The sequence below is a fragment of the Campylobacter sp. BCW_4341 genome, assembly GCF_001764255.1.
GTDB lineage: Bacteria > Campylobacterota > Campylobacteria > Campylobacterales > Campylobacteraceae > Campylobacter_D > Campylobacter_D jejuni.
In genome coordinates, this window is sequence record NZ_MKAH01000045.1 from 114499 (window position 1) to 163162 (window position 48664).

The window sequence follows — 48664 nt, forward strand, 5'->3', positions numbered from 1 at the left end:
ATTTTTTGATCACTATTTAAAGGGGCTTTGGAAAGAAGAGCACAAACACGAAGCATTTCTTCTCTATCCATCATCAAAAGTCTATCATGATGTTCTTTTTCTAAAGCCATTTTTTCTTTATCATAAGATTTTATTGCGCGATCATCTTTTTCATAGCCTTTTTTAGTGAAAATTTTAACATCCACAACAACACCCTCTAAAGAAGCGGTTGCATAAAGTGATTTATTCACAACATGTCCTGCTTTTTCCCCAAAAATAGCTCTTAAAAGTCTTTCTTCAGGAGTTGGTTTAACCTCACCTTTTGGAGAAACCTTACCCACCAAAATCATACCTGGTTTGATATGAGTACCAATTTTTGCAATACCGCTCTCATCAAGATGTGCAACATCTTCTTCTTTTACATTTGGGATATCTTTGGTAATTTCTTCTATGCCGTCTTTTAGTTCTCTTGCTTCAATTTCTTTTTCATAAATGTGCACGCTTGTAAAGGTATCTTCACGAATAATTCTCTCACTTACAACTATAGCATCCTCATAGTTATAACCATTCCAAGGCATAAAAGCGATTAAAGCATTTTTACCTATAGCAAGTTCGCCTTGATCCATAGAAGGACCATCTGCGATAATTTGTCCTGCTTTTACTATATCACCTTTTTTAACAATAGGATGTTGAATATAATTTGTATTTTGATTGGTTCTTAAATTTTTCTCCATAGTATAATGGTCAATAAATGGACCTTTATCATCTTCACCTAAAATGAAAATACTTTTATTATCCACTTTCTCAACCACACCGCCACGCTTTGCTTTAACAGCTTCCCAAGCATCACGCGCAATAATTTGTTCCATACCTGTTCCTACTATCGGAGCTGAAGCAGTAAGAAGTGGCACAGCTTGACGTTGCATGTTTGAACCCATTAGTGCTCTGTTTGCATCATCGTGCTCTAAAAACGGAATCAAAGAAGCCGCAACCCCAACAACCATACCTGAGCAAAGATCGATTAATTGCACTTCTTCGCGTCTTGCAAGTATAGTTTCACCATCTTGTCTAGCCTCAACAAATTCTTCTACTATATTGCCTTTAGCATCAACCTTAGTTGAAGCTGGTGCGATAAATAAGCCTTCTTCTTGTGTTGCTGTAAGATAAACAACTTCATTAGTCACTTTACCATTTACAACTTTTCTATATGGTGCTTCAACAAAGCCAAGTTCATTTACTTTTGCATAAGTAGAAAGAGTGTTAATCAAACCAATATTTTGACCTTCAGGTGTTTCAACTGGACAAATTCTACCATAATGTGTCGCGTGAACATCACGCACTTCAAAACCTGCTCTTTCTTTTACAAGCCCACCTTCACCAAGCGCTGACAAACGACGCTTATGAGTAACCTCACTTAAAGGGTTGGTTTGATCCATAAATTGCGAAAGCTGACCTCCTGTAAAAAATTCAATGATAGTTGTAGTAATCATTTTAGGATTGATTAAATCATAAGGCATTACTTTATCAAGATCCGCATTTAAAGAAGTAAATTTATCTCTGATCGCCTTTTGCATTTTTGCAAGACCTAAATGAAGCTCATTGGCTAAAAGTTCACCTATAGAACGGATACGACGATTTCCTAAATGATCTCTATCATCAATATGTCCTTTACCATTTTTTACTTTAATTAAATATTTTGCAGTTTTAATAATATCTTCATTAGTCAAAACAGTAACATACTCAGGCACTTCAAGACCTAACTTATGGTTCATTTTCATACGACCCACCTTGGTAAGATCGTATCTTTCAGGATTGAAGAATAAATCATTTACAAAAGCCTTCGCTGCATCTTTTACCACAGGTTCACCTGGGCGCATAACTTTGTAAATTCTAATCGCAGCTAAATCATTTTCATCATCGATATTTTCACTTTGTTTAAGAAGTTTTAGAGTTTCTCCATCTTGAGCAAAGGAGTTAATAATCGCTGCATCAACGCCATTAGCCAAGTCATTTGCTATATCAAAACTTTTTTGCTCTTTAATCTTAGCAAGCTTACTTTCATCTAACAAAGTTAAAGAATCAAATAAAACCTCTCCACTTTCTTTATCAATAATAGGATTTGCTAAATAACGATTAAGTAAAATTTCTACAGGATATTCTATCCATTTTAAACCGTCTTTAATAAGCTGTTCTGCTTTTTTCTTTGTAAGTCTTTTTCCAGCTTGATGAACGATTTTTCCTTTTTCATCTTTAATATCATATTCTATTCTATCCATAAAATCATTTGGATTAAATTCTGTTAAAAATTTATCTTTTTTCACATGTATAGTCTGAATAGGATAAAACAACTTAATAATATCTTGTTTTTTATACCCTAAAGCTCTAAAAAGCATAGTTACAGGAACTTTTCTACGCTTGTTGATTCTTACATACAAAACATCTTTGGCATCGTATTCAAAATAAAGCCACGAACCACGATCAGGAATAATTTGTGCTGTATAAACAAGCTTATTTGCAACCGTTGAGCTTTCTTCTTCTTTAAAAATAACACCAGGGCTTCTATGTAATTGATTTACAACCACCCTCTCAACCCCATTAATGATAAAAGATACACGATCTGTCATTAAAGGAATTTCGCGGATATAAATTTCTTGTTCTTTAATATCTTTTACGCCAACTTTTTCCCCTGTTTTTTCATCTTTTTCATGCAGAGTAAGACGGATTTTCATTTTTAAATTTACAGAATAAGTCAAACCTCTTTCCATGCATTCGCGAATGGTATATTTTGGCTTGCCTATTTCACTACTAACATATTCAAGACTCAATCTATTTTGCGGATCATGAATAGGAAAAATTGATTTAAAAACTTTTTCTATACCACTTTCACCATTATCAAGATTTAAAAAATAATCAAAACTCTTTTTTTGTAATTGTAGAAGATTTGGGATTTCTATTTGTTTTGAAATGTTTGAGAAATCTACTCTTAAACGATTTCCTAATTTATTATCTAACATATCGCACATACCTCATGGTAAATTTTGTAAATTTAAAAAAGAAGACCTAAAAATTAGGTAAAAATAAAAAAAGAAGACTTGCCTTGGCAAATCTTCTTCTAAACTTTAAAGCTTAAAATTACTTAAGTTCTACTTTAGCACCAGCTTCTTCAAGTTGTTTTTTAGCTTCCTCAGCTTCAGCTTTAGCCACACCCTCTTTTAGAGTTGAAGGAGTTTGCTCAACTGCATCTTTTGCTTCTTTAAGACCAAGGCCTGTAAGAGCACGAACGATTTTAATAACTTCAATCTTTTTAGCACCGCCATCAGTTAAAACGATATCAAATTCAGTTTTTTCTTCAGCAGCAGCTGCAGCACCACCAGCTGCAGCACCACCAGCTACCATTACAGGAGCAGCAGACACACCAAATTTTTCTTCAAATTCTTTTACAAGTTCTGATAACTCAAGAACACTTAAATTTGAAATATATTCTAATACATCTTCTTTAGAAATTGCCATTTTTTATCCTTTTATTTAATTTATTCAGATTCTTTTTTATTTTTAAGCGCATTTAAACCTATTGTGAAATTGGTAATTGGCGCATTCCAAACTTGCAAAAGCATAGCAAGCAACTCATTGCGTGAAGGCATTTTAGCAAGAGCTTTAACCTTAGCAACATCTGCAACTTCGCCTTCAATATAAGCTGTTTTGATTTCAAATTTATCGTTATTTTCTTCAAATTTAGCAGCTACTTTTGAAACACTTAGCTGATCTTCGCCCCAAAGATAAATATTTGTATCTTTAAGAACTAGACCTGTTTTACCGGAATTGTTAAGAGCAATGTTAGCCAAAGTATTTTTAACAATTTGAACTTTTACATTGTTTTCTCTTGCATTATTTCTAAGCTCTTCTAGTTTTTTTGTGCTAAGACCTCTGTAATTACAAACTACAATAGCTTCACTAGCTTTAAAACCTTCTTCAAGTTTAGCAATAATCTCAACTTTTTCGCTTCTAGTCACATTTTCTCCTTTCCGATTGAGATTTCAAGTAGAGTGGAAATCCAATTAAGCTTATGCCTCGACTATCTTCAATCTAAAATAAACATCTCAAAAAATCAAAAATTTTTTCAAATGTTTATTTTAAAACAAAAGAGTTGCAAAAAAGCAACTCTTATTTCATATCAAGCAATTCTTGTGTTTCAAGCTTTACAGAAGGGCTCATTGTCAAAGATAAAGCCGCATTTTTAATATATCTACCTTTAGCTGCGGCAGGTTTGTGTTTGTTAATTGCCTTTACAAAAGTGCTAACATTGTCCCATAATTGTTCTTTGGAAAAACTTACTTTACCAAGACCTGCATGGATATTTCCTTGCTTATCAACACGGAAATTTACCTGACCACTTTTTGCATTATTAACTGCTTGAGCAACATCCATAGTAACTGTTCCGGTTTTAGGATTTGGCATTAAACCTTTTGGCCCTAAAATTCTACCAACTTTACCAACAAGTCCCATTAAATTTGGAGTAGCAATCAAAACATCAAAATTCATATTACCTTTTTGAATTTCTTCTACTAAATCATCGCTACCCACAATATCTGCACCAGCATTTTTCGCTTCATCAGCTTTTGCGTCTTTTGCAATTACAGCAACACGAACTTTTTTACCCGTTCCAGCAGGTAAAACAACAGATCCTCTTACCATTTGATCTGCATGTCTTGGATCAACATTAAGTTTTAAAGCAATTTCTACAGTCTCATCAAATTTAGCAGACTTTAAAGTCTTTATTGTATCAATTGCATCGCTTAAAGCATACTCTTTATTTGAATCAATTTTTTGTGATAATTCTTTTAATCTTTTTGCTATCTTAGCCATTTATTTTCTCCGCATTTTAAAGTGCTACCGCCTTTTACCTTGGCGGTGAAAGGATTAATCTACGATTTCAACACCCATAGAACGAGCTGAACCTGCAATAATTTTAACAGCTTGATCTCTATCTTTAGTATTTAAATCTGCAATTTTCTTATCTACTATTTCTAAAACTTGAGCACGAGTTAACTTACCCACCTTATTTTTAAGTGGATTATCCGTACCTTTAGAAATTCCAGCTGCTTTTTTGATCAAATCCGTAGCTGGCGGTTGTTTTGTAATAAAAGTAAAACTTTTATCTGCATAAACAGTGATAACAACAGGGATATTAAAACCTGCCATATCTTTTGTTCTTTCATTAAAAGCCTTACAAAACTCCATAATATTAACACCTTGCTGACCCAAAGCAGGACCAACAGGTGGTGATGGGTTTGCTTTTGTGGCAGCAATTTGCAATTTAATTTCGCCTACGACTTTTTTAGCCATAACAAATCTCCTTACTTGATATAAATTAAATTATTTTCTCAACTTGAGAATATAAGATCTCCACTGGAGTTGAACGTCCAAAAATAGAAACATTTAATTTTAATAAACCACGAACCATATCATACTCTTCTACAATTGCAGTAAAGTTTGCAAATGGCCCTTCTGTGATTCTCACATTTTCCCCTTCTTCAAAAGAAATCTTTGGTTTAGGCGCTGCACGATTGTGAACTTTTTCCAAAATCAAATTAATATCTTTTTCTGTTAAAGGGGTTGGCTTTTTAGATTCTCCAATAAAACGACCAACCTTTGGAAGAGATTGAATGCGATGCCAAAGCTCTGTATTTAAATCAAGAAGTGCAAAAACGTATCCTGAATACAAACTTCTTTCGCTAATCTTTTCTTTTCCATTCTTAAATTCAATAACATCTTCAGTTGGAACAACAATTTCTTTAAGTTGTTCTTCAATTCCGTTATCTTTTACTAAATTTTCAATGGCTCTTTTAACTGCCATTTCACTGCCAGCATAAGTTTGAATTGCATACCATTTATGAGTACTCATTTACTCTCCTTATACGATCGCAGAAACAATAGAGGACATAAGCCAATCCACTAACGCCAAAAACAAAGAAATCACCGCAACAACCACAAAAACTGTAATATAGGCATTTCTTACCTGTTCTTTTAAAGGAAAAATTACTTTCCTTAATTCGGCTTTTGATAATTTAAAATAAGTTATTAATTTTTCCATTTATTTAAACCTTAATTATGGCAGGGCAAGAGGGATTCGAACCCCCAACCATCGGATTTGGAATCCGGCGCTCTACCGTTGGAGCTATTGCCCTAAGGGCGCAAGCTTAACTTTTTAGCTTAACTTCTTTGTGAAGTGTATGTTTTTTTAATCTTGGGCAATATTTTTTTAATTCTAATTTTTCAGTAGTATTTTTACTATTTTTATAGGTGCTATAATTAATATCACCACATTCTTCACACTTTAAACCAACTTTAATTCTCATTTCAATTTTCCTTAAAAAATTAAAGCCAAGCTTTTAACTTGGCTTTATTAAATTATTTAATAATTTTAGAAACAACACCTGAACCAACAGTTTTACCACCTTCACGAATAGCAAAACGAGTTCCTTCTTCAAGTGCTACTGGAGCGATCAAGCTTACAGTAATTCTCACATTTTCACCTGGCATAACCATTTCAACACCATCAGCTAATTTAATCGAACCTGTAACATCAGTTGTTCTTACATAAAACTGTGGTCTATAGTTGTTAAAGAATGGAGTATGTCTACCACCTTCATCTTTATTTAAGATATAAACTTCAGCTTCGAAGTCAGTGTGTGGAGTAATTGATTTTGGTTTAGCAAGAACCATACCACGGATAACTTCTTCTTTTTTAGTACCACGAAGAAGAACACCTACGTTATCTCCTGCTTCCCCTTGATCCATTTCTTTTCTGAACATTTCAACACCTGTTACAGTTGTTGTTTGAGTATCTTTAATACCAACGATTTCGATAGTATCACCTACTTTTACAACACCTTTTTCAATTCTACCTGTAACAACAGTACCACGACCTGAAATTGAGAAAACGTCTTCAATTGGCATCAAGAAGTCTTTTTCAGTATCACGAGTTGGAGTTGGAATATAACTATCAACTGCAGCCATAAGATCCATAATTTTTGCCGACCATTCACCATCTTGTCCAGCTTTAGCTTCTTCAAGAGCTTTTAAAGCAGAACCAGAAATAATAGGTGTATCATCGCCTGGGAAATCATAAGAGCTTAATAATTCTCTAATTTCCATTTCAACTAACTCTAAAAGTTCAGCATCATCAACCATATCTGCTTTATTCATAAAAACAACAATATATGGAACGCCTACTTGACGAGAAAGAAGAATATGTTCTCTAGTTTGTGGCATAGGGCCATCTGCAGCAGAAACAACCAAGATCGCTCCATCCATTTGTGCAGCACCTGTAATCATGTTTTTAACATAATCTGCGTGACCTGGGCAGTCAACGTGTGCATAGTGACGATTGTCTGTTTCATATTCAATATGAGAAGTAGCAATAGTAATACCACGCTCTTTTTCTTCTGGAGCATTATCGATATTATCATAATCTTTAAGCTCTGCTAAACCTCTTCTAGAAAGAACAGCAGAAATAGCAGCTGTTAAAGTAGTTTTACCATGGTCAACGTGACCAATAGTACCAATATTTACGTGTGGCTTATTACGTGAAAATTTTTCTTTAGCCATTTTTTTCCTCCGTATAAAAAATAAATTGAGCAAAGCAAGTCTTATATCTATATAATTTTTTCAATTCATGGAGCTCATAGCGGGAATTGAACCCGCGACCTCTCCCTTACCAAGGGAGTGCTCTACCTCTGAGCCATACGAGCGCTCAGAAAAATTATACACAATAACAGACAACAAAAACTCTTAAATGGGATATATACTGTAAGTTAAAGGTTTTAAAATACAGCTCCCAGTTCTTTTAAATTGTTGGAGCGGGAAACGGGACTCGAACCCGCGACCCTCAGCTTGGAAGGCTGATGCTCTAGCCAACTGAGCTACTCCCGCAAAGCATGGTGGTGAGTCGTGGATTCGAACCACGGAAGGCGAAAGCCAGCAGATTTACAGTCTGCCCTCGTTGGCCACTTGAGTAACTCACCATAAAAATATTGCTTTTTCAATATTCTGGTCAAACACTGCTAAAATAAATGGAGCTGGTTAAGGGACTTGAACCCCCGACCTGCTGCTTACAAGGCAGCTGCTCTACCAACTGAGCTAAACCAGCAAAAATAAAAGTGAGATTATAACTCAAAAAAAAATTTTTGTCAAGACTTTTTTAGTTTTTCTATAAAATTTTAGTCTTGTAAAGTTTATTATCATAAACCAATATTATTTTTATCTATTTATGATAATCAAACAAATTTAAAAATTTCTTTGCTCTTTCGCTTTTTGGATTTTCAAAAAAACTTTTAGGATCATTTTCTTCGATGATTTTTCCTTCATCCATAAAAATAATTTTATCTGCTACAGCTTTAGCAAAACCCATTTCATGAGTAACAATAAGCATAGTCATACCCTCTTTTGCAAGATTTAACATCACTTCTAAAACTTCTCTAACAATCTCAGGATCCAACGCTGCTGTAACCTCATCAAAAAGCATTAACTCAGGATTCATACATAAACTTCTTACTATGGCAATTCTTTGCTTTTGTCCTCCGCTAAGTTCTCTTGGATAAGCATGAATTTTATGCAAAAGCCCCACCTTTTCAAGCCAAATTTTAGCCTCTTTTAAAACCTCATCTTTCTTTCTTTTTTGCACTTTCATAGGCCCTAAAAGTATATTTTCTTCAACACTTAAATGCTCAAAAAGCTCATAAGATTGAAAAACCATACCAACTTTTTGACGCATTCTTGGCCATTCTTTAAAATCTTTATCTATTTTCTCATTATCAATATAAATATTACCACTTGCAATCTCTTCAAGCCCATTAATACAACGCAAAAGCGTAGATTTTCCACATCCGCTAGGACCTAAAATCACCACAACTTCTTTAGCCTTAACTTCTAAATTAATATCTTTTAAGGCGTGATGCGAACCATAATACTTTTGTAAATTTTCTATTTTTAGTATGCTCATTTTAGCTCCATTTTTTCTCTAATTTTCTTGAATATAAAGTGATGGGATAACAAAGTATAAAAAAGATAAAAAAAATCAAACCATAAATAATAAAAGGTGCAAAATCATTTCTATTATGAAATTCTATAATTTGTTGCCCTACTTTTACAAGCTCTACCGCACCGATTAAATAAGCAAAGGTTGTACTTTTAATCATGCGAGTAAGTAAATTCATGCTCATAGGAGTTAAACGACGCATAGCTTGTGGAATAATAATATAAACAAAACTTTGCACCGTATTTAAACCTAAAGATGATGCACTTTCATACTGATGTTTTGGAATACTCTGCAAGGAAACACGCACTAAATCCATCATCTCAAAACAACCCCAAATGCTAAAGACAATAATAGCTGCACTTACAGAACTCAAATCCCACTCAAACCATCTAGGAAAACCAAAATACACCACAAAAAGCCATACCAAAAGTGGCATAACACGCACAAATTCTAAACCTAAACGACAAAAAGCATAGATATAGGTATTTTTAAAACTCATTAAAATTCCCAAAAACAACCCACCTATCGAAGTAATAATAATGCTGATAAATGAAATTTCAAGAGTGACAAAAAGCCCTTGCCAGAGTCTTAAAAGCGTATCGGTATTTAAAAGTTCAAGCATGAATCAACCTTTTTTCAAACTTTAGCAAAATAAAAGACAAAGGCAAAATAATGCACAAATATCCCATAAACAACAAAAACAATAGCTCATCTGTCTTATAGGTTAAGGAATTTAAACTCTTCATTAAATTCACCAAATCTGGCAAGGCAATAATACTAACCACTGAAGTTTCTTTGATTAAAAATATAATATTAGCACTAATACTTGGCATAGAAATAGCTAAAGCTTGCGGCAAAATCACATAACGCAAATTTCCAAATTTTGAAAAACCCAAAGAAAGTCCGGCTTCAAACTGCTGTTTTCTTATGGCTTCAAATCCCGCCCTTAAACTCTCAGCCATATAAGAACCCCCTAAAAAACTAAGTCCTACTATAGCACAAGCAAAAGAAGGTCTTAAAGTTTCTTCTACGCTTAAACAAATCACACTAAGCGGTGGAATTTGTTCTAAATGTATATTAAATTTAGGTAAAGCATAATATAAGAAAAAAAGTTGAATTAATAAAGGCGTATTTCTTGAAAACTCTATATAAAGCTTGCAAATATTTTCTAAAATTTTTATTTTAAAATAACTCATTAAAATACAAAACAAGCCTATTATCAAAGAAAAAATAATTCCAAAAAAGCTTAGTTTTATCGTAAGCCAAGCAGCCGTTAAAAAAGCAGGAGCTTGAGCTAATATAAAATCAAAATCCATTCTCTACCTTAAATTTTACCAAAGTTCTTTCATGATCATATCTTTATTTAAAATTTCAATTCTACCTTTTTTTGTATCAATAAGTTCTGAAATTTTAAGTTCTTTTAACACTCGAGATAAAGATTGTGCTCTAACATTTAAATCAATTGCAATTTGTTTTTGTGAAATTGTATCTAATTTTTTTTCATTTTCCAAAAGATACTTTAATAATCTCGTCCTTAAATCTAATGCATTTTGAGATAATTTCTTTTCTAAAATTTTAATTTTATCAAAAAGTGAACTGATAAGTAAAAAATTGAATTCTTTATTTTCACTGCATAAATTTTGAAAATTAATAAAATCAATTTCCAAAATTTCTCCATCTTCCTCAAATATAGCATTAGCAGGATAATTTAATTTTTTAAAAGCAGGCATTTCTGCTATAAAATTTGGAGGATTAAAATAATGCAAAGTAATTTCTTTATCACTTGCTGTACTTTTATAAATGCGTATTTTTCCCTTGATTAAAATAAAAAATTTTTTAGCCTCTTCGCCTTCATAAAATAAAATACTATTTTTTTGAAATTTTTTTAATTTTCCTACACTAGATAAAAGTTCTAAATAATCTTTCATTATATACATTTTCCATTCTTAACTTATGTTAAATTTAATTTATCTTATTTTTGCTATATTAACGCCATAAAATTAACATTTAAGAAAGGTTTATATGAAATTTGAAACAATTAATCAAGAAAGCATAGCAAAACTCATGGAAATATTTTATGAAAAAGTTAGAAAAGATAAAGATTTAGGTCCTATTTTTAACAATGCTATTGGAACAAGCGATGAAGAATGGAAAGAACATAAAGCAAAAATAGGAAATTTTTGGGCAGGTATGCTTCTAGGCGAAGGTGATTATAATGGGCAACCCTTAAAAAAGCACTTAGATCTACCTCCTTTTCCTCAAGAGTTTTTTGAAATTTGGCTAAAACTTTTTGAAGAAAGTTTAAATATAGTTTATAATAAGGAAATGAAAAATGTCATTTTACAGCGTGCACAAATGATAGCCTCACATTTTCAAAATATGCTTTATAAGTACGGTGGACATTAATTTGGCAATTTTTTTGCCAAATCTTTTTTCACCTTTTCTAAAATCTCCTCATCCTTAGAAAAATCAAAAAATTTAAACTCATTTCCATGCTGCATAAAACCATCGAGCAAATCTCCACTCAAACGATTTTTAAGATCAAGCTCTGCTATTTTAAACCCATCTAAAGTGCTAGCAAATTCTTTTAAACGACTTGGAATTTCTTTAAGTTTAGTATAAAGATAACAAGTGCTTTTAAGCCCTACACGACCTACACGACCACGAAGTTGATGCAAGGTAGCAAGTCCTAAACGTTCCGCTCCCACAATCACTATCATACTCAATCTTGGCAAAGAAATGCCCACTTCCACCACTGTAGTGCTTAATAAAATATTTCCCTCATCCCTAAAACGCTCTAAAATTTCATCTTTTTGTTTATCTTTTCCATGAGTTACAAAAACTTTTTCATAATGACTCTGCCAATACTCCCTAGCCTGCTCCAAAGAAAGATAAGGAATATTATCACTAGCACTCACTAAGGGATAAATAATGATAATTTGATGATTTTTAGCAATTTCTTCCTTGATCTTCTCGCTAAGCTTAGAAAAACCTTCATTTTGTATACAATAAGTTGCAATATCCTTCTTAAAAGGCATTTGCTTAATAAAACTAAAATTTAAAAGTTCAGATTGTATCATGCTTAAAGTTCTTGGAATAGGCGTAGCCGAAAACTGTATAAAATGAGGGGTAAATTCTTGCTTATTTAAAGAATGAATTTTTTCACGCTGAGCTGACCCAAAACGATGTTGTTCATCTATCATTACAAGTACGGCATTATGACTTTCTAAATGAATTAAAGCATGAGTGCCTATGATAAGATTTGCTTTTTGGATATTTTGTTCTAAATCTTTTTCTTTTTTACCCCCTTTAATAAACAAAATATTCATAAAATCAGGTAAAAATTTCCTAGCCTCTTCATAAAGCTGATACGCTAAAATACTAGTAGGTGCCATTAAAATAGCCTGCTTAGGATAAACCATCAAAGCCGCACCAAGCAAAACCAAGGTTTTACCACACCCTACATCACCCATAATCACACGCCTTTTAGCTTCTTTTGAATGCAAATCTTTTTCTATATCTTTTAAGGCATTAAGCTGATCTTTAGTAAGAGAAAAAGGCAAATCTTTAAGCCAATTGGCTATATTAAAAACATTGATTTGATGAGCTTTAAAATGTGTTTTTTTAGCTTTTAAACGCTTTAAAAAATTATATATTTCTATATATTTTAAATCTTTGCTAAAATTTTGCAAATTTTCAAACATAAAAAAACTTTTTTCATCATAGGCATGTAAATTTAAAAGAAAATGTATATATTTATCCTCTATGCCACTTTCTTTTAAATTTTCATAGTTAAGATATTTATGTATAAAAGCAGCAATTTTTGTATCTTTTAAGCCTAAAATTTGATACTTTGGACTAAAACCCTCAAAAGAAGTTAAAATTTTAGGATTGTTAAATTGCCAAGTGTGATTAAAACGTGAGAGTTTAGCATTAAAAATAAGCTCTTTTCCTACCTTACAAATCCCAAAATGCCAAGCTCTAGGATGAAAAAACACAAAAGAGATATTTTCTTGCCATTCTTCACAAAAACCCAAACCAAAAAGTTGATTTTTTCTTGAACTAACGCTTTTTATAGTGATTTTTTGGGTACAAATTTCATTTTCTTTAGGATTTTTACTTGGATTTAAATTTTCAATTTTTTTAGGTAAAAGAAGCGCTAAATCAATAGCACTTCTAATTTTTAATTTTTTAAAAAATTCATAATCACTTTCTTTAATTTTCATTTTGTATGCTTGCAAAACTTATATTTAAAAGCTCTTGATGTTTTTTAATATAAGCATTTATGGTTTCAAGTTTAACCTTTTCCATAAGTTTTAACTCTTCTTTATAATATCCTAATTTTAAACCTTGATAAAATTCGTTAAAAGACATAGATAAACGCTTGCTTAAGCTTTCATAACGCAAAGGAGTTGATCCTATGAGAAAATTTTTAGCTTGATCAAGTTCGTTTTGAGTAATACCATTTTTTATAAAATCTTCAAAAAGCTCTTTTACGATTTTTTTAGCTTCTTTAGCGCTTTCATTTTTAGTTTGTAAATATCCAAAAACTCTAGAAAAAGATATATTCATATCAAGCATAGCATAAGCTGAGTATGCAAGACCTCTTTTAACACGAATTTCTTCCATAATCCTTGAACCAAATCCTCCTTGCCCTAGAACAAATAATGCAATTTTTGCAAGATATAAATCCTTATCTTTAAAATCGGCAAAAAAAGGCGTAGCAAAATAAATATAAGCTTGTTCACTTTCTGGGCGTAGCAAAATTTCATCTTTGATGTTTTTACTTAACTCATATTTTTTTGGAGTATTTTTCTTACCTATTTGAAGTTTTGATAAGAGTTTTAAAAGATCTTCCTTGGCTTGTTTTTCTTCTAAATCTCCTCCTAAAATCACAACCAAATCACTAAGATGGATAAAATTTTTATAAAAATTTTTCAGATCTTTTAAAGACAAAGTTTCTATACTTTTTTCATCTCCATCGTTTGGACTTTGAAATTCTTTACATTTAAAAATTTGAGCATTGAGTAAATTTTTTGCTAAATAATCAAAATCACTATTTTTACTCGCAAGTTCACCTAAGGCATTGATTTTTAATTTTTGCAAAATTTTTTCTTCCATTCTTGGTTTTAAAAGCAATTTTTCTAAACTCTTTAAAGCAAAATCAAAATTTTCTTTCAAGCAAGAAAGATTGATTTCCAAGCTTTCAAAACCACTACTTGCCTCTAAATTTATCGCTCTAAATTCTAAATCCTTAAAAAATTTATCATCCACGCCTTCATTTAAAATACGTGAAAACATCTTAGCTAAGCCTGCTATTTCATCATAACTTCTAGCGCAATTTCTAAAAACAAGCTTTAAAACAACAATAGGAAAATCGGAATTTTTTTCAAAAATAAAAGGGATTTTAACACCCCTACTCTCTAAATACTGCATTAAAACCTTTCTAAAATTTCATAAGCGGTATTGCGTTTAGCTGGATTTTCGCCTAAACTTCTAATCAGCCTTATCATCTCATCTTGATTCATTCTATAACTTGCTCCTGCAGCGCTTACTACATTTTCTTCCATCATGGTTGAGCCTAAATCATTAGCCCCAAATTTTAAAGCAAGTTGACCTATAAGCGAGCCTTGAGTTACCCAAGAACTTTGTAAATTTTTAAAATTATCTAAATAAAGTCTTGCTAAAGCTAAAAGTCTTAAATACTTGTTAGAACTTTGTTTCATAATCTCTGGATGTTTTTGGATTAAAGCAGTATTATCACTTTGAAAGCTCCATAAAATAAAAGCTCTAAAACCACCTGTTTCATCTTGTAATTTTCTCAAATGCTCAAAATGATCGATGATTTCTTCATCATTTTCAACCGTTCCAAACATCATGGTAGCTGTACTTTTCATGCCGATTTTATGAGCTTGGCGATGTACTTCTAACCAAGTAGCTGTATCACATTTATTTGGTGCGATAATATCACGCACCCTATCGCTTAGCACCTCAGCTCCCGCTCCTGGTATAGAAAATAAACCCTTAGCTTGTAATCTTTTTAACACTTCAGTGATTGAAATTTTAGATGCTTTTGCAATATAAGCGATCTCAACTGCTGAAAAACCATGCACAGTGATATTTGGATAATGTTCTTTTATCCAAGAAACTAATTCTTCATACCATTCTATTTTTAATTTTGGGTGCACCCCGCCTTGAAAAAGAATTTGTGTACCCCCGATAGCTTCAAGCTCTTCTATCTTTTTGCCTATCTCTTCAAAGCTTAAAATATAAGCATCATCTTCTTTATGATGGCGATAAAAAGCGCAAAAAGAACAATCAATACAACAAACATTGGTATAATTAATATTTCTATCTACAACAAAAGTGGTAATTTTTTCAGGATGAAATTCTAATTTTCTTTTATAAGCCATTTCTCCAAGTTCTGTTAAACTCGCATGATGTAATAAATCTAAAGCTTCTTTTTTATCCAGTCTTTTCAAAATTTTTCCTTGTTTTTTACATAATTAAAATAATTATAGCATTTAAAATATAAATTATGCTATAGTTTCGCTTATGAATTACATTGAACTATTAAAAAATAATAAAAATATCAGAATATTAGCTTCGGTTCAGTTTATAGTATATTTTGGAGCATGGTTTTCTCAAACTGGAGTTTTTACCCTTTTAGTCGAGCTTAATGCTCCTACTTGGGCAACAGCTACAAGTGCTATGCTTGCTTTTTTACCTGGAGTTTTACTTGCTCCTATTAATGGCGTCATAGTAGAGAAAAATAAACCTAAAAAACTTTTACTCAGTATGATTAGCATAGAATTAATTTCTATTTTTTGTCTTATTTTTGTCACAAGTCTTAGCATGCTTTGGCTTTTGTTTATTTTAATCTTCATAAGACTTTGCGTTGCTTCGATTTATTTTCAAGCTGAAATGAGTTTATTGGCGAAAATTTTAACCCCTCAAGAACTTAAACTCGCTAATGAAATGCACAGTGTCATTTGGGCGATTTCTTATACAGCAGGTATGGCAAGTGCGGGAATTTTTATTTATTTTCTAGGAGTTAAAACCGCTTTTTTATTTGACTGTGTACTTATACTCATAGGCATTTCTTTTTTAGTAAGATTAAGCATTCCTGATTTTCATCAAAAAACACAAAGTCGCTTTTTTACCATGATAAAAGAAGGATTTTTCTATGTTTTAAACAATAAGATAATTTTTCATCTTATCTTGCTTCACGCTTTTATAGGTTTAACTGCTTATGAAACCTTGGTTACGCTTTTAGCACAACATCAATATAAAGAAGTTTTATCTGCTGCTTTAGTAATAGGGTTTTTAAATGCAGTACGTGCTTGTTCTTTAGCTATAGGACCTATGGTTTTAAGCAAATTTATTAATGATAAAAATTTATTTTACATGTATCTTGGTCAAGGTTTTGGTATTATACTTTGGGCTTTAACTCAATTTAATTTTTATATTTCTTTTTTAGGTTTAATTGGTGCAGGTTTTTTTACCTCAGCGCTTTGGGCTTATACCTACACTATGATACAAAAAAATGCCGACAAAGAATATCATGGCAGAGTAATTGCTTATACAGATATGATTTATCTTAGTTTTAGCGCTATTATTTCAATGCTTATGGGCTTTTTATTTGAAATAGGCTTGAGTTTAGAACTGATTACAAGTTTATTGGGTATGATTTTTATCTTTGCGGCATTTTATTGGAAGTGGTTTTATAAAAAATATTTGTGAAAATTCACAAATATTTTAAATTTTAAACAAATCTTGAAGATTTTTCATTGCTTCTTCATTGCTGATGGCATTATTTAGCTGCGACGAGCTTAATTCATTGAGCTCTATTTCATAACCACTTAACATAGAAGCAAGACGAATATTAATACCATTTTTTCCTATAGCTTTACTTTTTTGTTCGCTATTTAAACTTACAATAGCTTTTTTATCTTCAATTTTTACAGAATTTACAATAGCAGGAGCCAAGGCACGAGAAATTAAAATTTCACTCTCATTTGTAAATTCTATACAATCAATATTTTCATTATGAAGCTCTTTGCTTACTGCATTAATTCTTACACCTTTAACACCTACTGTAGCACCTACAGGATCGATATTTGCTCCATTGGCTTGAAGAATGATTTTTGCTCTTTCACCTGGAATTCTAGCACATCCTATAATATTGACATAACCATCTTTGATTTCTGGAACCTCAGCTTCAAGTAAACATTCTAAAAATTTAGGACTTGTACGACTAAGCTCGATTTTAATACCCTTATCTGTATAAACACGGCGTATCACCGATTTTACCACATCACCGATTTTAAACTTTTCCCCTTTAATGCGATTTTTTCTTGGCAAAAAAGCTCTTAATTCATCTATTTCAATAAAAGTATTTTCTTCATTATCCACTCTAACAACTGTACCAAAAACCATTTGCCCTACTTTGTTTTTATATTTTTCAAAAATAGTTTGTTCTAATAATTTTTGTATATGATATTCAAGTTCTTTATGCAAGGTATTTACCGCAGTTCTTCCTAAATTTTCCAAAGAACATTCATAAGTTAATTCATCTCCTATTTCAACATCTGGAGCTTCTGATTTTGCCTTACTTAGCGCGATAAAACTCTCACTTTTATTTTGTAATCTCTCGTCATTATCTGCTACTATGGTAATTTTTTGATAAAGATTTAAATTTTTAGGATCTACAAAAAACTCATATTCTTGTCCATAAATTCTTTTTGCAGTATTGATTAAAGCGGTAGCTACTTTTTCTTTTACATTCTCTAAGTTTAAATTTTTTTCATTAGCAATAGATTCGATAATATCTGCTATCTTTTCCATATTTTATAAAACCTTTTTTTGTGGGAAATTTAAAAATGTAGATAAAAATTATATCCTTAATAAGTTTAATTAAAAGTAAAATTTGCTAAAATTATAGATTAAAATGAAAATTCTTAAGGATTTAGCTATGGAATTAAAATTGGCAAGAACTTTGATTAATGAAAAACCTAAAAATATTAGCCTAGAAAAAATCGAAGAGGCTATAGAAAAAGAAGGACAAAAGTTTTTTTATTTTGATAAAGATAATACACACAAACAACTCATTGCCCTTGTAAATCATTTTGAAAAAAAAGGAGTAAGCATTTATCATAGAACCGTAAAATACGGACTTGATGATAATGATTTTATGTATGAGGTACATATTCTTTGAGTGCTAAAAAACTTTTTATCCAAACTTTAGGTTGTGCGATGAATGTCAGAGATTCTGAGCATATGATCGCAGAATTAACACAAAAAGAAAATTACGCACTAACAGAAGATATCAAAGAAGCAGATCTTATTCTCATCAACACTTGTTCAGTGCGTGAAAAACCTGTGCATAAACTTTTCTCAGAAGTAGGTGGTTTTGAAAAAGTTAAAAAAGAAGGTGCTAAAATAGGAGTTTGTGGATGTACTGCATCGCATTTGGGAAATGAAATTTTCAAACGTGCTCCTTATGTGGATTTTGTTCTAGGGGCAAGAAATATTTCTAAAATCACTCAAGCTATAAAAACTCCAAAATTTATGGGCGTGGACATAGACTATGATGAAAGTGAATTTGCTTTTGCAGATTTTAGAAATAGTATTTATAAATCCTATATTAATATCTCCATAGGTTGTGATAAACACTGCACTTATTGTATAGTGCCACATACTAGAGGAGATGAAATTTCCATACCTTTTAATATTATCTATAAAGAAGCTCAAAAAGCCGTTGAAAAAGGCGCTAAAGAGATTTTCTTGCTAGGACAAAATGTCAATAACTACGGCAAAAGATTTAGAAACGAACATAAAAAAATGGACTTTTCAGATCTTTTAGAAGAACTTAGTACTATAGAAGATTTGGAACGCATTCGCTTTACAAGTCCACATCCTTTGCATATGGATGATAAATTTTTAGAAGTTTTTGCCAATAATCCAAAAGTTTGCAAATCCATGCACATGCCTTTACAAAGCGGCTCAAGTGAAATTTTAAAAGCTATGAAGCGTGGCTATACTAAAGAATGGTATTTAAATAGAGCTTTAAAACTTAGAGAACTTTGTCCAAATGTTAGCATTTCTACAGACATTATTGTAGCTTTTCCAGGGGAAAGTGAAAAAGATTTTGAAGAAACTATGGATGTTTTGGAAAAAGTGCGTTTTGAACAAATTTTTTCTTTTAAATACTCCAAACGCCCTTTAACAAAAGCCGCAACCATGCCTAATCAAATCGATGAAGAAACAGCTTCAAGAAGACTTAGCACCTTACAAAATCGTCATAGTGAAATTTTAGATGAAATTGTAAAAAAACAAGAAAATAAAACTTTTAAAGTTTTATTTGAAGAATTAAGAGCAGGCAATAGCATTGCTGGAAGAACAGATAATAATTTTTTAGTTCAAGTTGAAGGTAGCGAAGAACTTTTAGGGCAATTTAAAGAAGTAAAAATCACTAATGCAAAGCGTATGGTTTTATATGGGGAAATCGTTTAAAATCCATTGCTTAACATATATAATTTTCATCTTGCAATGGCTTATTTTTTTAAGCTGTAAAAAACACTATAAAGGTGAAAAAGTTGACCGTAAAGCTAGTGTGATACTTTTTTGGCATGGAAAATTAGCACTCATGCCTTTTGCGTTTAGACATTATAGACAAAAAAATAAAAAAGCCTATGTCATGATCTCCCACCATAAAGATGGAGAACAAATTGCAAAAATCATCAAGCTTTTCGGTCTTGATACTGTAAGAGGAAGCACTTCAAGGGGTGCTAGCAGTGCACTTAGAGCTGCATTTAAAGTTTTAGAACAAAATGACGATATAGTTATCACGCCTGATGGTCCACGTGGGCCTTATCATAGTATTTCAGATGGTTCTATCATTTTGGCTCAAAAAAAAGAACTAAAGATAAGAATTTTAAACTATGAAGCAAATCGTTTTTGGGAATTTAAAAGTTGGGATAAGATGATCTTGCCAAAACCTTTTAGTAAGATTACTTATAGTCTAAGTGAACCTTTGGATATTTTATCTTTAGATAAAGAAAAAGCTAAAGAATTTCTAATGGAACAATTTGATAAAATTAGCTTAGCTGATCAATTTAAGGAATGAAATGTTATTTTTACTTAAAAAAATATTTCCACAACTTTTTATTAGTATTATTTTAGAAGATAAAAAAAATATTATAAAAGCTTCTATTTACAGAGGAAATAAACTAATCAGTAGCAATGAAAAAACTTTTGATAAAAGTGAAAATTTATTAGAATACATAAAAAATTTAAGCAAGCATTTCTTATTTTACCACACTGCTTTATTTTTAGACGCCAAAGAACAAGGATTAATACCTAGTACAAATATTCAAGATTGTGAGCACTTTAATATAGGAAAAATCAGCTTACAGCATATTTTGTTTAATAATGCCCTTGTTTATACGGCTACCGAACATGTGGAATATTATAGCGAGCTTTTTGAAGAATATAGAGGTTTAGATTTTTTATATTCCCCTTTTGCCCTTCTTTACTACAATATACAAAAAGAAAAACAGCCTGATGATCAAATTTTACTTTATGGATTTAAACAAGGACATCTTTTGGCAATTATTGTTGCTAAAGGCAATACTATTTTATACGGTGATTTTAAAATATTTGAGCAAGAATTAGGTTTAGAGCTTGAACTTCCATCAGAAGATAATCAAGAAATTGAAAACAACAACGATGATACTGAAGTTACCTTAGATAACTTCAATGAAGCCTTAAATAGTAAATTTGACCTACTTGATCAAGAAAATAATCTTGAAACTTTGGATAATAATGATAATTTTAATCTTGATGAATTAAATCAATTTAGCAATGATATGGAACTTTGCCGTTATATTATTACGAGCATTGAAAAATTTTATAATGATGATAAATATGCTGGGGTATTTATCAATGGTATTTTATTATATAGCGAATCAGATATTAACATAAGTGCTATTGATTTTTTAGAAAGTGAAACTTTTTTAGAGATAAAAACGAAACAAATCAACACCTTAGATCTTATGATAGAATTGATGCAAAAGGAGCTTAAATGACTTATAGCTTCATACAGCCAAGAAAAAAACCTATTTTCACACTCTTTGATAAAATTTGGCTAGGACTTTTTGGTTTTAGTATATTATTTATCTTGCTAATATATTTTACATATACAATAAAAATTGCATTAATCAATAGCTCTATCGATGATGAAAAACAACAAGTTATAGTGCTTCAGAATCAAACTAAGCAAAATGAAATGCTTTATGAAATTTTATTTGATCAAAGCCAAATAGCGAAAAATTTTAACACTCAAAATCAAATTATTAAAGAAAGCTTAAGAAATCTATTTGATATTATTGTAAAAACTGATAACATTACTCTTGAAAGTGTTGAACAAGACGAATATTCCTTAAAGCTTATCGGAGTCACTCCTACAAGAGAAATGTTTACTCTACTTTTAGAAACCCCTTTAAAAAGCATCTTTGATCAAAGCTATACAACCTATTATCGCTTAGATAATGGGTGGTATCGTTTTGTTAGTATTAGTAAACAAATTCCAGGAGTTGCAGATGAAAGATAAAAGTCTAGAAGAAATTGATTTATTAAAGCTTATCATTTGCACGTTAAGTTTTATAAGTGTTTGCACAGCCTTGATCTTATTTTTACTTTTACCAACATTAAAAAATTACAAACAAGCAAATCTTAGAGAAAACTCACAACTTGCTATCTTAAAAGCCGCTAAATCAAAATTTGACTTTAGTGAAGATAAAATATCAACTCTAAGAAGCGAAAACAACAAAAGTTTAGAGCAATTTGAGCAAAATTTTAATATAGGAAATTTTGATATTTTTTTACAAAAATATTTTCAAAATGTAAAAATTCAAGAAACTAAGCCCGAAAAACAAGAAAAATATCTAAAAAACCGCTTAGCCATTAAAGCGACAATGAACAATCCTAGAAGGCTTTATGATTTTATTGATGCTCTAAAAAACTATAATAACTTAATCAAGCTTGATTATCCACTTAATCTTAAAGCAGGAGAGCAAGGTATCTCTATAGATCTTACTCTCAAAGTTTATTCAAGCTAAACTCACATCTTCGCCTTTTAAAATTTGATTCATAGTATTCATTGCACACATTTTTCCACACATAGAACATGAGTTTAAATCATCAGGACGACGCTCATTAAACATTTTTTTGGCTTTTTCTCCATCAATAGCAAGTTTAAACATTTTCTCCCAATCTATCTCTTGCCTAGCCTTACTCATCTCATCATCTCTTGCTCTTTCTTTTGGAAGTTTAGCTATATCTCCTGCATGAGCTGCAATTTTAGTCGCAACTATACCCTCTCTAACATCTTCTAAATTTGGAAGTCTTAAGTGTTCAGCAGGTGTTACATAACACAGCATATCAGCACCGCTAGCTGCAGCCACAGCTCCTCCAATAGCACCACTAATATGATCATACCCTGCGCCAATATCTATTACCAAAGGTCCTAAAACATAAAAAGGCGCTCCTTTACATAAACGCTTTTCTAATTGCATATTTGCCTCTATTTCATTAATGGCCATATGCCCTGGACCTTCTATCATTACTTGAACTCCAACATCCCAAGCTCTTTGAGTAAGGAGTGACAATTCTATAAGCTCTGAAATTTGCGCCCCATCACTTGCATCGTGAGTAGAACCAGGACGCAAAGCATCGCCCAAAGATAAAGTTACATCGTATTTTAAACAAATATCAAGCAAATCATCATAATACTCAAAAAAAGGATTTTCAGCATCCTTCATCATCATCCAAGCATAAAGCACAGATCCTCCTCTTGAAACTATATTTGTAAGTCTTTTACTTTGCTTAAAAATATGTGCTGCGCGAGAATTAATACCTGCGTGAATTGTCATAAAATCAACCCCACTTTTAGCATGATGATATACAACATCCAAAAAGTCTTTAGCACTAATTTGTTTTAAATCTTTTTCCAAAAATCCTACTGCATCGTACACAGGAACTGTTCCTATCATAGCTTTTGAAACATTAACAAGTTCATCTCTAAAACGACTTGTTTTGCCATAATTACTTAAGTCCATAATCGCTTCTATACCAAATTTATGAGCGAGATCTACTTTTTTCATTTCCTCGCTATAATCAACACAATCATTCGAAACTCCTAAATTTACATTAACCTTAGTACGCAGTCCAAAACCTATACCATTTGGATCAAGACTTTTATGATTTATATTTGCAGGGATAATAATTTTACCGCAAGCAATATTTTCAAGCAAAAAATCTTTACTTAAATTTTCTTTTCGTGCAACAATCTGCATTTCTTTAGTAAAAACACCTTCTTTGGCATAATTCATTTGAGTTTTCATAAATTTATCCTTTAAAAAATTTAGCTAAATGAAGGGTGAGTATAAATTTTTAAAGTATTGAAATTTATAAATCTTCCCGACGCTGGCATTATCCAGATCCGGTTCGGTCTAAGCTTTTAGCTTACTCTCAGCCTGTTACACAAGCTCCCGTCATTTATGTTTTATTATACACTTTAAATATTTATTTTTACTTTATACGTGCAGTCTTTGTAAAATTTATAAGTTCTTCTGTAGTTTTTATATGATAAGGAAGTTTTCCAAGGCAATATTTAAAAATTTCAGCAGCTGCTAAAGCATCATCTAAGGCTCTATGATGCGTATTTTCCACGCCCAGAAATTCTTTTAAAACCTCTAGTTTATATTTTGGACTTTCTATACAACATTGTGCAAATTCTATAGTGCAAATACGACGATTAAGCAAAATGCCAAAACCACACTCATTTAAAGCCTTGGAAATAAAACTATAATCAAAACGCACATTATGTGCTACAAAAATACTGTCTTTTAAAAAAAGTCTAAAATCACTTAAAACCTTTATTAAACTTGGAGCGTTTTTTACCATGTTATAAGTAATGCCTGTAAGTTCGGTTATATTTTCTGGAATTTCCTTTACTTTAACAAAACTTCGAAAACGTCCAATTTCTTTAGAATTTTGAATTTTCACCGCTCCAATTTCTAAAATTTCACCCTTACTTACCCCGCCAGTACTTTCTATATCTACTATACAAAAAATTTCATCTTTGATTTTTGTTGTACGTGTTTTAAGAGTAAAAATATTATCTTTATTTAAAGTTAAGCCTAATCCCAAAAGCTCAAAAGTTTCCAAATCTAAATCAAAATTTTTTAATTCTTCAACTTTAGCAAACTCTTGCATTACCCAATCATAAGGTTTGCTTTGCTTATTTAATATAGAAATAATCTGATCAATTTGCTGTAAACTCAAAATTCAAGCTTTAAAGATGAAATTGCAGTTTTATAATCATTAGAAGAAAAAATATAGCTTCCAGCCACCAAAATATCAGCTCCAGATTCTTCTAAATCGCTAGCATTTAAGCCATTAACACCACCATCAACCTCTATAAAAACTTTAGCATTTTTTTTATCAATCATTTGGCGTAATTCTTTGATTTTTTCATACACTAAAGGTAAAAATTTTTGCCCACCAAACCCAGGATTAACACTCATTAAAAGTATCATATCTACAAATTCTAGCATGTGTTTGATAGAATCAATGGGGGTATGTGGATTTAAAACAATAGCAGGATGGATTCCTTGACTTCTTATATACTCACAAAGCCTTATAGGATGAGCTTCACTTTCTATATGAAAAGAAATGAATTTTGGTTTCAAGGGAATAAAAAGATCTACAAATTTACTTACATCTTTAACCATTAAATGCACATCTAATGGCAACTTGCTAATAGTTGAAATTTTTTCGATCACGCAAGGTCCAAAAGTCAAATTTGGAACAAAGTGTCCATCCATTACATCAATATGTAAAAGATCTACACCTGCAGCTTCAACAGCTTTAACTTCTTCTTCTAATTTCAAAAAATTTGCAGACAATAAACTTGAAGCTACATACATGATCAAAACCTTAAACTATATATAAATGTGATAAATAATATTTTATCGACTTATATATTAAAAAAACTATAAATTATGGAATATTTTAAGCTTAATTTTGATAAAATCTTCATTTAAAAATTTTTATAAGGACAAGAAAATGGCAAGAGTATGTCAAATCACAGGCAAGGGTCCAATGGTGGGTAATAATGTCAGCCATGCTAACAATAAAACAAAAAGACGCTTTTTACCTAATCTCAGAACAGTTCGTGTAACTTTAGAAGATGGCACCACGAGAAAAATGAGAATCGCAGCTTCTACTCTGAGAACTCTAAAAAAACAAAATTCTAAATAATCTTGAGGATTTATTCCTCAATTTTAATATTTCTAATTTAAAAATTATTATTAATTTTATTATTTTTTAAGCCAAAAATATATTTTAATAGTGTAAAATATCTTATTAAATGAATTTTAAATTTCACTAATACAAGGAGAGTTTATGCTACATGAATATAGAGAATTAATGTCAGAGCTAAAAGGTAAAGATGCTCATTTTGATAAATTGTTTGATCGTCATAACGAACTTGATGACATGATTAAAGATGCAGAAGAAGGTAGAACTTCTCTTAGAGATATAGAAATTTCAACCTTAAAAAAAGAAAAACTCCATGTAAAAGATGAACTTAGTCAATATCTAGCAAATTATAAAAAATAAGGTAAAACAATGTTTGGAAGCAAAATAAACCATTCTGATCTTCAAAAGCTCGAAGAAGAAAATAAAAATCTTACACATAAAATTGAAAAATTTCGATCAGAAAATTTAGAATTGAAAAATAGAATTGCATCATTAGAACAAGCGGCTTTAGAATCTAAACTTAAAACAGATCTCTTAAATGTTTTATTAACTGGGGTTTTAAAAAATATCACTATTGTTCAAGGCGACATGTTGGAAAATGTAAATAAAGCAGAAGTTATCTCTAGTTATTCTAAAACTTCTCTTGCTGAAATGGACGAACTTAACCATATTGCCAATTCTATCAATGCCTCTTTAGGAGATATTACAGAATCAGCCAATAAAACAAGAGATGTTGCAGGAACATTGCATAGAAGTGTAGATGAAATTACTAATGTAATTAATCTAATTAAAGATGTTTCCGATCAGACTAATCTTTTAGCCCTTAACGCTGCCATAGAAGCTGCACGTGCAGGTGAACATGGGCGTGGTTTTGCTGTTGTTGCTGATGAAGTAAGAAAACTAGCTGAAAAAACACAAAAAGCAACCACAGAAGTTGAAATGAATATTAATCTTCTAAAGCAAAATGCAAATGAAATGTATACTCAAAGTGAGCAAGTTGAAAAAATTTCCATAGATTCTAATGCTCATATTATGAGTTTTTCTGAAAAATTTACTCACTTAGTAAATGAAGCACATTCTACTAATTCAAATGCAGTTGGTATCGCTTCAGAAGCTTTCGTATCTTTAGCAAAACTAGATCATATAGCTTTTAAATTAAATGGTTATAAAGAAATTTTTACTAAATCAGGAAAGCAATTAGCTGATCACACATCTTGTCGCTTAGGAAAATGGCTTGCTAGCACAGGAAAAGAAAGATTTGGACAAAATAAAAGCTTCTTAAAAATTAACGAACCACATGAAAAAGTTCATGAAAATATGAATAATGCTATAACAATAGCAAATACAGAAGATATTAGCAAAGATATTACTCAACACAGCATAATTAAGAAATGCGAAGTTGCCGAAAATGCATCTCTTGATCTTTTCAATGTATTTAAAGAAATGCTTGATGAGTCAAGCCATTAAAATCCTAGGTTGAACCTTTTTAAGGTTTAACCTAAATAATCTTTAATTTTCCCCACTTCTCCTTTAAAAACCACATATAAGCAAAATCAAGCAAGGGTGTTCTTATCATATTTTTACATTTTTTTTCAAAATCTTCTACTTTAACATAAACAGCTTCTATCTCTTCATCATCAACTCCACCTCCAGAAGAAATTTTATCCTTTTCATCAACTTCTGCGAAATAAAAGCTTTGCTTACTTACACCTGAACCAAACCCTGTATAAAAATCTCCTATTTTTTCTAAATTTTTAGGAGCATATCCTAGTTCTTCTATGCATTCTTCTTTTGCTATTTCCTCTAAAGATAATTTTTTATCTACAAGCCCTGAACAAAGCTCTATAGTATAGCCCATATTATCATCTTTTATATAATCTTTATCATGCATTTGATGATACCAAAGCGGTATGCGAAACTGGCGTACAAAAATAAAACTTTCCAATTCTTTATGATACAAAAGCACTGAAACACTATCTTTAGATTCTATAAAATCCCAAGTACAAAGCCTACCATTGCTTTCATAGGCAAATCTCTTAGGCTTAATATATTTTGATTTTTCAAAAGAAAGTTCTTTTAAATTTTTAAACGCCATAATAAAACCTTTTATTTATTTTTCACATTGTACTTTATTTTTGCTTTTTTGAAAATATAAAAGTAATTAAATCCTTAAAAATTAAAAATCATATTTATAACTCAACCAAAAACTCCTTCCTTCTGTATAGTCTTGATAACGATTTGCATATCCAGCAGGATTAGCCCCATTCCATCTTGTAACTTGCGGATCAAAGAAATTTTTATCAAAAAGATTTTGTACTGCAAAACTTAAACTAGATTGCTTATTGATTTTATAATTTATCCCTAGATCTACTATATAAAAAGGCTTATATTTTTGCCATGGCAACTTACCATTACCGCCACCTTTTGCTTTAGCTATAGTATCAAGTCTTGCCCGTGTTTTTATATAGGAACTAAATTTACCTCGCTCATAGTTTAATTTTAACATTGCTATATGCCTTGGTAAATTTTCTATTCTATCACCACCAAACCAATTTTTTTGACCATCTTTGTAGCGATTATCCATAAAAGTATAACTTGAATTTAGGCTAAAGCCATTGTAAGTTTTGGTATTAAATGCAAATTCTATACCTTTAGTCTGTGTTTTTCCAAGATTAATAGGACGCGTACAAACAGTAACACCGTTACAATCAATACCATTTTGCGTACCTGTTAAATCTTCACTACTAATTTGATTTGTAAAATCAGTAATAAATCCTGTAATAGAATAATGTGCAAAATCAAATATCCTAAAATCAACACCCAATTCATAATTTATACTTTCTTCTGGTTTTAAGTCAGGGTTTCCAAAATAAGCACGACTATTGGCATAATTGTAATATCCATTTGTAAGTTGCTTGGCAGCAGGAGTTTTATAGCCTTTTGAAACACCTCCTTTCAAGGCTATATTATCATTTAAGTGATAAACCAAATAAACCCTAGGCGTAAATTCAGAATCAAACAAATCGCTATAAATATAACGCAAACCTGTAGTAAAAATCAAATCATCGGTTATAAAATACTCATTTTCCCCATAAAGCGCAACCGTGGTTTGATCAAGATTTTTACCTCTTATTTGACTACCTGCGCTTGCTTGATCATTTTTTAACATCTCATAATCAATCCTTGCACCAAAGGTATTTACTAAATTACCGTATTGACCTAAATTCCAAGGTAAAACAACCTTGCCTTCTCCTACCCAAATTTGGCTATGCAGCTCCTTATCCTTAGTGCTGCCATATTGTAAATATGAGTTAGTTGAACCAAAATCATAATTACCATCATGATTTAAAACAACATTATCTTTAAACAGTTGCCTTTCGCTTTTAATAGCCCTACTACTTGTAGAATTCACCGAAATTTCATTAATATATCGCTCTATATCAAAATATATATTATTTTTATCATCTACTGTCCAATTAAGCCTAGAACCAAAACCTAAGCTGGTAAAAGCACCTGGACTATGACTAGCAATTTGAAAATTTTCAGGTCTTTGAGTACCACCATTCCAAACCGGCGTAGGCCATTTTAAATCAGAAGCTACCTTATCATAATACTTCAACCTTGCAGAAATTGATAATGTATCTTCAATCAAAGGAGTTGCTACATAAGCGTTAAATCCCCCAGCATTGCCATAGTGATTAGAGTGCTGTTGCAAAAGAGTATTAAATTCTATATTTGCCTCAGTCTTATCAGGATTTTTCTTAGTGATAATATTTATCACACCGCCTACAGCATCACTGCCATAAAGCGTAGAAGCTGGACCACGTATAACCTCAATACGCTCTATCATAGACAAAGGTGGTAGATATCCTGATTCACTACCACCAAAACCATTATCATAAAACCCATTTGCAACACTTTGACGTTTTCCATCAATTAAAACTAGAGTATAAGAACTACCAAAACCTCGTATGCTAAAATCATAAGTGCCTGTTTTATTCATAGTCACATCTACACCTGGAATATCTCCTATAGCCTCCCCTATATCCTTAATTGGCTTTTTTTCAAGCTCTTCTTTTGTAATGATAGAAATACTAGCAGGTGCATCAACCAAATCTTGTTCAAAACCACTAGCGCTAACCACAACATCATTAAGTTGATATTTTTCTTCTGCTTTTAACAAAGCTCCAGATAAAATTAAAAAACACAGTAAACTTTTTTTAAATTTTATATTTTTGATTTGAGTCAAATCAATTCCTTTAAAAAAATTTATTTTGATATTTAAAATCATTTTTGAAGTATAAAAAAAGAATACTTTTAATTAGCTTAATTTTGATAACAATTATAAATAATAAAATTATTTAAAAAGGCGAAGAAAAAGCCTAAGCCTCTTGATAGGCTCCAAGCTTTAAAATTTTCTGCATACGATTTGCAGAAAGTTCTCGTACATCAATATTTTCAAGTTCATTTAGAGATTTTTTTACATAATCAGCAATAGCTACTGCTGCAGCTTCTTTATTGCGATGTGCACCATTTGTAGGCTCATCTATAACATCATCAATTAAACCTTGAGATTTTAAATCATCAGCCGTTACCTTCATAGCCTTGGTTGCAGCTTCACTTTTTGCAGGATCATTCCAAAGTATTGCAGCACAACCTTCAGGAGAAATTACTGAAAAAACAGAATTTTTCATCATTGCAAGTCTATCTGCAACCCCTATAGCTAACGCCCCGCCACTACCGCCTTCTCCAATAACTATAGCAATGGTCGGTATTTTCAAATCACTTAATTCATATAAATTTCTAGCGATAGCTTCACTTTGCCCTCTTTCTTCAGCACCTATTCCAGGATAAGCACCTGGAGTATCTATCAAAAATAGAATAGGAATTTGAAATTTCTCTGCAAGTCTTGCTACTCTTAAGGCTTTACGATATCCTTCAGGATGTGGCATCCCAAAATTTCTAGCGATTTTATCTTTTGTTCCACGTCCTTTTTGCTCACCAATTACAATTATTTTTTTCTCTCCTAAATAACCCATAAAACAAACAATAGCAGGATCATCTCTAAAGGCACGATCACCATGTATTTCGTGAGCGTCATTTAAAATAAGTTCAATATAGTCAAGAGCATAAGGGCGATCTGGATGACGCGCTAATTGCAAACGTTGAAAATCACTTAAATTCTTATAAGTTTTAGAAATTTCTTTTTCAAGATTTTTCTTTAAAATCGATACAGCTTCAGTATCTCCTTTAATCTGAGCATTGATAATGTCCTCGTCAATTTGCTGAATATTTTTTTCAAAATCTAAATAAGAAGCCATATTAATCTACTTTTTTAAATACAACACAGCCATTTGTGCCACCAAAACCAAAAGAATTGCTCATCACCACTTTTAAATCTACTTTTCTTGATATATTTGGAACATAATCAAGATTACATTCATCATCTTTTACAAGCTGATTGATTGTAGGCGGAACTACCCCGTCTCTTAAAGCCATAACACTAACAACTGCTTCAATTGCACCTGCAGCACCCAAGCAATGGCCTGTTTGTCCTTTGGTGGAACTTATAAGCGGGATATTATTGCCAAAAAGCTCTTTAATTGCTGCGGTTTCATTTTTGTCATTTACAGGAGTTGAAGTTCCATGTGCATTGATATAATCTACCTTTGGATTCCCTGCCATATTTAAAGCTTTTTTCATAGCTCTTAAAGGCCCATCTAAAGTTGGTGAAGTAATATGATGCGCATCTGCACTTTCTCCAAATCCAATTAATTCAGCATAAATTGTAGCACCGCGTTTTTTAGCCTCTTCATATTCCTCAAAAACCAAAGCTCCAGCACCTTCTCCCATGACAAAACCATCTCTTTCTTTGTCAAATGGTCTTGAAGCATGCTGTGGATCTTCATTTCTAGTTGATAAAGCTTTCATTGAAGCAAAACCACCTATACCCACAGGACAAATCGCAGCTTCTGCGCCTATGACTAACATCTTTTTAGCATTTCCCAAAGCTATACTTTTATAAGCTTCTCCTATAGCATGAGTTCCTGCTGCACAAGCTGTAACACAAGAAATATTTGGCCCTTTAAGTCCATGCTCTATAGAAATCAAACCTCCTAACATATTTACAAGTGCTGAAGGTATGAAAAAAGGGGAAATTTTACGCGGACCTCGCTCGGAACAAATAACGGAATTTTTTTCTATGTTAGGCAAACCTCCAATACCAGCAGCCGAAACAATGCCAAATTCTTCTTTGTCTAATTCTTCGCTAAATCCAGCATCCTGCATTGCTTCTCTTGCTGCTTTAATTCCAAGTTGTATGAAACGGTCAATTTTTTTTACTTCTTTGCCATCAACAACCTCTAATGGATCAAAATTTTTAACTTCAGCTGCAATTTGAACAGGAAAGTCTGTGGCATCAAAAAGAGTAATTTTATTTACTCCGCTTTCTCCATTGCAAATTGCTTTAAATGAACTTTCTTTATCTAAACCAAGGGCATTGATCATACCAATACCTGTAACTACAACTCTTTTCAAGAATAAGCTCCTTGCAAGAAAAAAATTATTTTTTTAGATTGTCAATATAATTTACAACATCTTCAATTTTAATTAATTTTTCAGCATCACTATCTGGAATTTCTACTTCAAATTTTTCTTCTAAAGCCATAATAAGCTCTACAACATCTAAAGAATCAGCACCTAAATCTTCAATAATTTTTGATTCCATTTTAACTGCATCTGCATCAATACTTAATTGCTCTATTACTACTGCTTTTACATCATCAAATGTTGCCATTTGTTCTCCTTCAAAAAATTAAAATAAAGCGTATTTTACTATAAAAAGCTTAAAATATTTATAGTTTTTCATTATACTTGAAAATAAAATATTAAAACATAAAGGAAAAATGATGCTTTTCTCTAATTTAATCAAAGAAAATCAAAAAATTTGGGATGCTTATCTACATCATGATTTTGTTAAAAAATTAGAAGATAAAAGCTTAAAGCAAGAAAATTTTCTTTTTTATCTCAAGCAAGATTATATTTATTTGCTTAATTACGCAAAATGTTATGCAAGATTAGCACTTAACTCAAATACTGCAAAAGAACTTCGTTTTGCTATGAAATTTCAAAATTATATAGTTGAAGGAGAAATGGAACTTCATCGTGCAATTTTATCTCTTGGCATTAATGCAGATGAACTCGATACAAAAGATGAAAGTTTAGTTAATATAGCCTATTCGCGTTATATGTTAAGCGTAGGTGAAAATGGAGATTTTTTAGATATGTTAGTTGCTCTTAGTGCTTGCGCTATAGGCTATGCAAAAATAGGTGCTGAAATTATAAATCGTTTAAAAAATGAAAATTTAAAAGATCATCCTTACAAAGAATGGATTTTGACCTATGGAAGTGAAAATTTTCAAAACGAAGCTAAAGAATTTGAAGATTTTGTTAATTCTTATACTTCAAGTGTTAGTGTACAAAAATTCCAAAAACTCAGCGAAATTTTTCATACTGTAACACGCTTGGAAGTGGCTTTTTGGGAGCATTCTTTAAGAATGGAATTAAATCTTTAAACATGGGCTTTTTGCCCATGTTTTTATGCAATTTTACTTGCATTAATAATATTATAATCTAAACCAACCATTTCTTTAGAAAGTCCTAATGCAAGTCCTACTAATTGTGATAAATGAATAATAGGCAATCTTGCTTTAGAATTAGTATAATCTTGAAATCTTTCTTGATAGATATCAAGCTGCATTTGACAAAGTGGACAAGGTGTTACAACACAATCGGCTTGATTTTCACTTGCATTATTGACAATTTGACTAGACATTTTTTTCACAGATTTTTCTGCAGGATAAGAAGCATGAAAACCACAACAATCAAGGCGTTTTTCAAAAGGAACTATTTTAGCCCCTAAAACTTCTACTACACTTTCAAAACTTTTTGGATTGGTTGAACTTTCTTTTTTACCGAAAGCATCTTCAGGTCTTAAACTATGGCAACCATAAAATAAAGCTACTTTTAAATTTGAAAGCGGCTTTTTCACCTTGCTTTTTAAATTATCCAAATCCTCATAAAGCTCCCACAAAAGACTTGTAATAGGCGTTGAACCTTGATATTTCATTCCACCTTGTGCTAAAAAAGTATTGATGTGTTCTTTTGCACCCTTATCAAGAGTATTTTTTGCTTTAGTTAAAGTTAGCATACAAGTACTACAAGTTGTAAGCATTGGCATTTTCATCTCTTCTGCTAAAGCAATATTTCTTGCATTAGCTACCAAAGTCGCAATAGGATCAACGCACTGCGCTTGAGAAGCCCCACAACAACTCCACCCCTTAATTTCATTCAACTTCCAACCCAAAATAGGTGCAATAGCTTCAAGTGAAATTTTAGATTCTTTTGCAGCTTGAGATAAAACACAACCTGGAAAAAAAGCGTATTCTTTTTGCATATTTTACTCCTTAACAGCAGCTTCTTGTGCCGCCTTTATCATTTTAACCAAATCTTTATGCCCTTCTATTTCATCCTCGCCAAAAACATGCATAGGATTCATTTTTCCTGCGCGCATAAGTTTAAAAGCTATATCTGTTTTGCCCATAGAACCTATAACACCCTCAGAACGCAAAGCAAGATAAATTTCATTCAAGCGTCCTGAACCTTCAACTAAATCTTTATAAAAAGCTTCAGCATGATCAGGCCCTAAGCCTTCATTTAAACCTTTTTTAATCGCCATCACTCTTAAATTTGCTATATCACTTACTGAACTTATACCCTTTGGACAACGATCAGCGCACTCTTGACAATGAACACAAAGCCAAAGTCCATTCATTACACTAGGTTTTACATGCAACATAGGATCCTTACCTCGAGAGTCTGCCGCTGCACGCCAAGCATGAGTAAAAACAAAAGGTTGCATATAATCGCTACTATCTGCTTCTAATTTATTACACTCTGAGGCACAGCTACCACATAAAATACAATCCCATTGCTTGCTAATACGATCAAATTCTTCTTGACTTTGTTTACAGCCCTTTTCCGCTGAAAATTCATTTTTTGCCACCATGGCAGGACGAATTTTTCTTAAATTTTCTATAGAAGGCTCCCAATCCACAATTAAATCAGAAATTACTCTAAAATTTCCAAGCGGAGAAATGCGTATACTTGAAGGATTATCATATTCTTTTAACAAATCTTGCATTTTAGTATCACAAGCAAGATAAGAATGCCCATTCACACGAACTGCACAAGCCCCACAAATCGCAGATTGACAAGATGCGGTAAAATTTAGAGTAATATCTTTTGTTTTTTTAATAAAAAGCAAAAGAGAGAGTAGAGTTTTTCCCTGTATATCCTTATCATCAATATCATAACTTTGTTCATATTTTTCCTTGCCATTAAAACGATCTATGATGATTTTCATTGTACTCTCCTTCCATCAAGTGAAAACTCAGTTACCACGACATCTTTATAACTAAGCTTTAATTCATCATTTTCTAAATTTACAATGCTATGTTTTAAGAAATTTTTATCATCTCGCTTTGGATAATCTTCTCTAGTATGAGCCCCACGACTTTCAAGTCTATTTCTAGCTGCTAAACAAGCACAGCGAGAAAGTAAAATCAAATTGCCAAGCTCTACATAATCTGTAAAAGCAGTATTCATCACTTCATTAGGATTTGGAATACGAATTTTTTCATATCTTGCTTGTATATCTTCTAAATTTTTTGCTAGAAGATCGAGTTTTTCTTGAGTTCTAAAAATCCCCATATTATCCCAATTTTGACTTCCTAGCTCTTCTCGCAATTCATACATTTCTTGACCATTTCCGCCATTATTTGTAATTTCTTTAAATCTAGCCTGCCATTTTTGAGCAAGTTCATGAGTTTTTACCCCTTTTCCAAAACTTGCATCTTTGGCATAATTTGTCGCACCAATACCTGCTAAATGCCCCGTTACAACTGCATCGGCTAAAGAATTTCCCCCTAGTCTATTAGCTCCATGTATAGAAATACAAGAAGCTTCTCCACCTACATAAATTCCAGCAATTTTAGTACTCATATCTTCAAATTTAGCCACTTCAATTCCACCCATAGAATAATGCGCCGTTGGACGGATAGGTACAGGAGTATCTACTAAATCAATATTTTCAAAAAGCATTGCAGTGTGACGAATTTTTGGTAAATCTTTTAAAATTTTTTCTTTTCCTAAGTGGCGTACATCGCACAAAACATAAGCTCCAAGTCCCTCACCATAACCTCTACCTTCACGAATTTCTGTTTCTATAGCACGCGCAACCACATCTCGCGGTGCAAGCTCCATTTTTTCATGGTAATTTTTCATAAAACGCTCACCACGATTATTTAAAAGATATCCCCCTTCACCGCGCGCCGCTTCTGTAATAAGAGTTCCACCATTTGCAACTCCTGTTGGGTGAAATTGTATCATCTCAGGATCTTCAAAACCAAGTCCTGCTCTAAGAGCAGCTGCCACACCATCTCCTGTGGCAATAAAAGGAGTTGAAGTTCTATTATAAAATATCCTTGTGTATCCCCCTGTAGCAATTACCAAAGCTTTACATAACACAGGATAAATTCCACCGCTTTGTATATCTCTTAAAACGACACCTTCACATTTTCCATCCACAACACCTATATCCAAAAGCTCATGATCCATTAAAAATTTCACACCGCTACTAATAGCATCATCTAAACAAGAATGCATTAAAATATGACCTGTTTTATCTGCAGAATAGTTACAGCGTTTTTTAGAAGCTCCTCCCATTAAACGCTGAGCTACTCCACCTTGCTCATTTCTTGAAAACAAGGTTCCTATAAAATCCATATTAAAAATAGCCTTTCCAGCTAATTCACAAAATTTTAAAGCTGCATCTTGATCTACCAAGTAAGCTCCACCTTTGATAGTATCATAAGCATGTAATTTATAAGAATCTCCATTAGAAAAATCAGTAACTCCATTAATTCCACCCTCTGCCATACAAGTTGCGTTACGCGATGGCATCATCTTTGTAGCTACTACAACGCTTAATTTTGGATTTTCTTTTCTCACTGCGGCTGCAGCACGCAAACCTGCTCCACCTGATCCAATTACCAAAACATCGCAAGAAGGTAAATTTGTATCTTTATCCATCTTAGATGAATCATCTAAAGCATAAACTCCACTTGAACTTGCAGCTAAAGCTCCTACACTAATACAGGCTGTTTTTATAAAATCTCTTCTAGAAAATTCACCCATATCATTCTCCTTATTTAAAAAAATTAATAATAATTTTTTAATGTAAGTCAATCTTACATAATCGCATGCCAAAAATCCAAAAACAAACTCTCCTTTCAATATAAAATGGATTAAAAACAAATTTATAATTTAGTAAATATAAAAAAGCATAAGATAAGTAATCAAAGAAGATAGATGAATATAATAAAATAAATATTAAAAAATTTTTGCAATATATCATAATCTATTCCTTGCAAATTAAACGGAATGATTATACCTTAAAAAAATAACAAAAAGTTAATATTAATTAAGATAATATTTATCTTAATTAATATATAGTTAATAAAATTATCAAATCATTAAGCCTTAAAAAGCTTAAATTCTCCATTCATAAATTGCATTCTAGCACTTAGATTATCAAGATAAAAAACTTCAAATTTTGGATTTTGCGGAGTTTCATAAAGATTTACAAGATAAGGATATTTTTTAAACATCATTTTTTTAACTTCTAAATTTGGTTCAAAAACCGCATTAGCTCTAAGTCTTAAGAAAGTCCCATCTTTTGCACAAGAACAAAATTCAATACCATTATAATTTTTTATATGTTTAAAAAGTCCTTTTGTATTTGCTGTGCAAAAATAAATTTTATCTCCCATAAGCAATGGACTTTGTATAGGACGCACTCTAGGATTTCCACAAGTTCCTAAAGTGGCTAAAAATGCCGGTGCATTATCATCTAAAAATTGTGCTATTTCTTTTAAATCCATCATTTTTCCTTACATATATAAACCACCATTAATCTTAAGCACATCACCTGTCACATAAGAGGCATAATCACTAAGTAAAAACGCTACACAATTAGCCACTTCTTCAGGTTCTGCAAAGCGTTTTAAAGGGATATTATCTTGATAAGCTTGTTTGATTTCATCGCTTAAAACTTCAGTCATATCGCTTTTTATAAAACCTGGAGTTACGCAGTTAAAACGCAAATTTCTACTTGCTCCTTCTTTAGCAAAAGATTTAGTCATAGCTATCATTCCACCTTTACTAGCAGAATAATTTACTTGTCCAGCATTACCCATTTCTCCGACAATAGAAGCGATATTCACAACAGCACCAAAGCGTTTTTTACTCATGGTTTTTAAAGCTTCTCTACAACCTAAAAAAGCTGAGCTTAAATTCGTATCCACAACGCCACTAAAGTCCTCTAATTTCATTCTTAAAGCAAGTTTATCATTTGTAACGCCTGCGTTATTTACAAGATAACTTAACTCTCCATCGCTCTCCACTATGGTTTTTACACCATTTTCAAACTCATCTTCTTTGCTTGCATCAAATTTAATCACAGCAGCAACGCCACCACTTGCAATAATTTCATCTTTTAAAGCATCTGCAAGTTCAGGTTTTGAACGATAATTAATCCAAACTTTAAGTCCAAAACCCGCCAAAGTTTTTGCGATAGAAGCACCTATTCCCTTACTTGCTCCAGTAATTAAAACATTTTTTCCACTAAATTTCATTATCTATCCTTAATAAGTTTAATTTTAAAAATTGCAATCTTAACAAATTTCTTATAAAAAAAGGCAAACAAACTAAAATAAAGCCTCATTCATTTCTTTTGGAATTTCTAAGTCTAAAATTTTAAGCACGCTTGCAGCGATATTACTAAGCCCCATATTATCTTTAATCTTTGAAACTCCCTTTGCTTGCACAAAAACAAAAACATCAAAAGTGGTATGATTGGTGAGCAAATTTCCTTTTTCATCTTGCATAGCCTCGCAATTTCCATGATCACTTGTAATGATAAAAGCATAATCATGCTTTTTTGCACATTCTACAATCTCGCCCAAACAAATATCCACCGCTTCAACAGCCTTTATAGCAGCATTAAAATCACCTGTATGTCCAACCATATCTCCATTTGCAAAATTTACCACTATAAAATCCTCACCCTTTTCTATGCCTTTTTTCACTACATCACACACTTCAAAAGCACTCATTTGGGGTTTTTCATCATAAGTTTTTACCTTAGGACTTGGGATTAAAACCCTTGTTTCATTTTCCAAAAGCTCTTCTTTCCCGCCATTAAAAAAGAAAGTTACATGAGCATATTTTTCGGTTTCTGCGGTATGAAGCTGACTAAGCCCTGCTTTAGAAATCACTTGAGCTAAAGTATTTTCAATTTTTTCTTTTTCAAAAAGCACAGGGAGTTTAAATTTATCATCATAAACACTCATAGTAAGTAAATTTTCAAAGATTTTTTCGCGTTCAAACTCTTTAAAATCCTTGGAATTTAACACTTCAACGAGTTGTTTCATTCTATCATTTCTAAAGTTGATAAAGATAATACCATCTTCTTCTCTCATGCCCTTGTAATTCTCATTTTGAGCTGCTTTAATAAACTCATCAGTAATATTTTCATCGTAAGATTTTTGTAGGTATTCTAATAAATTTGGCACTTTATAAGCCTTACCTAACAAGCACTCATAATATTCTTTCACCCTATCCCAACGCTTATCTCTATCCATAGCATAAAAACGCCCACAAAGCGTAGCAAAATGCACGCCTAAATTTTCACAAAATTCTTTTAAATCTTTTATGAAATTTAAGCCACTTTTTGGACTTACATCACGCCCATCAGTGATTGCGTGAGCAAAAACTTCATTGCCATTTTTCGCACAAATTTCAAGCATGGCTTTAAAATGCGTATCCATAGAATGCACCCCGCCATCGCTATAAAGCCCTATAATATGCACTCTTTTACATTTTGCTAAAAGTTTTTGTAAATTCTCATTTTTTTCAAGTTCTTTGTTTTCAATGGTTTTATTAATACGCACTAAATTTTGATAAATAACACGCCCACTTCCTATACACATATGCCCTACTTCACTATTTCCCATCTGCCCTTCTGGCAAACCTACAGCTAAACCACTCGTTTTTAGTAAAGAATTTGGGACTTCCTTAAAAAGCTTTTCATAACTTGGTTTTTTAGCTGCTTCAAAAGCATTAAACTTACTATTCTTATTATACCCTATTCCATCTGTAATAATTAAAACGCATTTTTGCTTCATTTTTCTCTCTTTTATAAGAATTTTTTTGGTTAGATTTTACTAAAATTAAACTTTTAAAAACCAAAAAGAAGGCTAGGTTTTGTATTATCTTTCAGATTTAAGTCATTATGCTTTTTTTACTTATATTAGTGTGCGTGCAGGATTTGCATTTTTTATCGCTTTATGTTTGTCTTTATTTTTAATGCCTAAATTTATTACTTGGGCAAAAGCTAAAAATGCTAGTCAACCTATTTACGAATACGCCCCAAAAACTCATAAAACCAAATGCCATACTCCAACCATGGGTGGGCTTATTTTCATCAGTTCTGCAGTAATTGCAAGTTTATTTTGTATCAAATTTGATAATATTTTTGCTATAAGTGCTTTACTTTGTTTGATACTTTTTTGTTTGATAGGTCTCATAGATGATTTAGGCAAAGTTCTAAAAAAAGATAATCATTCAGGACTTAGTCCAAGAATGAAGCTTTTAGCACAAATCATCGCTGGACTTATTTGCATCTTACCTTTATATTTTAGTTCAGAGCTTAGCACGGAACTTTTTATACCTTTTTATAAACACCCTCTTTTTGATATGGAAATTTTTGCCATTGCTTTTTGGATTTTGGTTTTAATTTCTAGCTCTAATGCTGTAAATTTAACCGATGGACTTGATGGCTTAGCTACAGTTCCAAGTATTTTTTCTTTATCTACTTTAGGGATATTCTTATATTTGAGCGGAAATTTAAATTATAGTGAATATTTACTTTTGCCAAAAATTCAAGGACTTGGTGAAGTGGTGATTATTTGCGCTGCATTAATCGGTGCTTTAATGGGATTTTTATGGTACAACTGTTATCCTGCGCAGGTTTTTATGGGGGATAGCGGAAGTTTAGCTTTAGGTGGATTCATAGGATTTTTAGCTATCATTAGCAAAAATGAAATTTTACTTTTACTCATAGGTTTTGTTTTTGTTCTTGAAACTGTTTCTGTAATTTTACAAGTTGGAAGTTTTAAAATTTTTAATAAAAGAGTCTTTAAAATGGCACCTATTCATCATCATTTTGAAAAAGTTGGCTGGGTAGAAAATAAAATTATAGTGCGTTTTTGGATGATAGCCCTACTTTCAAATTTACTTGCACTTGCATCAATAAAGCTAAGATAATGAAAATTTCACTTTTTGGATACGGAAAAACCACACGTGCTATTGCTGAAAATTTGGTAGATAAATTTGGGCCTTTTGATATCTATGATGATCATTTTACAGAAACAAAAAAAGATACACTAGGAAATTTACTTTTAAATCCTAATGATTTTGATGATAATTTAAGCGATATTGAAATTCCTAGTCCAGGTTTTCCACCAAAGCACAAACTCATTCAAAAAGCAAAAAATTTACAAAGCGAATATGACTTTTTTTATGATATCATGCCAAAATCCGTTTGGATAAGCGGAACCAATGGCAAAACTACTACCACTCAAATGGCTACACATTTATTATCACACATTGGTGCTGTTATGGGTGGAAATGTTGGAACTCCTTTAGCAGAGCTTGATCCTTATGCAAAACTTTGGATACTTGAAACTTCATCTTTCACCCTACACTACACTCATAAAGCTAAACCTGAAATTTATGCACTTTTACCTATAAGTCCTGATCATCTTTCTTGGCATGGAAGTTTTGATAATTATGTTCAAGATAAGCTAAGCGTTTTAAAAAGAATGAATGAATGTGATGTAGCAATACTGCCTAAAATTTATGCAAATACTCCAACAAAAGCTCATAAAATAAGCTATGAAGATGAAAAAGATCTAGCTGTTAAATTTGGCATTGATACGGAAAAAATTTCCTTTAAAAGTCCTTTTTTACTCGATGCTATCATGGCTTTAGCTATAGAAAAAATTCTACTTGATACTTTAAGCTATGAGCTTTTAAATAGCTTTGTAATGGAAAAAAATAAACTCGAAGAGCTTAAAGACAGTCAAAATAGGCTTTGGGTAAATGACACTAAAGCTACAAATGAAAGTGCGGTAATGGCTGCACTTAGTCGCTATAAAGATAAAAAAATTCATCTCATCATAGGGGGAGATGATAAGGGTGTAGATCTTAGCAATTTATTTGATTTTATGAAAGGATTTGATATAGAACTCTATGCTATAGGTATTAGTACCGAAAAAATGCTTGATTATGCAAAAAAAGCGAATTTGAAAGCCTATAAATGTGAAGTTTTATCTAAAGCTGTAAATGAAATTTCAAATCACTTAAAAGACAATGAAGTGGCTCTTTTAAGTCCCGCTTGTGCAAGTTTAGATCAGTTCAACTCTTACGCAGAGCGTGGAAAAGTCTTTAAAGAATGTGTGAATAAAATTTAATTTATTTTACAATCCATACAAATATATATTAAACTTTACAAACCCCTAAAAACACCCTATTCTCTCTAAAACCCCTAACTAGCAACAAACTTTTTTTAAACACTATTCTAAGTGTCATCTAAAACAACAATAAAAATAAACATAGGATTTATATATAAAGTAAGTAATGAAGACATTTAACAAGTCCGCAATGAGCTACTTTCCCCCTGCCAGTAAGGCGTAGTATCATCACCCACGATGTGCTTAGCTTCTTGGTTCGGGATGGAGCAAGGCGTTTCCACATCTGTATAATCACGGACATTGTTATTTAAATATTCTTTGAAAGATTTAATTTATAAATAAAGCTTAATCTTTTATTTCTTTATTTTTTTCTTTATTCTCTTTCTTCTTTACTTATCTTTTATCTTTAATAAGTTTTTATATAGAATACTTAAAAAACAATGTTAAGAGCAAGTTCTAATATAAACTTTACTTGAAAGATTTCTATTAAACTCTAAATATTATCTATATTCAAAGTCTTATTAAAAACCTTAACAAGGAAGTGATGCTTTATTAAAGATAAGCCAAACGCTCTATTAGTACTGGTCAGCTAAAGGACTTTCATCCATTACACACCCAGCCTATCAAACTAGTAGTCTTCTAGAGAGCTTAGAGAAGATTCATCTTAGAGTTGGCTTCACGCTTAGATGCTTTCAGCGTTTATCCTTTCCAAACTTAGCTACGCTGCGATGCTCTTGGCAGAACAACAGCTACACCAGTGGTTTGTTCAACCCGGTCCTCTCGTACTAGGGTCAAATCTCTTCAATCTTCTTACGCCCACGGCAGATAGGGACCGAACTGTCTCACGACGTTCTGAACCCAGCTCGCGTACCGCTTTAAATGGCGAACAGCCATACCCTTGGGACCTGCTCCAGCCCCAGGATGCGATGAGCCGACATCGAGGTGCCAAACCTCCCCGTCGATGTGAGCTCTTGGGGGAGATCAGCCTGTTATCCCCGGGGTACCTTTTATCCTTTGAGCGATGGCCCTTCCACACAGAACCACCGGATCACTAAGACCGACTTTCGTCTCTGCTTGACTTGTATGTCTTGCAGTTAAGCTGGCTTATACCTTTATACTCTACGAACGATTTCCAACCGTTCTGAGCCAACCTTTGTAAGCCTCCGTTATTATTTGGGAGGCGACCGCCCCAGTCAAACTACCCACCAGACATTGTCCCACTTGAGGATAACTCAAGCTGGTTAGCTACCCAAATAAGAAAGAGTGGTATCTCAACAACGGCTCATATACAACTGGCGTCATATACTCAAAGCCTCCCACCTATCCTGCACATTCTTATCCAAGTAGCAGTGTCAAGCTGTAGTAAAGGTCCACGGGGTCTTTCCGTCTTGCCGCGGGTAGGAGGAATTTTCACCTCCACTACAATTTCACTGGATCCCTCTTTGAGACAGCTCCCATCTCGTTACGCCATTCATGCAGGTCGGTATTTAACCGACAAGGAATTTCGCTACCTTAGGACCGTTATAGTTACGGCCGCCGTTTACTCGGGCTTCGATCAAGAGCTTCGCTAATGCTAACCCCATCAATTAACCTTCGAGCACCGGGCAGGCGTCACACCCTATACATCCTCTTACGAGTTAGCAGAGTGCTGTGTTTTTGGTAAACAGTCGGGAGGGACTCTTTGTTGTAAGTTTCTTCGCTTTCGGAGTAAATCCTAGTACGAAGCTAACCACACCTTATACCGAAGATACGGTGCTATTTTGCAGAGTTCCTTAAAGAGAGTTCTTCCACGCGCCTTAGAATACTCATCCCACCCACCTGTGTCGGTTTACGGTACGGGCAACATTAGCTAAACTTAGAAACTTTTCTTGGCTCGACGGCATCAGGGGTTCTTCTATCCATCCGAAGACTTCAAAAAGCCTTTCAGTTCTCGGAGTGTTCTTATACGGATTTGCCTATATAAGCTCCTACGACCTTAGACTAGCACTTCCATCCGCTAGCCCCCTTAGCCCTAAGCGTCCTTCCATCGCACACTAATGTTGGTATTGGAATATTAACCAATTTGCCATCGTCTACCCCTTTCGGACTCGACTTAGGACCCGACTAACCCTACGATGACGAGCATCGCGTAGGAAACCTTGGGTTTACGGCGTTAATGATTCTCACATTAATTATCGCTACTCATGCCTGCATGCTCACTTCTATTCGCTCCAGCACTCCTTACCGGTATACCTTCGACGCAAGTAGAACGCTCTCCTACCACTTGCACACAACTTAAACTACTTAAACTTTAAACCAAGAATATTTTTACTGATTTTACTAAGTTTTATTTCTATCTTTACTCTATAAAAATCAGTAAAAATATAACTTAAAACATATAACTTAGTTTTTTATATTCTAAACTTAAATAATCTAAGTTGTGTGCAAGTCTACAGCTTCGGTACTTACTTTAGCCCCGTTATATTTTCCGCGCAAAATCACTAGACCAGTGAGCTATTACGCTTTCTTTAAAGGATGGCTGCTTCTAAGCCAACCTCCTGGTTGTTTAAGTAACTTCACATCGTTTTCCACTTAAGTAAGATTTAGGGACCTTAGCTGGTAGTCTGGGTTGTTTCCCTCTTGACGACGGATTTTATCACTCGCCGCCTGACTGCTGTGATTACATATAAGGTATTCGGAGTTTGATAGGGTTTGGTACATTGGTGTATGCCCTAGCCCATTCAGTGCTCTACCCCCTTATATTACGACACAACGCTATACCTAAATATATTTCGGAGAGAACCAGCTATCACGAAGTTTGATTGGCCTTTCACCCCTATCCACAAGTCATCCCGGGGCTTTTCAACGCCTATGGGTTCAGTCCTCCACTAGTTCTTACACTAGCTTCAACTTGCTCATGGATAGATCACTTCGTTTCGGGTCTGCAGCATCTGACTAAGCGCCCTATTCAGACTCGCTTTCGCTACGGCTTCGCGTTTGCTTAACCTTGCCAGACACCACAACTCGCAGGCTCATTATGCAAAAGGCAGTCCATCACACTGTATTGCTACATAGTGCTCTGAATGATTGTAAGCAAATGGTTTCAGGTTCTATTTCACTCTGATCACCTCAGTTCTTTTCACCTTTCCCTCACGGTACTTGTGCACTATCGATCTGGTATTAGTATTTAGGGTTGGATCGTGGTCGACCCGGATTCAGACAGGATTCCTCGTGTCCCGCCCTACTCAGGATACTGCTAGCTAAGCTTTGTTTTTCGCATACGGGACTATCACCCTCTATGGCTATACTTTCCAGAATGTTCTGCTAAACTCAGCTCTTGCACATTGCAGTCCTACAACCCCCAGTGCAAGCACTGGGTTTGCCCTCTTGCGCTTTCGCTCGCCGCTACTGACGCAATCTCTATTGATTTCTTTTCCTGAGGGTACTAAGATGTTTCAATTCCCCTCGTTCGCTCCTATATAGGTAATGTATATCTCTATACATTGGGTTGCCCCATTCGGAAATCTACGGATCAAAGCTTCTTGACAGCTCCCCGTAGCTTATCGCAGTCTAGTACGTCCTTCATCGCCTTTACCAGTCAAGGCATCCACCATTCGCTCTTAGTAGCTTACCTTTTGATGTTCTTTTAGCAGATGAGCAAAGCTCATCTTAAAGAACCAAAGCTAAAGGCCTACCCCGCCAACCTAAAAGATATTAGGCTTAAAACGAAATAAACTAAACATTCATTAAAAAATTAATGTAGATAAAGCTTCAATTCTTAATCACTAAAAAAACAATTTGCATAAAAGTTAGATATAACCTAACTTCTACCTTTTTTATTGATTCTAAAACGCATCACTTCCTTGTTAAAGTTTTTATGATAAGACTTCTTTATCTTAAGACGGAAAGCATTCAAACCTTAATATAGAACTAAATGATTTAGTCTCAACTAAGCTGTGAGTTTGAAACTTGTCTTTAATTTATAAATCTTAAATCTAATATTCTCTTTATTTTAAAGATAAAGATAATTAAAAGATATAAGTTAAACCAAAGAAAAGATAAATAGGTTTTATCCTTTAACAAGTCCTGTAAAATTGTTTTTATTAAAACTTGCTTGTGACTCTTAACAATGATAATTAAAAAGAACATTTAGGTTTAAAACCTAAAGGAAGTATATATATTAATATAATCATTATAAATATAAATACATAATGTATATGCTACTTATATCTATATAAAGTATATTCTTTTATAGTTAAAGATAAAAAAATAAATCTAAGTATAGAGTTTATATTTTATATTTAATCTACTTTATATACTTGCTTTAGATTTTAAAGCTTTTTTATTCAAATCTTTTTTATGGTGGGCCTAACAAGACTTGAACTTGTGACCTCACCCTTATCAGGGGTGCACTCTAACCAGCTGAGCTATAGGCCCTTAATAAATGGTGGAGAATAGCGGGATCGAACCGCTGACCTCCTGCGTGCAAAGCAGGCGCTCTCCCAGCTGAGCTAATTCCCCATAAACAATTAGCTTTAATCAATCTTTGAAATCTAAACAAGAATCAATTGAGTTTATATATTTGAAGTAATAGTTGTGAGACTTATTACTTTGTACTCTAGAAAGGAGGTGATCCAACCGCAGGTTCTCCTACGGTTACCTTGTTACGACTTCACCCCAGTCGCTGATTCCACTGTGGACGGTAACTAGTTTAGTATTCCGGCTTCGAGTGAAATCAACTCCCATGGTGTGACGGGCGGTGAGTACAAGACCCGGGAACGTATTCACCGTAGCATGGCTGATCTACGATTACTAGCGATTCCGGCTTCATGCTCTCGAGTTGCAGAGAACAATCCGAACTGGGACATATTTTATAGATTTGCTCCACCTCGCGGTATTGCGTCTCATTGTATATGCCATTGTAGCACGTGTGTCGCCCTGGGCATAAGGGCCATGATGACTTGACGTCGTCCACACCTTCCTCCTCCTTACGAAGGCAGTCTATTTAGAGTGCTCGGCCGAACCGTTAGCAACTAAATACGTGGGTTGCGCTCGTTGCGGGACTTAACCCAACATCTCACGACACGAGCTGACGACAGCCGTGCAGCACCTGTCTCTAAGTTCTAGCAAGCTAGCACCCTCATATCTCTATAAGGTTCTTAGGATATCAAGCCCAGGTAAGGTTCTTCGCGTATCTTCGAATTAAACCACATGCTCCACCGCTTGTGCGGGTCCCCGTCTATTCCTTTGAGTTTTAATCTTGCGACCGTACTCCCCAGGCGGTACACTTAATGCGTTAGCTGCATTACTGAGATGACTAGCATCCCAACAACTAGTGTACATCGTTTAGGGCGTGGACTACCAGGGTATCTAATCCTGTTTGCTCCCCACGCTTTCGCGCCTTAGCGTCAGTTGAGTTCCAGCAGATCGCCTTCGCAATGGGTATTCTTGGTGATATCTACGGATTTTACCCCTACACCACCAATTCCATCTGCCTCTCCCTCACTCTAGACTATCAGTTTCCCAAGCAGTTTAATGGTTAAGCCATTAGATTTCACAAGAGACTTGATAATCCGCCTACGCGCCCTTTACGCCCAGTGATTCCGAGTAACGCTTGCACCCTCCGTATTACCGCGGCTGCTGGCACGGAGTTAGCCGGTGCTTATTCCTTAGGTACCGTCAGAATTCTTCCCTAAGAAAAGGAGTTTACGCTCCGAAAAGTGTCATCCTCCACGCGGCGTTGCTGCGTCAGGGTTTCCCCCATTGCGCAATATTCCCTACTGCTGCCTCCCGTAGGAGTCTGGACCGTGTCTCAGTTCCAGTGTGACTGATCATCCTCTCAGACCAGTTAAGCGTCATAGCCTTGGTAAGCCATTACCTTACCAACTAGCTGATACTATATAGTCTCATCCTACACCGAAAAACTTTCCCTACTCAACTTGTGTTAAGCAGGAGTATAGAGTATTAGCAGTCGTTTCCAACTGTTGTCCTCTTGTGTAGGGCAGATTAACTATACCTTACTCACCCGTGCGCCACTAATCCACTTCTAGCAAGCTAGAAGCTTCATCGTTCGACTTGCATGTATTAGGCACGCCGCCAGCGTTCACTCTGAGCCAGGATCAAACTCTCCATAATAAACCTTCTTTAGCATCAAGGCAAAGCCTTGACTAAGAAGCAAGCTAAAGGCCTACCCCGCCAACCTAATATAGATAAACTACTTAGATTGCATTAAAGAGATAAACCTTATTACTTTTATAGATAGTTTAATCTTTTTCTTCAAAGAAAAAGTTATAAAAGATTAAAAGAAAAGCTTTTAATCTTTTTAAATTAGATTGAATAGATTTTACATAATTGCTTATGCCTAAATCTTTCTGGCTCAATCGATCACTTATTTAGATTTCAAAGATTGACTAATAAGATTTGAATAACAATACTAATTTAAAAGAACAAAACAAAAAATCATTTTTAAAAGAAAAGTTTTTAAATTAAAAACAAGATTTATAAAAAAGCTTTTTAGTTTTAAATTAAAAAATTAAGAAAGTTAAAAACTCAAATAATTTAAAAACTTAAAAAATCTAAAATAAAGTTAATTTATAAAATCTACTCAGTTAGTGAAACTTTATAATTTAAAAGATTTTAAGTCCTTTTTTCAAAAAAGGAAATGAAAGTATAACCAATTAAACTTAAA

At 33.0% G+C, this 48664-nt stretch carries 44 protein-coding genes, 7 tRNA genes, 3 rRNA genes, 3 pseudogenes and 1 riboswitch (1 of these 58 cut by a window edge); of the genes and pseudogenes, 15 read left to right on the forward strand and 42 right to left on the reverse strand.

The window, feature by feature from the left end; translation table 11 throughout:
• The 18 genes and pseudogenes from rpoB to nssR form a co-directional block, all read right to left on the reverse strand.
• Positions 1–3002, reverse strand: the 5' portion of a protein-coding gene (gene rpoB / locus AJN70_RS07185) for a DNA-directed RNA polymerase subunit beta (RefSeq protein ID WP_072223748.1). 1135 nt of this gene lie to the left of the window's left edge; the window shows 3002 of its 4137 coding nt (coding positions 1–3002); it begins with the start codon at positions 3000–3002; the stop codon falls past the left edge of the window.
• 109 nt (positions 3003–3111) lie between these two features.
• The gene (rplL, locus tag AJN70_RS07190) at positions 3112–3489 is read right to left on the reverse strand and encodes a 50S ribosomal protein L7/L12 (protein WP_002854820.1); all 378 of its coding nucleotides are present in this window, start codon (positions 3487–3489) and stop codon (positions 3112–3114) included.
• A gap of 20 nt (positions 3490–3509) precedes the next feature.
• Positions 3510–3989 (reverse strand): 50S ribosomal protein L10, encoded by a 480-nt coding sequence (rplJ, locus tag AJN70_RS07195; protein ID WP_002866976.1) that lies wholly within the window; start codon positions 3987–3989, stop codon positions 3510–3512.
• Positions 3990–4140: 151 nt separating this feature from the next.
• Complete coding sequence (gene rplA / locus AJN70_RS07200; RefSeq protein ID WP_002854928.1) at positions 4141–4842, reverse strand: 50S ribosomal protein L1; 702 nt, start codon at positions 4840–4842, stop codon at positions 4141–4143.
• Between the two features lie 54 nt (positions 4843–4896).
• Positions 4897–5322: a 50S ribosomal protein L11 gene (gene rplK / locus AJN70_RS07205; RefSeq protein WP_070210025.1), complete on the reverse strand. Its 426-nt coding sequence runs from the start codon at positions 5320–5322 to the stop codon at positions 4897–4899.
• Between the two features lie 25 nt (positions 5323–5347).
• Positions 5348–5881: a transcription termination/antitermination protein NusG gene (gene nusG, locus AJN70_RS07210; protein WP_002851098.1), complete on the reverse strand. Its 534-nt coding sequence runs from the start codon at positions 5879–5881 to the stop codon at positions 5348–5350.
• A gap of 9 nt (positions 5882–5890) precedes the next feature.
• Positions 5891–6070 (reverse strand): preprotein translocase subunit SecE, encoded by a 180-nt coding sequence (gene secE / locus AJN70_RS07215; RefSeq protein WP_002854985.1) that lies wholly within the window; start codon positions 6068–6070, stop codon positions 5891–5893.
• A gap of 18 nt (positions 6071–6088) precedes the next feature.
• Positions 6089–6164 (reverse strand) — tRNA-Trp (locus tag AJN70_RS07220).
• 12 nt (positions 6165–6176) lie between these two features.
• Positions 6177–6335 carry a 50S ribosomal protein L33 gene (gene rpmG, locus AJN70_RS07225; protein WP_002793551.1) on the reverse strand — a complete coding sequence of 53 codons (159 nt, stop codon included), beginning with the start codon at positions 6333–6335 and terminating at the stop codon, positions 6177–6179.
• Between the two features lie 52 nt (positions 6336–6387).
• Positions 6388–7587, reverse strand: coding sequence for an elongation factor Tu (tuf, locus tag AJN70_RS07230; RefSeq protein WP_002855271.1), 1200 nt, complete (start codon positions 7585–7587; stop codon positions 6388–6390).
• Between the two features lie 68 nt (positions 7588–7655).
• A tRNA-Thr gene (locus tag AJN70_RS07235) sits at positions 7656–7730 on the reverse strand.
• Positions 7731–7834: 104 nt separating this feature from the next.
• A tRNA-Gly gene (locus AJN70_RS07240) sits at positions 7835–7911 on the reverse strand.
• A gap of 6 nt (positions 7912–7917) precedes the next feature.
• Positions 7918–8003, reverse strand: a tRNA-Tyr gene (locus AJN70_RS07245).
• 49 nt (positions 8004–8052) lie between these two features.
• Positions 8053–8128: transfer RNA gene (locus AJN70_RS07250), tRNA-Thr, on the reverse strand.
• A gap of 91 nt (positions 8129–8219) precedes the next feature.
• Positions 8220–8980 (reverse strand): annotated as a pseudogene (locus tag AJN70_RS07255) (amino acid ABC transporter ATP-binding protein).
• Position 8981: 1 nt separating this feature from the next.
• Positions 8982–9638 carry an amino acid ABC transporter permease gene (locus tag AJN70_RS07260; RefSeq protein WP_053872861.1) on the reverse strand — a complete coding sequence of 219 codons (657 nt, stop codon included), beginning with the start codon at positions 9636–9638 and terminating at the stop codon, positions 8982–8984.
• Positions 9631–10332 (reverse strand): amino acid ABC transporter permease, encoded by a 702-nt coding sequence (locus AJN70_RS07265; RefSeq protein WP_002871192.1) that lies wholly within the window; start codon positions 10330–10332, stop codon positions 9631–9633. The genes AJN70_RS07260 and AJN70_RS07265 overlap by 8 nt, the downstream gene beginning before the upstream one ends.
• 15 nt (positions 10333–10347) lie before the next feature.
• Positions 10348–10944, reverse strand: a complete 597-nt coding sequence (nssR, locus tag AJN70_RS07270) for a nitrosative stress-sensitive transcriptional regulator NssR (RefSeq protein WP_053872345.1) — start codon at positions 10942–10944, stop codon at positions 10348–10350.
• Between the two features lie 94 nt (positions 10945–11038).
• Between nssR and ctb the strand changes: the two genes are divergently transcribed.
• Positions 11039–11422 (forward strand): truncated hemoglobin Ctb, encoded by a 384-nt coding sequence (gene ctb / locus AJN70_RS07275; protein ID WP_070295650.1) that lies wholly within the window; start codon positions 11039–11041, stop codon positions 11420–11422.
• On the opposite strand, the gene recG is transcribed toward ctb, so the two are convergent.
• Genes recG through AJN70_RS07290 form a run of 3 tightly spaced genes read right to left on the reverse strand, consistent with a single transcriptional unit; the run spans position 11419 to position 15498 of the window.
• Positions 11419–13242 carry an ATP-dependent DNA helicase RecG gene (gene recG, locus AJN70_RS07280; RefSeq protein WP_070210024.1) on the reverse strand — a complete coding sequence of 608 codons (1824 nt, stop codon included), beginning with the start codon at positions 13240–13242 and terminating at the stop codon, positions 11419–11421. The genes ctb and recG overlap by 4 nt on opposite strands.
• The gene (locus AJN70_RS07285) at positions 13232–14452 is read right to left on the reverse strand and encodes a M16 family metallopeptidase (RefSeq protein ID WP_070210023.1); all 1221 of its coding nucleotides are present in this window, start codon (positions 14450–14452) and stop codon (positions 13232–13234) included. Before AJN70_RS07285 ends, recG begins: the two co-directional genes overlap by 11 nt.
• Entirely contained in the window at positions 14452–15498 is a 1047-nt protein-coding gene (locus AJN70_RS07290) for a dehypoxanthine futalosine cyclase (RefSeq protein WP_070295651.1), read from the reverse strand. The genes AJN70_RS07285 and AJN70_RS07290 overlap by 1 nt, the downstream gene beginning before the upstream one ends.
• Positions 15499–15571: 73 nt before the next feature.
• On the opposite strand from AJN70_RS07290, the gene AJN70_RS07295 reads away from it, so the two are divergent.
• Positions 15572–16759 (forward strand): MFS transporter, encoded by a 1188-nt coding sequence (locus tag AJN70_RS07295; protein WP_052858161.1) that lies wholly within the window; start codon positions 15572–15574, stop codon positions 16757–16759.
• Between the two features lie 15 nt (positions 16760–16774).
• Here the strand turns inward: AJN70_RS07295 and nusA are convergent, their stop codons facing one another.
• Positions 16775–17863, reverse strand: a complete 1089-nt coding sequence (nusA, locus tag AJN70_RS07300) for a transcription termination factor NusA (protein WP_002871185.1) — start codon at positions 17861–17863, stop codon at positions 16775–16777.
• A gap of 127 nt (positions 17864–17990) precedes the next feature.
• On the opposite strand from nusA, the gene AJN70_RS07305 reads away from it, so the two are divergent.
• The 6 genes from AJN70_RS07305 to AJN70_RS07330 are packed head-to-tail and all read left to right on the forward strand — an operon-like array spanning position 17991 to position 22137.
• Positions 17991–18233: an HP0268 family nuclease gene (locus AJN70_RS07305; protein ID WP_002851103.1), complete on the forward strand. Its 243-nt coding sequence runs from the start codon at positions 17991–17993 to the stop codon at positions 18231–18233.
• Positions 18230–19531, forward strand: coding sequence for a tRNA (N6-isopentenyl adenosine(37)-C2)-methylthiotransferase MiaB (gene miaB / locus AJN70_RS07310; protein ID WP_002867613.1), 1302 nt, complete (start codon positions 18230–18232; stop codon positions 19529–19531). The genes AJN70_RS07305 and miaB overlap by 4 nt, the downstream gene beginning before the upstream one ends.
• Positions 19515–20144 (forward strand): lysophospholipid acyltransferase family protein, encoded by a 630-nt coding sequence (locus AJN70_RS07315; RefSeq protein ID WP_002891782.1) that lies wholly within the window; start codon positions 19515–19517, stop codon positions 20142–20144. Before miaB ends, AJN70_RS07315 begins: the two co-directional genes overlap by 17 nt.
• A 1-nt stretch (position 20145) precedes the next feature.
• Complete coding sequence (locus AJN70_RS07320) at positions 20146–21105, forward strand: clan AA aspartic protease (protein ID WP_070295652.1); 960 nt, start codon at positions 20146–20148, stop codon at positions 21103–21105.
• On the forward strand, positions 21102–21629 hold the full coding sequence (locus AJN70_RS07325) for a hypothetical protein (protein WP_058000740.1): 528 nt from the start codon (positions 21102–21104) through the stop codon (positions 21627–21629). Before AJN70_RS07320 ends, AJN70_RS07325 begins: the two co-directional genes overlap by 4 nt.
• Positions 21619–22137, forward strand: coding sequence for a hypothetical protein (locus AJN70_RS07330; RefSeq protein WP_070295653.1), 519 nt, complete (start codon positions 21619–21621; stop codon positions 22135–22137). The genes AJN70_RS07325 and AJN70_RS07330 overlap by 11 nt, the downstream gene beginning before the upstream one ends.
• Here AJN70_RS07330 and thiC read toward each other — a convergent pair.
• The 3 genes from thiC to rpe form a co-directional block, all read right to left on the reverse strand.
• Entirely contained in the window at positions 22129–23421 is a 1293-nt protein-coding gene (gene thiC, locus AJN70_RS07335; RefSeq protein ID WP_070295654.1) for a phosphomethylpyrimidine synthase ThiC, read from the reverse strand. The genes AJN70_RS07330 and thiC overlap by 9 nt on opposite strands.
• Positions 23422–23477: 56 nt before the next feature.
• A riboswitch (TPP riboswitch) is annotated at positions 23478–23582 on the reverse strand.
• 26 nt (positions 23583–23608) lie between these two features.
• Entirely contained in the window at positions 23609–24364 is a 756-nt protein-coding gene (locus AJN70_RS07340; protein WP_070295655.1) for a 3'-5' exonuclease, read from the reverse strand.
• Positions 24361–25008, reverse strand: a complete 648-nt coding sequence (gene rpe, locus AJN70_RS07345) for a ribulose-phosphate 3-epimerase (protein ID WP_070295656.1) — start codon at positions 25006–25008, stop codon at positions 24361–24363. The genes AJN70_RS07340 and rpe overlap by 4 nt, the downstream gene beginning before the upstream one ends.
• A gap of 139 nt (positions 25009–25147) precedes the next feature.
• Between rpe and rpmB the strand changes: the two genes are divergently transcribed.
• The 4 genes and pseudogenes from rpmB to AJN70_RS10065 all read left to right on the forward strand — a co-directional run bounded on the left by rpmB (position 25148) and on the right by AJN70_RS10065 (position 26809).
• Positions 25148–25342 carry a 50S ribosomal protein L28 gene (rpmB, locus tag AJN70_RS07350; RefSeq protein WP_002854974.1) on the forward strand — a complete coding sequence of 65 codons (195 nt, stop codon included), beginning with the start codon at positions 25148–25150 and terminating at the stop codon, positions 25340–25342.
• A 144-nt stretch (positions 25343–25486) separates the two neighbouring features.
• Positions 25487–25702, forward strand: coding sequence for a YdcH family protein (locus AJN70_RS07355; RefSeq protein ID WP_070295657.1), 216 nt, complete (start codon positions 25487–25489; stop codon positions 25700–25702).
• Positions 25703–26122: 420 nt separating this feature from the next.
• Positions 26123–26371, forward strand: a pseudogene (locus tag AJN70_RS10060) (methyl-accepting chemotaxis protein); the annotation flags it as partial.
• Between the two features lie 3 nt (positions 26372–26374).
• Positions 26375–26809 (forward strand): CZB domain-containing protein, encoded by a 435-nt coding sequence (locus tag AJN70_RS10065; protein WP_410002406.1) that lies wholly within the window; start codon positions 26375–26377, stop codon positions 26807–26809.
• A gap of 31 nt (positions 26810–26840) precedes the next feature.
• On the opposite strand, the gene AJN70_RS07365 is transcribed toward AJN70_RS10065, so the two are convergent.
• From AJN70_RS07365 to acpP, 5 genes are all read right to left on the reverse strand, one after another.
• Positions 26841–27437 carry an NUDIX domain-containing protein gene (locus AJN70_RS07365; RefSeq protein ID WP_070295659.1) on the reverse strand — a complete coding sequence of 199 codons (597 nt, stop codon included), beginning with the start codon at positions 27435–27437 and terminating at the stop codon, positions 26841–26843.
• Positions 27438–27518: 81 nt separating this feature from the next.
• Positions 27519–29591 carry a TonB-dependent receptor domain-containing protein gene (locus tag AJN70_RS07370; protein ID WP_070295660.1) on the reverse strand — a complete coding sequence of 691 codons (2073 nt, stop codon included), beginning with the start codon at positions 29589–29591 and terminating at the stop codon, positions 27519–27521.
• A 133-nt stretch (positions 29592–29724) separates the two neighbouring features.
• Positions 29725–30663 carry an acetyl-CoA carboxylase carboxyltransferase subunit alpha gene (locus tag AJN70_RS07375; RefSeq protein WP_002854780.1) on the reverse strand — a complete coding sequence of 313 codons (939 nt, stop codon included), beginning with the start codon at positions 30661–30663 and terminating at the stop codon, positions 29725–29727.
• Between the two features lies 1 nt (position 30664).
• The gene (locus tag AJN70_RS07380; protein ID WP_070252285.1) at positions 30665–31879 is read right to left on the reverse strand and encodes a beta-ketoacyl-ACP synthase II; all 1215 of its coding nucleotides are present in this window, start codon (positions 31877–31879) and stop codon (positions 30665–30667) included.
• 25 nt (positions 31880–31904) lie between these two features.
• On the reverse strand, positions 31905–32138 hold the full coding sequence (acpP, locus tag AJN70_RS07385) for an acyl carrier protein (RefSeq protein ID WP_002871173.1): 234 nt from the start codon (positions 32136–32138) through the stop codon (positions 31905–31907).
• 109 nt (positions 32139–32247) lie between these two features.
• Between acpP and tenA the strand changes: the two genes are divergently transcribed.
• Complete coding sequence (gene tenA / locus AJN70_RS07390) at positions 32248–32916, forward strand: thiaminase II (RefSeq protein ID WP_083262330.1); 669 nt, start codon at positions 32248–32250, stop codon at positions 32914–32916.
• A 23-nt stretch (positions 32917–32939) separates the two neighbouring features.
• Here tenA and sdhE read toward each other — a convergent pair whose 3' ends face one another.
• The 7 genes and pseudogenes from sdhE to gpmI form a co-directional block, all read right to left on the reverse strand.
• The gene (gene sdhE / locus AJN70_RS07395; RefSeq protein ID WP_070252286.1) at positions 32940–33797 is read right to left on the reverse strand and encodes an 8-methylmenaquinol:fumarate reductase membrane anchor subunit; all 858 of its coding nucleotides are present in this window, start codon (positions 33795–33797) and stop codon (positions 32940–32942) included.
• A gap of 3 nt (positions 33798–33800) precedes the next feature.
• Positions 33801–34766, reverse strand: a complete 966-nt coding sequence (sdhB, locus tag AJN70_RS07400; protein ID WP_002854950.1) for an 8-methylmenaquinol:fumarate reductase iron-sulfur subunit — start codon at positions 34764–34766, stop codon at positions 33801–33803.
• Positions 34763–36598, reverse strand: coding sequence for an 8-methylmenaquinol:fumarate reductase flavoprotein subunit (sdhA, locus tag AJN70_RS07405; protein ID WP_070276152.1), 1836 nt, complete (start codon positions 36596–36598; stop codon positions 34763–34765). The genes sdhB and sdhA overlap by 4 nt, the downstream gene beginning before the upstream one ends.
• A 338-nt stretch (positions 36599–36936) precedes the next feature.
• Positions 36937–37347, reverse strand: coding sequence for a pyridoxamine 5'-phosphate oxidase family protein (locus AJN70_RS07410; protein WP_074470178.1), 411 nt, complete (start codon positions 37345–37347; stop codon positions 36937–36939).
• A 6-nt stretch (positions 37348–37353) separates the two neighbouring features.
• Positions 37354–38097 carry a 3-oxoacyl-ACP reductase FabG gene (gene fabG, locus AJN70_RS07415; RefSeq protein WP_002934631.1) on the reverse strand — a complete coding sequence of 248 codons (744 nt, stop codon included), beginning with the start codon at positions 38095–38097 and terminating at the stop codon, positions 37354–37356.
• A pseudogene (locus AJN70_RS10020) lies at positions 38087–38186 on the reverse strand (3-ketoacyl-ACP reductase). The gene fabG and the pseudogene AJN70_RS10020 overlap by 11 nt, the downstream one beginning before the upstream one ends.
• Positions 38170–39648, reverse strand: a complete 1479-nt coding sequence (gpmI, locus tag AJN70_RS07420; protein WP_070295662.1) for a 2,3-bisphosphoglycerate-independent phosphoglycerate mutase — start codon at positions 39646–39648, stop codon at positions 38170–38172. Before gpmI ends, AJN70_RS10020 begins: the two are co-directional and overlap by 17 nt.
• 79 nt (positions 39649–39727) lie before the next feature.
• On the opposite strand from gpmI, the gene mraY reads away from it, so the two are divergent.
• Complete coding sequence (mraY, locus tag AJN70_RS07425; RefSeq protein WP_070233365.1) at positions 39728–40789, forward strand: phospho-N-acetylmuramoyl-pentapeptide-transferase; 1062 nt, start codon at positions 39728–39730, stop codon at positions 40787–40789.
• The gene (murD, locus tag AJN70_RS07430) at positions 40789–41997 is read left to right on the forward strand and encodes a UDP-N-acetylmuramoyl-L-alanine--D-glutamate ligase (protein WP_070233364.1); all 1209 of its coding nucleotides are present in this window, start codon (positions 40789–40791) and stop codon (positions 41995–41997) included. Before mraY ends, murD begins: the two co-directional genes overlap by 1 nt.
• A gap of 182 nt (positions 41998–42179) precedes the next feature.
• Here murD and rrf read toward each other — a convergent pair.
• From rrf to AJN70_RS07455, 5 genes are all read right to left on the reverse strand, one after another.
• Positions 42180–42296, reverse strand: a 5S ribosomal RNA gene (gene rrf, locus AJN70_RS07435).
• 255 nt (positions 42297–42551) lie between these two features.
• Positions 42552–45610: ribosomal RNA gene (locus tag AJN70_RS07440) — 23S ribosomal RNA — on the reverse strand.
• A gap of 726 nt (positions 45611–46336) precedes the next feature.
• Positions 46337–46413 (reverse strand) — tRNA-Ile (locus tag AJN70_RS07445).
• A gap of 8 nt (positions 46414–46421) precedes the next feature.
• Positions 46422–46497 (reverse strand) — tRNA-Ala (locus AJN70_RS07450).
• A 101-nt stretch (positions 46498–46598) separates the two neighbouring features.
• A 16S ribosomal RNA gene (locus AJN70_RS07455) occupies positions 46599–48111 on the reverse strand.
• Together the 16S, 23S and 5S rRNA genes with 2 tRNA genes alongside form the textbook arrangement of a ribosomal RNA operon.
• Positions 48112–48664: the final 553 nt, after the last annotated feature.

What these genes read in the sequence shown, in the direction of transcription:
- AJN70_RS10065 (WP_410002406.1), top strand. Translation starts at nt 26,375, where the DNA reads ATGAGTTTTTCTGAAAAATTTACTCACTTAGTAAATGAAGCACATTCT.
- sdhE (WP_070252286.1), bottom strand. Translation starts at nt 33,797, where the DNA reads ATGCAAAAAGAATACGCTTTTTTTCCAGGTTGTGTTTTATCTCAAGCT.
- tenA (WP_083262330.1), top strand. Translation starts at nt 32,248, where the DNA reads ATGATGCTTTTCTCTAATTTAATCAAAGAAAATCAAAAAATTTGGGAT.
- AJN70_RS07375 (WP_002854780.1), bottom strand. Translation starts at nt 30,663, where the DNA reads ATGGCTTCTTATTTAGATTTTGAAAAAAATATTCAGCAAATTGACGAG.
- AJN70_RS07315 (WP_002891782.1), top strand. Translation starts at nt 19,515, where the DNA reads ATGGGGAAATCGTTTAAAATCCATTGCTTAACATATATAATTTTCATC.
- gpmI (WP_070295662.1), bottom strand. Translation starts at nt 39,648, where the DNA reads ATGAAGCAAAAATGCGTTTTAATTATTACAGATGGAATAGGGTATAAT.
- nssR (WP_053872345.1), bottom strand. Translation starts at nt 10,944, where the DNA reads ATGAAAGATTATTTAGAACTTTTATCTAGTGTAGGAAAATTAAAAAAA.
- tuf (WP_002855271.1), bottom strand. Translation starts at nt 7,587, where the DNA reads ATGGCTAAAGAAAAATTTTCACGTAATAAGCCACACGTAAATATTGGT.
- AJN70_RS07305 (WP_002851103.1), top strand. Translation starts at nt 17,991, where the DNA reads ATGGAATTAAAATTGGCAAGAACTTTGATTAATGAAAAACCTAAAAAT.
- fabG (WP_002934631.1), bottom strand. Translation starts at nt 38,097, where the DNA reads ATGAAATTTAGTGGAAAAAATGTTTTAATTACTGGAGCAAGTAAGGGA.
- AJN70_RS07295 (WP_052858161.1), top strand. Translation starts at nt 15,572, where the DNA reads ATGAATTACATTGAACTATTAAAAAATAATAAAAATATCAGAATATTA.
- AJN70_RS07410 (WP_074470178.1), bottom strand. Translation starts at nt 37,347, where the DNA reads ATGATGGATTTAAAAGAAATAGCACAATTTTTAGATGATAATGCACCG.
- AJN70_RS07285 (WP_070210023.1), bottom strand. Translation starts at nt 14,452, where the DNA reads ATGCAGTATTTAGAGAGTAGGGGTGTTAAAATCCCTTTTATTTTTGAA.
- rpmB (WP_002854974.1), top strand. Translation starts at nt 25,148, where the DNA reads ATGGCAAGAGTATGTCAAATCACAGGCAAGGGTCCAATGGTGGGTAAT.
- sdhA (WP_070276152.1), bottom strand. Translation starts at nt 36,598, where the DNA reads ATGGGTGAATTTTCTAGAAGAGATTTTATAAAAACAGCCTGTATTAGT.
- AJN70_RS07325 (WP_058000740.1), top strand. Translation starts at nt 21,102, where the DNA reads ATGACTTATAGCTTCATACAGCCAAGAAAAAAACCTATTTTCACACTC.
- thiC (WP_070295654.1), bottom strand. Translation starts at nt 23,421, where the DNA reads ATGAAAACTCAAATGAATTATGCCAAAGAAGGTGTTTTTACTAAAGAA.
- acpP (WP_002871173.1), bottom strand. Translation starts at nt 32,138, where the DNA reads ATGGCAACATTTGATGATGTAAAAGCAGTAGTAATAGAGCAATTAAGT.
- AJN70_RS07330 (WP_070295653.1), top strand. Translation starts at nt 21,619, where the DNA reads ATGAAAGATAAAAGTCTAGAAGAAATTGATTTATTAAAGCTTATCATT.
- secE (WP_002854985.1), bottom strand. Translation starts at nt 6,070, where the DNA reads ATGGAAAAATTAATAACTTATTTTAAATTATCAAAAGCCGAATTAAGG.
- nusG (WP_002851098.1), bottom strand. Translation starts at nt 5,881, where the DNA reads ATGAGTACTCATAAATGGTATGCAATTCAAACTTATGCTGGCAGTGAA.
- sdhB (WP_002854950.1), bottom strand. Translation starts at nt 34,766, where the DNA reads ATGAAAATCATCATAGATCGTTTTAATGGCAAGGAAAAATATGAACAA.
- AJN70_RS07355 (WP_070295657.1), top strand. Translation starts at nt 25,487, where the DNA reads ATGCTACATGAATATAGAGAATTAATGTCAGAGCTAAAAGGTAAAGAT.
- rplL (WP_002854820.1), bottom strand. Translation starts at nt 3,489, where the DNA reads ATGGCAATTTCTAAAGAAGATGTATTAGAATATATTTCAAATTTAAGT.
- AJN70_RS07365 (WP_070295659.1), bottom strand. Translation starts at nt 27,437, where the DNA reads ATGGCGTTTAAAAATTTAAAAGAACTTTCTTTTGAAAAATCAAAATAT.
- AJN70_RS07265 (WP_002871192.1), bottom strand. Translation starts at nt 10,332, where the DNA reads ATGGATTTTGATTTTATATTAGCTCAAGCTCCTGCTTTTTTAACGGCT.
- ctb (WP_070295650.1), top strand. Translation starts at nt 11,039, where the DNA reads ATGAAATTTGAAACAATTAATCAAGAAAGCATAGCAAAACTCATGGAA.
- nusA (WP_002871185.1), bottom strand. Translation starts at nt 17,863, where the DNA reads ATGGAAAAGATAGCAGATATTATCGAATCTATTGCTAATGAAAAAAAT.
- AJN70_RS07260 (WP_053872861.1), bottom strand. Translation starts at nt 9,638, where the DNA reads ATGCTTGAACTTTTAAATACCGATACGCTTTTAAGACTCTGGCAAGGG.
- murD (WP_070233364.1), top strand. Translation starts at nt 40,789, where the DNA reads ATGAAAATTTCACTTTTTGGATACGGAAAAACCACACGTGCTATTGCT.
- rpmG (WP_002793551.1), bottom strand. Translation starts at nt 6,335, where the DNA reads ATGAGAATTAAAGTTGGTTTAAAGTGTGAAGAATGTGGTGATATTAAT.
- rpe (WP_070295656.1), bottom strand. Translation starts at nt 25,008, where the DNA reads ATGTATGTAGCTTCAAGTTTATTGTCTGCAAATTTTTTGAAATTAGAA.
- rplK (WP_070210025.1), bottom strand. Translation starts at nt 5,322, where the DNA reads ATGGCTAAAAAAGTCGTAGGCGAAATTAAATTGCAAATTGCTGCCACA.
- AJN70_RS07320 (WP_070295652.1), top strand. Translation starts at nt 20,146, where the DNA reads ATGTTATTTTTACTTAAAAAAATATTTCCACAACTTTTTATTAGTATT.
- rplA (WP_002854928.1), bottom strand. Translation starts at nt 4,842, where the DNA reads ATGGCTAAGATAGCAAAAAGATTAAAAGAATTATCACAAAAAATTGAT.
- recG (WP_070210024.1), bottom strand. Translation starts at nt 13,242, where the DNA reads ATGAAAATTAAAGAAAGTGATTATGAATTTTTTAAAAAATTAAAAATT.